The sequence below is a fragment of the Christiangramia portivictoriae DSM 23547 genome, from assembly GCF_000423045.1.
GTDB lineage: Bacteria > Bacteroidota > Bacteroidia > Flavobacteriales > Flavobacteriaceae > Christiangramia > Christiangramia portivictoriae.
This window is the reverse complement of record NZ_AUHF01000001.1, coordinates 1-57671: the sequence shown is the minus strand read 5'-3', so window position 1 is coordinate 57671 and position 57671 is coordinate 1. Positions and strand designations below refer to the sequence as shown.

The window sequence follows — 57671 nt, the reverse complement described above, 5'->3', positions numbered from 1 at the left end:
TTTCCTTTTTGGGGGAGGAGATACTGAAAAGAAACAGCTGGAAGAATGGGAATCCAGATTTGACAGGTGCGTGAGTGTGGTAGGCAAGCTGAGGTTCGCGGAAGAACTAAGTCTTATTTCGAACCTGGACTTGATGCTGTCTATGGATAGTGGTAATGCGCATATCGCAGCGATCTTTGGGATTCCGGTGATAAGTATCTGGGGCGTTACCCATCCATTCATGGGTTTTGCAGCTTTTAATCAACCGCTTGACAACTGTATTTTACCAGATTTGGAGAAATATCCAAAGATCCCGACTTCGGCTTATGGTAATAAAGTTCCGGAGGGATACGAAGACGTGATGCGAAGCATTCCTCCGGAAGTGGTAGTATCTAAAGTTCAGCGGTTGCTGAATAATTCTTAAACATCGTCGAAATCCACCTTTAGGGTAGAGGTTGTTGGATGCGCCTGGCAGGTAAGAATAAACCCTTCCTCGATCTCTGCATCTGTAAGTATTTGATTTTTACTCATTTCAGCTTTACCTTCAGTTACACGAGCCATACAACTACTGCAAATCCCTCCCTGGCAGGAGTATGGCACATCGATATCTTCTTCCAATGCAACATCAAGAACCACATCCTTCCGGTCCATGGAAAAGCTATATTCCTCGTCATCCACGAGAATTGTTACTGAGGTTTTCCCATCAGTATCACCTTCAATCACTTTTTCCTCTGCCGTGCTCGTAAACAGCTCAAATTTGATCTGCTCATCGCGCACCTCGTTTTTCTTCAACACTTCAGTGACATGATCGATCATTTCTTTGGGTCCGCAGAGATAAAATGTTTCAAAACTGGTATCCTTGAATTTGTTCTTCAGAATGTAATTTACGGTGCTTGTTTCGATTCTGCCAAACTGTGAATTTTCTTCTCGAGTACGGCTGTAAATAAACTCCACAAAAAGTCTATCCGGGAATTTTGATTGCAATTCCAGCAATTCCTTAAAAAAGATCGTATCATCTACAGATTTATTTCCGTACGTAAGTACGAACCGGCTATGCGCCTCTTCTTCCAGCACAGATTTGATGATGGATAGTACCGGAGTGATCCCGCTTCCCGCTGCAAATGCAGCATAGTTCCTGGCAGAGTTGCCTGGTTCAAAAACAAATTTTCCTTCCGGCGGATGGACTTCCAGAATGTCTCCTGCGGTAAGTCTATTATTTGCGATCACAGAAAAGCTTCCACCTTCAACCTCTTTTACTGTAACTTTGAAATCTTCAGAATTTGGAGCAGAACAAAGAGAATAAGCTCTTCTAATTTCGCCGTTCTCTGTATCATATTTGATTGTGATATACTGCCCTGCCTTGAATTTAAACTCCTCTTTCAGGTTTTCCGGAATTTCGAAAGATAAACTCACCGCCTGGGAAGTTTCACGAATTATTTCCTTTATTTTTAGCGGGTAAAAATTACTCATTTTTTGATATTTGGGCGTAAAAATACAAAGTATGACGCTTTTAAGAATGTAACAAAAGTTTAAATTTCTCTACCTATCTAAATAAACAGCAGATTTTATGTTTGGTAAGTTTCTCTGGCTGGAATGGAAGTCATTTACAAGATCGGCCAGTTTTGGAAAAAGTCTGGGATTAAAGATCCTGATGATATTCCTGGCCCTCTATTTTTCAGCAGTATTCCTTTTTCTGGGAGTCGCATTGTTTCCGATATTAAGAGAATCTTTTCCAGAACAGGATCCTATTTCGGTAGTAAACAGTTTTGCTTTGACCTACTTGGGTTTTGAATTGATTTTTCGATTTATGTTACAAAGCCTACCGGTGTTGAATATCAAACCGCTTATGGTTATTCCGGTGTCCAAGAAAAAGGCGGTAAACTATATTCTATTAAAGTCACTCTATTCTTTCTACAATATACTGCCGTTGCTATGGATACTACCTTTTGGGCTGGTAAGCATCCTCAAATACGACTATCCAGCCTGGAATGTACTTGGTTGGATGCTTGGGTTTTACGCTCTTGTTTTATGCGTGAACTATTTCAATTTTATTGTCAAGAAGAAGTTCAACGAAAGTCTTAAGCAATTAATTCCGGTCCTTCTCATGGTGGCCATCCTGGCTGCGCTGGACTACTTTGGTATTTTTGATATAGGAAGGTATTTTGGGGCTGCGCTCGATTATTTATATAACCAACCGTACCTGGCTGTAGTTCCATTCATACTGCTTATAGTTCTCTATCAATGGAATCTTTCAGACCTGCGAAGAAAATTCTATCTCGACCAGGATCTCAAAACGAAATCAAAAGAAGTTCAAACTCAGGATCTGGGCTGGACCCGCAAATTTGGTAGTATAGCTCCTTTCCTTCAACTGGATATCAAACTCATACTTCGGAATAAGAGAGCGAAAACAACCATTTTCATGTCATTGCTGCTGTTGTGTTATGGTCTCATATTTTATCCTAACGACACCTACCAGGATATGCCCGCATTTTTTCTGTTCGTGGGTATTTTTATGACCGGAGTGTTTATGATGAATTTTGGACAATTTGTACCATCCTGGGATTCTTCCTATTACTCCATGATCATGTCTCAAAACATTCCTATGAGACAATACCTGGCTTCTAAGATGGGTTTGATCACGGTAAGTGTGATTGTACTTCTAATTTTAACCACTCCTTATATATATTTTGGATGGGAAGTAGTGATGCTGAATATCACCGCGGCGATCTATAATATTGGAGTGAATGTACCCATGCTTATTTTTTCTGGTAGTTTTAATAAAAAGAGTATCGATCTTGACAAAAGCCCCGTGATGAACTACCAGGGAGTAGGAGTTTCTCAATGGCTTGTTGGAATACCGGTCATGGCCGTTCCAGTCTTCATTTTCTGGCTGGTAAACAAGTTTGTAGGCTATGAAGTTGCGGTGGGAACTATTGCTGGTTTGGGTATTATTGGTATTCTTATGCGTCCCACACTACTAACATACCTCACCCAACGCTACCGAAGACGTAAATATGTAACGATTCAGGGATTCAAACAAAAAGGAGATTAAATCAAGAGTATTATGATCACAGCAACCAATCTTTCAAAAATATATAACGGAAACAAAGTTCTGGATATCGAGCATCTGGAAATTCCGGCAGGACAAAACTTCGGACTCGTAGGTAACAACGGTGCCGGAAAAACCACATTTTTCAGCTTGCTGCTGGATCTTATTCAGCCTACATCTGGCAACATTTTTAATCAGGATATTACGGTGAGCGAAAGTGAGGACTGGAAAAGCTTTACCTCCTCCTTTATTGACGAGAGTTTCCTGATTGGATATTTGACTCCGGAAGAATATTTTTACTTTATAGGAGATCTTCGGAATAGGAATCGGGCAGATGTAGATACGTTCCTGGTTCAATTTCAGGATTTTTTTAACGGAGAGATCATTGGTCGCAAAAAATACCTTCGGGATCTTTCCAAAGGGAACCAGAAAAAAGTAGGTATCGTCGCGGCGTTGATAGGTGATCCTGAGGTGGTTATCCTTGATGAGCCATTTGCAAACCTGGATCCTACCACACAGATCAGGCTTAAAAAGATCCTTAAAGAACTTTCAAATACTTCGGGAACTACCGTGCTTATTTCCAGTCATGATCTTATTCATGTGACTGAAGTTTGCGAAAGGATCGTAGTACTGGACAGGGGAGTGCCGGTTCGTGATATCACGACTTCCGAAGCTACCCTGAAGGAACTGGAGGAATATTTTTCCAGTGAGATCGTGGAAGGCTAGGCTCTGCGGCTATTGGACTTTGCAAAAAGAAGTTTACTTTTACATACTAAACCAGTTGTATCAAAGTTATTCATGATACCATAAAAGGTTCATATTGAATACGTTTACCCGAATTTCATTGGTTCTACTAACTGTCGCGGCAATTCTTGGCTGCTCCAGGAAAAAGAATTCTTTTGTAAACCGAAATTATCACGCGATCACTTCGGAATATAATACGTTATATAACGGTGGTCTGGCCTTCGAGCAGGGAAAGGAAGAGATCAACCAGAACTATGCAGATAATTACTGGGATATTCTGCCCGTTGAAAGACTGGCGCTGGATGAAAATATCGTTCTACCAGACAGCGTTAGAAACCAAAATTTCGGGATTGCTGAAGAAAAAGCGGTAAAGGCTATTCAGAAGCATTCCATGCAAATAGGAGGCAAAGAACGCAACCCACAAATGGACGAAGCTTATTTACTCCTTGGTAAATCCAGGTACTTCGATCAACGTTTTGTACCAGCTCTCGATGCATTCAATTACATTCTTTACCGCTACCCAGCCAGTAATAATATTACTCATGCAAGGATCTGGAGGGAAAAGACCAATATCAGGCTGGGAAATGAAAAGCTGGCGATCAAGAACCTGAAGAAGATCCTGGATTCAGACAAACTTAGCGATGAAGATATTGCCGATGCCAGTTCCAGTCTAGCACAGGCTTATATCAATTTACGCTATATAGACAGCGCAGTAGCCCCATTACAAAATGCCAGTGAATTTACCAGGATCAATGCCGAAAAAGGGCGTTATTATTACATTCTTGGGCAACTTTATAATCGCCTGGATCAAACCGCAGCGGCAAATGCCTCTTTTGATAAGGTAATTGACCTGAATCGCAAGTCACCAAGAATCTACCTGGTCAATGCGCATGTACAGAAAGCAAGAAATTTTGATTTTCAGAATGGTGATCCCAACCAGCTGCTGGGACTTTTAAAAGAACTGGAAGAAGATCGTGAAAACCGCCCATACCTGGACAAGATTTATTTTCAGATAGGTGAATATTACAACCAGTTAGATTCCGTAGAAACTGCAGTAGATTATTATAATCGCTCCTTAAGGTCACCGTCAAGCGATATTTTCCTGAAATCGATCAATTATGAGATCCTCGCGAATATCAGTTTTGATGAGGCAAATTACCAGCAAGCAGGTAAATATTTTGACAGTACCCTTACCTATATGTCGCCAGATCTACTGGAGTTCAGAACCATTAGCAAAAAAAGAGAGAACCTGGCAGATGTAATTCTTTACGAACAGATCGCGGAGGAAACAGATAGTATCCTTAGGCTCGCGAACATGAGCGAAACAGATAGACTGCAGTATTTCACTGCATATACGGATACCTTGAGGGCACGTGCGGTCAAAACCATGGAGTCTGGTGCATTGCCAGCTTATACCGCAGGCATAGGTCCAAGAACCAACTTTCCACAAACCAATATCCCCGCTTCTGCAACAGTGCCGCCGGCAGGTAATTTTAATACTGGAAATGGTGGTAATATTTTTTATTTCTATAACCCAATACGTGTTTCCAGGGGCGCGCAGGATTTTCTTCGTACCTGGGGTAGCCGGGAACTGGCAGATAACTGGCGTTACGGCAGCCGTGCGATGAACCAGACTACGGTAAATGCTGAAGAACGATTAATGGATATCAATCTGGATAACGATCCAATTTACGATCCTCAAACTTATTTGGCTCAGATTCCTACAGCAGCTCTGATTCTGGACAGCTTATCTGCTCAGCGAAATCGGGCGAATTATCAACTGGGAGTAATCTACAATGAAAAATACCGTGAATATGCACTGGCAGCGAACAGGCTTGAATTCATGCTTAACAATAATCCGCAACAAAGCCTGATCCTTCCGGCAAAATATAATTTGTATTCGGTTTATAAAGCACAGAACCGGGTAAGTGACCTGCAAAGACTGGAACAGGATATTTTGCAGAATTATCCCGATTCCCGATATGCCGCGTTTATCAGAAATCCTGAGAGTGTTCAAATGGATGAAAACAGTCCGGAAAATGTTTATGAACAACTGTATAGAAAATTTGAAACACAGCAATTCACTGAAGTTATTAAACAGGCCGATAATTACAGATCACAGTATAATGGAAACAGTATCCTGCCCAAGATAGAATTGTTGAAAACACGGGCGATCGCGAGATTATATGGACTGGATGCCTACCAGAATTCACTGCAGTATGTGGCCGCAAATTACCCGCAATCGCCGGAAGGCCAGAATGCACAGCAATTATTGAATACAGCGATTCCGTCTTTGAAGAATCTGGAGTTTGTAGCAGATAGTACTCAGACTAACTTTAAATTGGTTTTCTCTTTTTCTGAAAATGAGGCGCCCGTTTTAGATTCCTTGAAACTCGCTATCGATGAAAAATTACAGGAATTAGACTACAGGAATATAAAAACTTCAGCCGATGTTTATAGCGATGAGCAGTTGTTTCTGGTTGTACATGGATTTAGCTCCAGATCTGCAAGCATGGGATTTTTGGAACTGCTTCAGAAGGATAAGAACATCAAAATTGAAGAGGAAGCTTTTGTCATGTCGGCAGAAAATTATAGAATTGTACAAATTAAGAAAAATTTAAGAAATTTGTCAGACCTTAATTAAAGCCCTACTATCATGTTTTCAGATTCCAAAAAGTCCAAAAGCTCTGCAGATCAGCGAGAGCAAAATCGTATTGCAGCAGGAACCATCATTACCGGGGAGATCTCCGGGAAGGGTTGTTTTAGAATAGAAGGCACCTTGGAGGGTAGTTTAAAAACTCCCGGAAAGGTAGTCATAAGTAAAGGCGGAGTAATAAATGGTACTCTGGAATGTGATAGCGCAGATATTGAAGGGAATTTTAATGGGAAGTTGCTGGTAAAGGAAGTGCTCAGTTTTCGCGGAACAGCACATATCGAAGGGGAAGTGATCGCGGGTAAACTTGCGGTGGAAGCCGGAGCCGTATTCAATGCTACCTGTAAAATGAATGGAGGTATCAAACCTCTTAAAACTACGAATGAAAAACGATCAGCGTAACAAATATCTGGGTTTTATTAATATAGCCTTCCAGATGGGCCTGCTTATAGGTGCCGGAGTTTTTGCGGGCATCTGGCTGGATGATAAATTCCCGAACAAATTTTCGGTATACACAATTTCGCTTTCTCTCGCCGGCGTGTTTATCTCACTTTACCTGGTTTACAGAGAGGTCAAAAATCTGAACGAAGACGAGTAATGCAACAAAAGATCATAGGTTTTCTCAAAGTATTTATTCCCTTTTTCATCATATGTTTCATTATACAGTTCGCACTGGTAAACTACCTGTTCCAGCCGGAACTCTATTATTCGACCTTCTCTATTTATGCGTTTCAATTCATTGCGACACTCATCGTTTATATCTTACTGGTTCTTGTGCAGCAAAACTTTAGTGAGAAGACCGGTTTTGCCTTTATGGGTTGCAGTCTATTTAAAATGCTCGCCGCAGTCTTGTTTTTGCTTCCTATGATGCTGAATGGGACAGCAAATCCATTTCAAAGTTTGATCGCGTTTTTTATACCCTATTTTATCTTTCTGGTTTTCGAAACTATTTATGCAGTAAAGCTTATAAACCTGAAATAATTAACTGACTTTCAGTAAAATCATAAATTCTGAGGTTCAGTAAAAAAAATATAACTGCTTCTTTCAGATAAAAATTAAAAGTATACCTTTGCACGGAAATTTAGAGCCCACAATTTTAAGTAGATCAGGTAGTATGACAGCACAGAAATCTTTAGTGATTAGCTTATACTTTACATTGGCCTTAGCCATTTTCCCAGCTTTCACCTTTGCTCAGGAGCACGGAGAGGAGCATTCCGATCTTCAGGAAGCTGAAGAAGAGTTCAATGCAACAGAGATGATCCTGCATCATATTGGTGATTCTCATGGCTGGCATTTCTTTGGATCCGGAGACAATTCATACACACTGCCTTTACCGGTAATTCTGTATACTGAAAATGGCCTGGTAAGCTTTATGTCCAGTGAATTTCATCATGATACTGAAGGTCATCACGTGGTTGAAAAGGACGGGATGCGTTTTGTGAATCTTCATGAAGATATTTATAGATTGAACGATGGGGCTACTGCCGTGGAGTTTGATGCAGAGCATCACCCGGTGAATGCAAGCAAACCATGGGATCTTTCTATCACGAAGAATGTGGCCGCGATGTTTTTAACGGTCATTCTGATGCTTATTTTCTTTACTAGCCTGGCCAGACATCATAAAAAGAATTCTCATGCGCCAAGCGGTTTCAACAATATCCTTGAGACTTTAGTGATATTTGTAAGAGATGATATCGCAATTCCGCAACTTGGAGAAAAGCGATACATGAAATTCATGCCTTTCTTACTTTCAGTGTTCTTCTTCATCTGGATCACAAACTTACTTGGTCTTTTACCAGGAGCAGCGAACGTAACTGGTAATATTGCCGTAACCGTTTCCTTAGGTTTGTTTACTCTGGCTTTGATTCTAATAAATGGAAATAAGGATTTCTGGAAGCACACTTTATGGATGCCAGGAGTTCCAACTTTCGTGAAACCTATTCTTGCAGTTGTAGAACTTGCAGGTGTGTTTATTAAGCCTATCGCACTTATGATTCGTTTGTTTGCGAACATAACGGCGGGACACATTATCATCCTGAGTTTGATCGGGTTGATCTTTATCTTGGAAAATGCGGGCATCGCCGGAGTTTCGGTTCCATTTGCCTTATTTATAACAGTACTGGAATTGTTAGTAGCATTCCTACAAGCGTTTATTTTTACAATGCTGTCTGCCCTGTTTATCGGGATGGCGGTTGAGGAACATGAACATCATTAATTTTAATTATTTAATTCTATTATTATGGAGTATTTACACATTGGACTTGCAGCTTTAGGAGCTGGTCTTGCAGTTGTTGGAGCCGCTATCGGTGTTGGTAAAATTGGTGGTTCTGCCATGGATGCTATCGCACGTCAGCCTGAGGCTGCTGGAAAGATCCAGACTGCTATGATTATTGCTGCTGCACTTGTAGAAGGTGTTGCACTTTTTGGAGTGGTAGCTGCTTTGCTTGGGGTACTTACTGTACCGGCATAGTCCTGAACTTAAAAAGATCTGTTCGTAACGGTTGGTTACGAACAGATCTTAATTAATTAATGATTACTTAAGAACATTTTATTTAACTATATATGGATTTAATCACTCCCGATTTTGGCTTGTTTTTCTGGCAAACGATCGTCTTTTTGGTGCTCTTGTTTCTTATGGCAAAATTCGCCTGGAGACCTATCCTTAATTCTGTAAGAGACAGGGAACAGTCTATTAACGACGCGTTGGCTTCAGCTGAAAATGCTCGTAAGGAAATGCAGAATCTTAAATCTGACAATGAGCAGTTGATGAAAGAAGCTCGTGCAGAAAGAGATGCTATCCTTAAAGAAGCACGTGAGTTGAAAGAAAAGACAATCGCTTCAGCAGCTGAAGAAGCGAAGTTGAAGGCAGACAGAATTGTTGCAGATGCTCAAAAGAGTATCGAACTTGAAAAACAATCTGCCCTTGCGGAACTTAAAAATCAGGTTGCAGAGCTTTCAGTAGAAATTGCTGAGAAAGTTGTGCGTAAAGAATTATCAAGTAAGAACGAACAACGCCAGATGATCGAGAAGATGCTGAGCGATGCTAAGTTAAACTAAGATATGAAAGGAAACAGAGCCGCACAACGTTACGCAAAAGCGATCCTTTCACTGGCAAAGGATAAGAATTCGGCGGAAGCTGTAAACAGTGATATGCAAACCATATCTGCTACTGTAAAGAACAGTGGTGATCTGGAAAACATGCTCACAAGTCCGGTAGTAAGAAAAAGCATCAAGAAGAGCGCGCTGCTTGAGATCTTTAAGGGTCTTAACGGTGTAACTGTTGGTGCGATGGATATACTACTTGACAATGATCGTATTAATATTTTGCACATTGTGGCAAAGCAGTATACGATGATGTTCAATGCCATGAACAATATTCAGCATGCAAAAGTAACTACGGCTATTCCGTTGGATGCTGAGCTGGAAATGATCATTATGGCTAAGGTGAAGGAACTAACCGGTAATGACGCGATCCTGGAAAATGTGATCGATGAGAGCATTATTGGTGGTTTTGTACTAAGAGTTGGCGACCTGCAATATGATGCGAGTGTAGCCAGAAACCTGGACAGACTAAAGAGACAATTAAAAGACAACACATACGTTTCAAAAATTTAATTAAAACAGGTACGTCCTGCGTACCATTTTATCTTGAATAATTATGGCAGAAGTAAATCCTGCTGAAGTATCAGCAATATTAAAACGACAATTATCAGGTTTTGAATCCAAGGCCTCACTTGATGAAGTAGGTACCGTTCTAACCGTTGGTGACGGTATTGCGAATATCTACGGACTTGCAAACGCTCAATACGGCGAACTTGTTCAGTTCGAGAGTGGTTTGGAAGGGATCGTTCTAAACCTTGAGGAAGATAATGTTGGGGTAGTACTTTTGGGTCCTGCAAAGGAGATCAAAGAAGGTTCTACAGTAAAAAGAACTCAGCGAATTGCTTCTATTAACGTAGGGGAAGGTATTGTTGGCCGTGTGGTTGATACTCTTGGAGCTCCTATTGATGGAAAAGGTCCAATTGAAGGTGAGACTTTCGAAATGCCTCTAGAGCGTAAAGCTCCGGGAGTAATTTATCGTCAGCCTGTAACAGAGCCTTTACAAACTGGTATCAAATCTATCGATGCGATGGTACCAGTAGGAAGAGGACAGCGTGAGCTTGTGATTGGTGACCGTCAAACAGGTAAGACTGTGGTTGCTATTGACACGATCCTAAACCAGAAAGAATTTTACGATGCCGGTGAACCGGTGTACTGTATATATGTGGCTATCGGGCAGAAAGCTTCTACCGTTGCTGCAATCGCTAAGACCCTTGAAGATAAAGGTGCTTTAGCTTATACCACTATCGTTGCTGCAAATGCATCAGATCCTGCTCCAATGCAGGTTTATGCTCCATTTGCCGGTGCCGCGATTGGTGAATATTTTAGGGATACAGGTCGTCCTGCACTAATCGTTTATGATGATTTGTCCAAGCAGGCGGTTGCTTACCGTGAGGTTTCTCTTTTACTTCGTCGTCCACCAGGACGTGAAGCATATCCTGGGGATGTTTTCTTCCTTCACTCAAGACTTCTTGAGCGGGCAGCGAAGGTCATCGCCGATGATGATATCGCGAAGCAAATGAACGATCTTCCAGATAGCTTGAAAGACAAGGTAAAAGGAGGCGGGTCGCTGACGGCACTTCCAATTATCGAAACTCAGGCAGGTGACGTTTCAGCATATATTCCAACCAACGTAATTTCGATTACAGATGGTCAGATCTTCCTTACTTCAGATCTATTTAACTCGGGGGTTCGTCCTGCGATTGATGTAGGTATTTCTGTATCACGTGTGGGTGGTAATGCACAGATCAAGTCTATGAAAAAAGTATCTGGTACATTAAAACTGGACCAGGCACAATACCGTGAACTTGAAGCATTCGCCAAGTTCGGGTCAGACCTTGACGCGTCTACTATGAGTGTGATCGAAAAAGGTAAGCGTAACGTAGAGATCCTGAAGCAGGGACAAAACGATCCTTACCCGGTAGAGAACCAGATTGCAATTATCTACGCAGGATCTAAGAACTTACTTAGAGATGTACCGGTAGAGAAAGTGAAAGAATTTGAACTGGAATACCTTGATTACCTGAATTCCAAGCACAGAGATACGCTTGATACTTTAAAGGCAGGTAAACTTACAGACGAAGTTACAGATACTTTAACGAAGGCTGCAAAGGAACTTTCAGGGAAATATAAGAAATAGTAAAGGCTCCTTCCTTTCTTAGAGAGGGAGGAGTTATATTACAAATTTGATTACTAATTTCTCCATATTGGGAGATTAAGAGGGGTTTATGGCAAACTTAAAAGAATTACGTAGCAGGATTACTTCAGTTTCCTCAACGATGCAGATCACCAGTGCCATGAAAATGGTATCGGCTGCGAAGTTGAGCAAGGCACAGGATGCGATCACATCCATGAGACCTTATGCTGAAAAGTTAACGCAATTGCTACAGGATTTAAGTGCTACTCTGGACGATGATTCAAACAGCAAATTTGCTGAAGAGCGTGAGGTGAAAAGAGTACTTATCGTGGCTATATCTTCTAACAAAGGACTGGCTGGTGCTTTTAATACCAATATCATCAAAAAGGTTAAAAGCAAGGTCGCTGCAGATTATCAAAACACAGAAGTTGAACTTCTTACTCTTGGAAAGAAGGGTAACGATATTCTGAAGAAAACCTTTGAAGTATACAAGAACGATAATACGATCTTCGATGATCTATCCTTCGAGAATGTTTCTGCGATTGCTGAAGAGCTAATGCAGGTATTTGTAGACGGTAAATTCGACAGGATTGAGCTTGTTTACAACCAGTTCAAGAATGCCGGAACACAGATCGTGATGGATGAGCAGTTTCTGCCTATTGAGCGCTTTGAAACCGAAACTGAAAAGCAACTGGACTATATTTTTGAACCATCGAAAATTGAGATCGTTAAAGATCTTATTCCAAAGTCTTTAAAAATGCAACTTTTTAAGGCTCTTAGAGATTCTTTCGCTTCTGAACATGGTGCACGTATGACGGCGATGCACAAAGCGACAGATAATGCCAAGGAGCTAAGAGACGACCTTAAATTATCTTACAACAAAGCAAGACAGGCTTCGATTACCAATGAGATCCTTGAGATCGTTGGTGGAGCTGAAGCTTTGAACGGATAAGCTTATTAAATATACCTTGAAATGCCCTCCAAATGGAGGGCATTTTTTGTTTGGTACAGCTTTTGTTTTTATATCTTCAACTTTAAAAATCAACATTATGAAAAAATCACTACTAATGATAACCGGTATTCTGGTATTGAGCATTTTTGCTTCCTGTGGCAGTAATAAAGATCTTCAGGAAAGAGCACCTGCTCAATTCGCTGAAGTTTATTATACATATACTTCAGAAGGTATTCAACTCCATATTCCCGTTGCGGTTATACAGGAGGAGCGTGTAGATCTGCAAGCGGTTTATTTCCATGGAATGAAGTCGCCCCTTGTTAAAAGCAAAGAAAATTCCAATATCTACATTGCCAATTTTAGAGTAGGTGGTGGAGATATGGTGATGGATGTAGACCCTAAGAAGGAATATGGTAATAAAATGCCTCAAATGCCAGAAGAGAGTCCGTTTAAGATCGATCAGGATGAAGCTATACTGGTGTTTGGACAGAATGAGAAAACTAAATTTTACAAGCTTACCGGAATTAAGGAAAAGGAAGAGTAGCCAGAGCGGTTTTGTTATTTAAATTCAGATATTTGTAGCAAACCAACCGGCTCCTTTGAGTACTATAAAAAATCTCTTTAAGCAAACTTTCGTCTATGGCCTGGCTACCGTCCTGCCAAGGATGGTAAGTTTCCTTTTAGTTCCCTTATATACCGATATTTTACCGAAAGAAGAGTACGGTGAAATATCGGTTATTTTTGCTTATTTCGTTTTGATCAATGTCATCCTTGCTTATGGTATGGAAACGGCATTTTTCAGATTCTATAATAAGAGCGAGGATCCTAACAGGGTCTTAAGTACCTCTGGCTGGTCGCTGGTGATCACTTCGCTGCTTTTCACTGCAGTGGCTTACCTGGCTCGCGAACTTATCGTAGAGCTTACCAATATCCCCTTGCAATATATAGAACTGGCGATCTGGATCCTGCTGCTCGACGCCCTGGTAATCATTCCTTTTGCCTGGTTGCGTGCCGCGGAAAAACCCATGCGATATGCGATCATCAAGATCTTCAATGTTGCTGTAAACCTGGGTCTGAATGTTTTTTTCCTGGTTTACCTGAAGGATCTGGCAGAAGAACATAACTTCTTCCGAAGCATTTATATTGAAAATTTCGAAATAAGCTACGTCTTTATATCCAATCTTATAGCAAGCGGACTTACACTTTTGCTCATGCTGCCTTTTTATTTCAGGATTTCTTTCACTTTTGATTCGGTACTCTGGCGTAAGATGCTGTCTTACGGATTCCCTATCCTGATCGCGGGGATTGCCTTTTCAGTAAATGAAGTTTTTGATAGAATTCTGCTTGACCGACTATTACCGCAAGCTATTGCCCGGGAACAGGTTGGAGCCTACTCAGCTTGTTATAAGCTGGCCATGTTCATGACCTTGTTTGCAACCGCTTTTAGATTGGGAATTGAGCCATTCTTTTTCAGCCATTCCGGGGAAGAAAATGCCACGACGACCTATGCCCGTATCACGAATTATTTCGTAATTCTGGGAAGTTTGATCCTATTAGGCGTGATCGTTTTTGCCGATCTTTTAAAGATATTGATCATTAAAAATTCAGCATACTGGGAAGCCATGGAAATCGTACCGCTAATTTTACTGGCGAACCTTTTTCTTGGTATTTACCACAATCTTTCAGTTTGGTATAAAGTAACAGACCGCACGAGATTTGGAGGCTACATTTCTCTGGCTGGAGCTGCCGTGACCATAGCTCTTAACCTATACCTTATTCCGAAGATAGGTTATACCGGTTCGGCTATCGCAACCCTTGCCGCTTATGGCTTGATGATGTTACTCTCTTATTACTACGGAAGAAAATTTTATAAAGTTCCTTATGATATGAAGCGAATAGGAGCCTACCTACTGGTATCCATTGTCTTCTCCATCATCTCATTTTACTTTTTCCGGGGAAATTATTTCGTGGGAATCCCGTTATTATTGATATTTATGGGTGTCATTTACTATTTTGAAAAAGACCAGATTTTAAGAATCATACAATCCTAGAACATGGAAGTAAAAGTGATCAATAAGTCGGCACATAAGTTGCCGCATTATGAAACCAATTTTTCTGCAGGTATGGATCTTCGAGCCAATATTGAAGAACCAATAACGCTTAAACCTTTGGAACGTACTATTGTAAAAACAGGACTTTTTATAGAATTACCTTTGGGATTTGAAGCCCAGGTAAGACCAAGAAGCGGTCTCGCAGCAAAAAAAGGCATCACGGTACTCAATGCTCCAGGAACGATAGATGCCGATTATAGAGGCGAAATTGGTGTTATCCTTGTAAATTTGTCCAACGAAGCATTTGAGATCCAGAATGGAGAACGAATCGCTCAAATGGTCATCGCGAAACACGAACAGATCTCCTGGGAAGAAGTGGATATTCTTGGAGAAACTTCCCGGGGCGCAGGAGGTTTTGGAAGCACAGGAAATAACTAGCCCATATTTAAAGATTAATTAAAAAGCTATAAAATGAAAATTATTGTACCAATGGCAGGTCGTGGATCACGGCTTCGTCCACATACATTAACAGTTCCAAAACCTTTAATTCCTATCGCTGGAAAACCAATCGTTCACCGACTGGTTGAAGACATTGCAAAAGTTCTTGATGAAAAGATCGACGAGGTCGCATTCATCATAGGAGAGGATTTTGGAGAAAAAGTGGAAGAAGATCTTAAAAAGATCGCCGAGAGTCTTGGCGCCAAAGGAACGATCTATTACCAGGACAAACCACTGGGAACCGGTCACGCCATTATGTGTGCTAAGGAATCCCTTAGCGGTCCTGCCGTGGTTGCTTATGCCGATACACTTTTTAAAGCCGACTTTAACCTGGACAAATCTGCAGATGCAGTAATGTGGGTGAAGAAAGTTGAAAATCCATCAGCTTATGGTGTGGTGAAGCTCAATGACAATAATGAGATCACCGATCTTGTGGAAAAGCCTGAAGAATTTGTTTCAGATCTTGCGGTTATTGGTATATACTATTTCAAGGATGTGGCAGTTTTAAAAGATGAACTTCAGAATGTTCTGGATGCAAAGCTAACCCGCGGTGGAGAGTATCAGATCAACGATGGGATTGAAGCAATGCGTAAAAACGGACTTCGTTTTGTGCCAGGGAAAGTAGATGAATGGATGGACTGTGGAAACAAGAATGTAACCGTGGAAACCAACGGCAGAATGCTGAATTTCCTGCATCAGGATGGAGAAAAACTGATGGCAGACTCTGTAAAGATCAAAGATTCTGAAATTACCGAACCTTGTTATATTGGTGAAAATGTGGAATTGATCAATGCTAAAATTGGACCTAACGTATCCATTGGTGATGGAACTAAAATTGAAAACAGTACCGTAAAGAACAGTCTTATCCAGACCTTTGCTGAAGTGAAAAATGCAAAACTTGATAATGCCATGATCGGGAATTTTGCCAGATTTGATGGAGATTTTACCCAGATTAGCATTGGTGATTACTCTGTTTTAGAATAATATTTATGCGTTCATCCTGGAGCCTATTTTTAATGCTATGTTTGATGATTTCTGTGCAGGCACAGGAAGACGAACGTCCATTTAAAGATGTGAACCAGGATGATCTCGGTCTTGTGAATGATGAGTTTCAGGAACTGTTCTTTGAAGCTCTCAAGCAAAAAGGCATTGAGAATTACGAAAAAGCAATTGTAGCACTGCGTAAAGCTTCAGAAATTTCTGAAGACAACGCGGTGCTTTATTTTGAACTCGGTAAGAATTATCGGGAACTTCAGCAATTTCCGGCAGCTATTGAAAATTTTCAGAAGGCTACAGCATTAGAACCCAAACGGGAAGCTATACTTGTTTCACTATTCGAAACCTATGCCTCCATTCAAGATTTTGACAACGCCATTTCCACAGTGGAAAAGCTGATAGGCTTTGATACAGATTATAAGGAAGACCTGGCGAATTTGTACCTGCTTAATGAAGACTATGAGAATGCCTTACAACTTATCGACCAACTGGATCAGGACTTAGGAGCAAATTCCTATCGTAATTCATTACGCCGGCAGATCTATGCGAGGACCAATAATACCGATGCTCAAATTGAGAATTTAAGGCAGAGTATCGCAGCCAATCCTGAGCAGGAAAAAAATTACCTGAATCTCATTTATATGTATAGCGAGCAGGGTGAGGACGAAGAAGCTTATAAGGTGGCCAATGAACTGCTGGAAAGCAATCCCGGCTCTTCCCTGGCTCATCTCGCATTGTATAAATTTCAGCTGGAAAAACACGAGCCTGAAGCTGCGGTAGCTTCCATGGAAATTGTTTTTGAAAGTGAAGAAATTGATGCAGAGTCCAAGTTCAAGGTGCTTAATGACTTCCTGATTTATGTTCAGGAGAACACCGAATTCGAAGACCGTCTGGTAGCAGTGGCAGAAAAACTTACCCAAACTGAGAATGCGCCAGGTTTATATGAAAAGCTGGGACAGTTTTATCTTCAAAAAGCTGATCGTGAAAATGCACTACGGTATTTTAAACTGGGAATCAAAAAGAACGCTGCCAATTTTGAACTAATCAGGAATACACTGTTGCTGCAAGTAGAACTTCAAAAATTTAAAGAGGTAAGATCCTTGAGCTCACAGGCACTGGAAAATTTTCCATCGCAGCCTGTGTTATACCTGTTTCAGGGCGTTGCACTTAATAAACTTGAGAAGTTCGAACAGGCAGAAAGCATTTTGAAAGACGGCTTGGATTACCTGGTGGATGATAGAAGACTGGAAGCCGATTTCTATGCCCAGCTTTCTTTGAGCTATAGTGGTATGAATAATGCAGGATTGGCGAATGAATACCGCGCCAAAGCGGAAAAATTACTTAAAGAAATAAATTGATGATTAGAAGAATATTTGCACTGGTATTTATGACGGTTATGATAGCTTCCTGCGGAAGTTCACGCCGCGCCGGAAAGATCGTTACAAAAAACACTGAAGCCGTTTCTATTATAAAAAAGCATTATGCTGAAGAAGCCGATTATAAGACCGCTTCCGGAAAATTGAGAGCAGTGTACCAGGATGATGAAAAAACACAATCTGTAAATCTTAGCTTTAGAATGGAAAAAGACAAGGCGATCTGGATGAGCGCAAGCATTCTTGGATTTCCTGTGGCCAAAGCATATATTACTCCTAATAGTGTGAGCTATTATGAAAAAGTGACTCAAAGCTATTTTGATGGAGATTTTAGATTAGTAAGTGATTTTCTGGGAACTCCGCTGGATTTTCAAAAACTTCAGAATTTGCTGATTGGGCAGGCGATCTATGACCTTCGTACGGAAGTATACGATTTCACACAATCTCCAAAAGGATTTCAGTTCGTTCAGGCAGAAGATGCAGATATGAAGAAAATGTTCCTGCTGGACAGTCGCACCTTAAAAGCAGCTGCTCAGCAACTGGCACAGGTTTCAGAAAACAGAAGCCTTACCGTCACCTATTCAGATTACCAGGTGGTAGACGGTATTGTTTTTCCTGAAGCGATACGTATCATCGCAAATGAAGGCGGTAGCAGCACTAATATTGACATAACCTACAGAAGCATCAGCTTCAATGAGGAAGTTAGTTTTCCTTTCGATATCCCTTCCGGATACGAAGAAATAAGCTTGAAATGATTAGCATGAAGGCTTCAAATATTTTAATTATTTTATTGCTTTGCCTCGGCGGCACGCAGCTTAGCTATGCTCAAACAGATCGTGAAGAACTGGAAAAAAGGCGAATTCAGCTTAGAAATGAAATTACCAGGATCAATGAGCTTAGAATTTCCAACCAGAAGAAACAACGCTCGGTGCTGGTGCAGGTGGAAGATCTTGGCCAGCAGATAAAAAGCACTGAAGATCTTATAAAGCTCACCAACCAGCAGGCGAATTTGCTTACGAGGGAAATTACAACGAATACAAACAAAATTGGAGCGCTTAGAAAGGAGCTGGAACAACTTAAGGAGGATTACGCCCGAATGATCGAGAAAAGCTATAAGAGCAAGTCTCAGCAAAGCAGAGTGATGTTCCTGCTGTCTTCTCAAAACTTCCTGCAGGCCTACAAACGCCTTCAGTACATGAAGCAGTATACCAATTATCGAAAACAGCAGGGAGAGGAGATCAAGGCGAATACAATAGAATTGCAGCAATTGAACTCCAGACTGGTGAAGCAGAAGGAAGAAAAGCAGAAGCTTATCGCAGAAAACAGGAAAACCAGGGCTCAACTGGAACAGAATCGAAAATCACAGCAGGAACTTGTTTCAACCATAAAAAAACGAGAAGGTGAGTTTGCGAGTCAGTTAAAAACTAAGCAGAACGAGATCGACCAGATCGACAGGGCGATTGATCGAATGATTCGGGAATCTATCGCGAAAGCAAATAAAGAGAGTGGATCGAGTTCGAGAAGCACCTATGAACTTACCCCGGAAGCGAAAGCGCTGGCGACCGATTTTAATAACAACAAAGGCAAATTGCCATGGCCGGTAAAATCTGGTGTGGTGACGATGAAATTTGGAAAACAGCCGCATCCAGTAGTAAGCTCGGTAATGGTGAATAATAACGGGGTACGAATAGATACCGATAAAGGTGGAAAAGCACGTGCCGTCTTTAATGGAACCGTTAGTGAAGTACAGGCCGTAAAAGGTGCAAACAAGGCCGTGATGGTTAGACACGGTGATTTCATAACGATCTATAACAACCTGGAGAATGTTTTTGTGAAAAAAGGGGATGCGGTAAGAACAGAGCAGGAGATAGGTGAGATCGCCACCAGTAAAACCACGGGTAAAACGACCTTACATTTCCTTTTGTACAAAAATGACCAGAAGATGGATCCGGCAGGCTGGATCTATAGAATGTAATTGCCACGCAACCATTTAGCTTTATAAGCATCTAAGGAATAGAATCTATCTTATGAAGTTAGTAAAGCCCGGTTTTTATGGCGTAATTCTGCTTTTCTTCGCACTGTCGCTATATTCCTGTACACCTGTATCCATAGAAAACAACAAACGCATTCTGGTACAGGGAAAATTCGTAACTCCTGAAGGCACTGCGCTGCAGGGGATCCGGGTAAGTACCATTACAGATATCAATAGTTTTTTAAGCCGGGGACAGGGAACACTTTCTGAAGCTTTAAGTGATCAAAACGGGAATATTTCCATGGTTTCACTGGATGTGAACCCTGGAATTTTATGCCTGGATATTACTGGTACATCGAATGATCGAAGACTGCAGAGTTTTACAGTTTGTGATTCGGCCTTCAGCAGAAACGAGACTTTATTGGATCTGGGGGAATGGGTCCTTAAAGAACTTATCGAGACGCGAATTATCATTCGCCATAATTCAGACTTCAATTATAGCCTGAAGTTTGAATCATCTTCAGTAGAAATAAATATTAACGATTGGAATGAATTAAACTCTTACGATGAAGCAGACCTGGACTCAAAATATAGCACCAGGGAAGGCTTTATAAATTCTGAAAATCAGGTTGAAACTTTAAAACTTATCACTGCTGATAATTCAAGGGTTAATTTACAATTACAGAATGCACAGGGAGTATATATTTATGAATTTGAGGTGGATGAAATCGATAACCATTATGAGATCGATCTTTAGAGTTTTCACACTATCATTGCTTTGCACTTATAGCTCAATAATTGCACAGGAGCAGGACAGCATTGAATTTTTTCCACATCATTTTAATCGTATACAGTTGGATCCTGAACTTAGTCTGCTAACTGCTTTAGGCGATGGATTTCTAAAAGACGCCTATGACCTTGACATTGGAACAGGTCTTAGTGCCGACTTCTACCTTCATAAGAACTGGTATGTGGGAACACGTTTTTTAAACATCAATACGCGCGTAGAAAAGTCTGAGAAAATTGGTGATATTCAAAGCACGAGGATCTTCACCTTCGGCGTTCAGGGTGCATATGTACATCAATTCAATAAAAGATTATATCTGGATCTAATTGCAGGTATTGGGACGACCGGATATTATCATGATTCAAAGTTTGGTACGAACTTCAGGGATTCAGCAACCAGTATCTGGGCTGGTCCGAAAATTAGTTATCGTATCAATAATTTCTTCGGAATATTTCTTGGTAGTGAAATCAGAAGAGATTTTATGAATATAGCAGTGAGCCCCCAATTGGAAGACTACTTTGGAAATGTGAACTTATTGACTTTAAGGGCAGGCGTGAGGTTTATCACGCATTAATTAGTCAAAAAGAGCCTTAAGTTCAGTTGCATCGCCAGGTTGCATCTTTCCAGCCAGTACAAGACTCAATTGCTTTCTACGCAATGCGGCTGCAAATCTTTCCTTTTCCAGATCTGTTTCTGGCTCTAGCTGTGGAATTTGAATGGGAGTACCCGTTTCATCTACGGCAACGAAAGTATAGATCGCTTCGTTAGCTTTGGTTCTGCGCCCGCTTTCGCGGTCTTCTACCCAAACATCGATAAAGATCTCCATGGAACTCTTAAAAGCCCTTGAAACCGCTGCTTCTACTGTCACCACACTTCCTAATGGAATCGCTTTATTGAAGGCCACGTGATTAACCGAAGCAGTAACTACAATCCTGCGACTGTGGCGCCTGGCTGCGATACTTGCTGCACGATCCATTCTGGCCAGTAGTTCACCACCAAAAAGATTGTTAAGTGGATTGGTTTCACTTGGTAAAACAAGATCTGTTAACGTAGTACGGGATTCATTGGGTGATTTAGCCTCCATGTAAAATTTTTTGCAAAAATAGGGAGGTTACCGGTAATTACGCAGTTAACGAACTATTAAATTACAGTTCCTGAACCAATAACCAGGCTGCATCGTTGGTTTTCTTGACCGCATACAGTTTGTTGATCGCCTCTCTTCTGGTTTGATGACTGGAATAAACTACCTGGTGAAGACCATACTTGTTCACACCAAGTAAACGAGCTTTAAAACCTTCAGCCTTCAGTTCATCCACTTTGTTCTGGGCATTTTCTTCAACTCTAAAAGCTCCTGCAACAACATGATAGTTACCGGATTGTTTCTCAACCTCGAAGGTAACCGCTGGTAAAGGATTGTCTATCACAAAGGTTGCCTGTTGAATTTGTTCCTGAAGCTGCGTTTCTGCTTCCTGCTGTTCCGCGATATTATGCTTTGTAACCTGGCTGCTGTAAATATTCAGTCCGGCGAAACTTGAAAGTCCCACAGCAATCAGACCAATGGCAGCATATTTCCATACCGGTGATCTTCTGCTTTCAGGAGTAAAAGTAATAGGAGCTTTTTCCTCAAGTTCTGATACCTGTTGTTTGTAAACCTCTCTGTTAACCGGCAATGCTTTGTAGGTATCCAGACCAAAGGACTGTGTAAGAAAATTCACGTTTGTAACTGGCTCGAACTGTAGTTTTTCCTCGTTATCCAGGAAAAGTTCTCCTATATTTTCCAGTCTTGCTTTAGAAGCATTTTGCAAAGATGACTCCAGGTCATAAACATATTCCTGGATCATGTTATTTGCCGTCTGATAATTTACATTCTCGACTTCAGCAATATAATTAGCCAGGAGTCCGTCATTTTTGATCAACTGCCTGTTGAACGAGATCACCTTTTTTGGAGGAAAGAACTCGTTGGAATTTTTATCGATAAAAGCTGATTGCTTCTGAGCCAGAAAGGCTCCAAAACCTGGAAGGACCACACATTCGTAACGGTAAAGCAGGTCCTGTATGTAATTGGAAATATTCATCGAGTGCAAAAATATAGGTTAATGACAGTTAGTTAAAGTTACCTAAACAATTTTTATTAACAAATGATTTTTTCTGTAAATTTCGTCAAATTATCCTGAATGGAACCTGATCAACTTTTGTACACCCTGGCGCTGCAACATGTTCCAAATCTGGGTGATAGCACGGCTAAAAAACTCATTAGACATTTTGGTTCTGCGGAAAATGTTTTCAGGGAAAAGAAATCAAATTTACTGAAGATTGATGGTATTGGAAAGACCAGGATTGGTGAAATCGAAGATCCATTACATCTGAAGGAAGCTGAAAAGGAACTACATTTTATTCAGAAGAATAAAATCCATGTACATTTTTTCAAGGAAGATGACTACCCCGAAAAACTGAAACACTGCCAGGATGCACCTTTGTTGCTGTTTAGCCGAGGGAATATAGCCATGCATCGACGTAGAATTCTAAGTATCGTTGGCACCCGGCAGATTAGCTCGCATGGCATTTCTTTTTGCGAACAGCTCATAGAAGAACTAGCTCCTTTAGATCCGGTTATTGTCTCTGGATTTGCATACGGAACCGATATTACCGCTCACAAAGCCGCCATCAGGAATAAACTGCAAACAATTGCCTGCCTTGCACATGGATTGAACCAGATCTATCCCAAACCACATAAGAAGTACATGCAAGAGATGGAGGAGAACGGAGGCTTTTTTACCGACTTCTGGAGCAGCGATACTTTTGATCGCAACAACTTCCTGAAACGCAACCGGATCATTGCCGGATTAAGCGAAGCAACGGTAGTGATAGAAAGTGCCGAAAAGGGAGGTGCTCTGGTCACGGCAGATATTGCCAATTCTTATGACCGGGAAGTATTTGCAGTTCCTGGTAGACCGGGAGACAAATCCAGTATTGGTTGCAATGAACTCATTAAATGCCAGAACGCACGAGTTCTTACTTCTGCCGCCGATATCGCTTATATGCTGAACTGGCGTACCGTTGAGCAGGATCTCAAACCAATTCAGAAGAGATTATTTATCGAGCTGGAAGCAGAAGAACAGGTATTGTTCGACCAGTTACAAATTCAGGGAAAAACAGAACTGGACCTGCTGGCACTTCAGTGTAAGATACCAACTTTTAAGACTGCATCCTTGCTTTTGAGTATGGAATTAAAGGGAGCGGTTAGACCTCTCCCTGGTAAGTTGTTTGAGATCGCGTAAGTTTAGTAGCCTAATCTGGTCCTTACTTTAGCCAGAACTTCATTTGCGACGTTTTTCGCTTTTTTAGCCCCAATTAATAGTGCCTTGTCTACTTCCTCAAGGTTATTGATATAGTATTCGTATTTCTCGCGTGGTTCAGCAAATTTATCTCTAACCAGCTCGAACAAGGCCTGTTTCGCATGACCGTAACCATATCCACCTGCTTCATAATTCTTTCTCATTTCAGCAGTTTGCTCTTCAGAAGCCATGATCTTATAAAGCGCAAATACATTACAGGTATCGGGGTCTTTTGGATCTTCCAGTGGCGTACTATTGGTTGCGATACCCATGATCTGCTTTCTTAGCTTCTTATCGGTCTGGAAAATATTGATGGTATTATCTTTGGATTTGCTCATCTTCGCGCCATCGGTGCCTGGAATGTACATGGTTTCTTCCTGTACTTTACCTTCAGGAATTACAAAAACCTCTCCCATTTTCGCATGAAATCGGGAAGCAACATCACGGGTCATTTCGATATGTTGCAGTTGATCTTTACCTACGGGAACAATTTCAGCATCATACATAAGGATATCGGCTGCCATCAGCATAGGATACGTAAACAATCCGCTATTCACGTCTTCAAGCCTATCTGCCTTATCTTTAAAGGAATGCGCGAGGGTTAGACGCTGGTATGGAAAAAAGCAACTTAAATACCAGGAAAGTTCTGCAACCTGAGGAATATCAGACTGGCGATAAAAAACACTTCTTTCTATATCAAGTCCACAGGCAAGCCAGGTTGCGGCCACAGAAAACGTGTTTTGCCGAAGGGTTTCAGCATCTTTGATCTGCGTAAGCGAATGCAGGTCTGCAATAAAAATAAAAGAATCATTTTTAGGATCGTTTGCCATAGTGATGGCTGGCATGATTGCACCAAGCAAATTCCCTAAATGCGGGGTTCCTGTACTCTGGACTCCTGTAAGTATTCTTGACATGGACTTTCTGAATTTTCCTGCAAAGGTAAATTTTTTATAGAACTCCTTCCTTTCATTTTACTACTTTTGAAGCATGAGATACATCAAAATGGCAGGCATCCTATTATGGAGAATCTGGTTCTATATTCTCCTGATCGTGCCTATCGTGATAATGCTTCCTGTTTTGATCGTATTTACCACTTCTGAAAGGTTTTACCCGCAATATTATGTGTGCTCCCGTATATGGGCGAAATGTATTCTCTACGGAATGGGTTTCTGGATTCATGTGGAAGCAGAGGAAATTCCAGAAAAACAGAAAAGCTATATGCTGGTAGCAAATCATACAAGCATGCTGGATATCATGCAGATGCTGGTGATCATGAAGCAGCCTTTTGTATTTATTGGAAAGAAGGAACTTAGTAAAATCCCGGTTTTTGGATTTTTCTACAAGCGAACCTGTATTCTGGTGGATAGAAAGAATCAGCAAAGCCGGAAAGCTGCATTTCTGGAAGCTCAGAGAAGGTTAAAACAGGGGAATTCCATTTGTATATTTCCTGAAGGCGGAGTGCCAGATGATCAGTCGGTCGTACTGGACCAGTTTAAGGAAGGAGCCTTCAGGCTCGCCATTGAACACCAGATACCAATTGTTCCCATCACTTTTCATGATTCTAAAAAAAGATTTTCATATAAATTCCTGTCTGGCAGTCCAGGCAGATTAAGAATCAAGATCCATCATTTTCTGTCTACCCGCGGTCTGGAAATGAATGATAGAAAAGAAATCAAGAATTCAACTTTCAGGATCATTCATGATGAATTGGTAGACCCTAGCGTGCACTAGAAAGTATAGCTAATCCCCGAGTAGACTCCAAAGTTAACTGGACGCACATTATCAACATTGGTAAAAGTATTTACCTGGTATTTCACAATAGGCTCCACACTCAGGCTAATTTTATCGCTAAACTCATAATCCACACCAATGCCCACATTGGTGCTCAAACTGGTTTTATTGATATTGGAGGCCGTTCCAAGTTTGGTTCTGGATTCGGAAGTCACAAGATCCACACTATTCTGGTCAAGGAACAGTCCGCTTGCACCACCAATAAGATTCAGTCCAAAACGTTCGTCGATCAAGGCATATTCCACTTCTAGGGGAACTTCGATAAAGCCAAATTGCTGATTGATCTCCCCGGGAGTAAATACAGATGGAGAAATAACACTTCCAGTGCTACCATCACTATTGCCACCAAAACTAGGTAAACCACTTTCAGGTGCCGGAGCATCTGTCCTAATTTCAATATTATCTTCTAAAGAGTTGATATTATTAAAACCTGGATTCATTGCCGTTGGGCTGTACGAAACATTAGCGATATTCTGGCTCATATTCACCTTACTAATCCCCGTCCTAATCTTGACATTTTTGGCAATATCATAGGCCAGCTTAACACCGTAAGAGAAAGTTACTTCGGTATTCGTTGAGTTATTTGAAAACTGGTTGGACAGTATATTTCCATCCCCAAGGTTGGTATAGAAAACCGGAGCTGCAAAGGTAGACAGGCGAAGATTTTTCTGGTTAAGGTCTTCCTCCTCTTCGTTTTCTTTATTTTCTTCGGAAGTTTTTGCAGCCAATAATTTTTCGAGTTGGTTCAGGGAAGTATCCTGTATAAGAGCAGTACTTAACAGTTCATCTGAAAGTTCAGGGTTTCTTTCATTCCAATAGCTTTCAAATATACTTACAATGGTGTTTCTCTTTACATCTTCATCGTTCGAAGTTATTGCTTCGCTAATGACAGCTGTAGTGGCTGAGGTACTATATTTATTCTCTAAATTATTTTCTTCCAAATTTTGATCATGAGTATTTTCCTGATGAGCATAGCGGGAATCTTCTTTTGATCTTTGATTGGTATGGGATTCTTTTGACCCTGATTTATTTAGGTCTTTTTGGTCTTCACTGTCAGAATTACTTCTTTTATCAGCAATAGCCGCATTGGAACTGCCTGCTTCATCAGAGGTGTTTTTATTTTTCTGTTTGTTATGCAAAGTGGCAGCAGGTTGCTCTTTTTGACTGGTATTATACTTATCTACGATCTTTTCTTCTGAAGAATAGTCCTTATCAATATTCCCGTTGTTTTCTGCTCCGGTTTCAACCGACTCATTCACAAATCCAGGTTCTCGAACTTCCGTAGAAGAAACATTCATTTTCCAGATTCCTGTGGCGACTAAGGCCAGGATTACTGCTGCGGCACTAAACTTAAGCCACAATGGAATAACCGGTTTTTGTGCAACCGGCGCTCCAGCATCCAGGCGCGAAGCAATCTGCTCCCAGTTTCTTGGAGATGGTTCTTTCTCGAAGTCCTTGAACTTCTCCTGAAAGATCCTGTCTATATTTTTTTTCTCTTTCATGATGATTTAACTGCTTTTGAGTTCTGTACCAATTCGATCTTCTCCTTTAAAGAGGTTCTGGCTCTGGCCAGGTTCGATTTGGATGTTCCCTCAGTAATACTTAGTAAATCTGATATTTCTTTATGGGAGTAGCCATCCAGTACATAAAGGTTAAATACCTGTCTATACCTTTCTGGCAGATCCTGAACACATTGTAGTAGGAAGTCTACTGAAATGTCTTCTGTTTCAACCTCAATTTCATCTTCCTGCAGATCTTCCTCATTGGTAATGCCATAAACTTTCTGCTGCCTGTGTTTCTGAAGCGAGGTATTGATAAGGATTCGTTTCATCCAGCCTTCAAAGGATCCTTTATCCTGAAACTGACCAATCTTTTCAAAAATGGTCACGAATCCATCCTGCAAATTATCTTCCGCTTGCTGGTAATTATCTGAATACTTCAAACATATACCAAACAACTTGGGAGAATAGAGCCGGTAAAGCTCTTCCTGAGCTTTCCTGTCTTGTTGTTTACAACGGTAGATGAGGTCTTTTGAACCCACGTATTCATATTAGGTTAGTACTTAGGACTGCTCCATTACAACAGGTATGGTAACTTCTTCATATATCGGTTCATCCCCGTCCTGTCCTGTCCAGAATCTAAAAGTGTAATCTCTTTCTTCGTCAACAGTCAATACAAACCTCGTGCTTGCAGGATGTCCGGTTACATCACGGTTGCAGGAATTATTCTCAACAACTGCGGTGATCACGGAGATGTAGATCTGGCTTCTTTCTTCTGAAGTAGTGCCTGCTCTTCGAGCGTCCAGCGCTTGAAAGTTATTACAATCTGATGGAAAAACGAAACCGACTCTAACATCGTATGTTCTGCCCAGAACCAGTTCATCTGGCAAATCATAATCGGTAATGCTTGCTAATTCGTAGGAGGTGATTTGGGAATCATTATCTACAGAACAACCTATCAGCAGTAATGTCAGGGCTATTACAACCAATTTTTTCATATTCTTATTGCTTTCGTAGTAGATGCAATAATTGATAAATGGTTGCGTGCGGCACAAAAAAAATCCCCATTCGGGGATTTTTTTTAAGCTTCTTTAGCGACCTTGATCGCGTCTTTAATTTTGACTTCCAGTTCTTCCATAAGATCCGGATTATCTTTAAGCAGGTTTTTAACGGCATCCCGTCCCTGTCCTAACTTGGTGTCCTCATAGCTAAACCATGATCCACTTTTCTTTACGATCTCATAATCAACTCCAATATCAATGATCTCTCCAATCTTGGAAACACCCTCACCATACATGATGTCGAATTCAGCAGTTTTAAAAGGAGGAGCAACCTTGTTCTTCACTACCTTCACTCTGGTCTTATTACCCATAACATTGTTAGCGCTATCCTTGATCTGGGTGGATCTTCTAATATCCAGACGAACGGAAGCATAGAATTTCAAGGCGTTACCACCAGTTGTAGTTTCCGGGTTCCCGAACATCACCCCAATCTTCTCTCTCAATTGGTTGATAAAGATGACGGTACAATTTGTTTTGCTAATGGATGAAGTAAGTTTTCTAAGTGCCTGGGACATTAGCCTGGCATGAAGACCCATTTTGGAATCTCCCATCTCTCCTTCGATCTCGCTTTTTGGCGTTAGTGCCGCAACAGAGTCAATCACAATAATATCGATCGCTCCAGAGCGAATCAAATTATCTGCAATCTCTAAAGCCTGTTCTCCATTGTCTGGTTGAGAAATAATAAGATTGTCTATATCAACATCTAATTTTTCCGCATAAAACCGATCGAAAGCATGTTCAGCATCGATAAAAGCAGCAATACCACCTTTTTTCTGAGCTTCAGCAATTGCATGTAAGGTCAGGGTGGTTTTACCGGAAGATTCAGGACCATAGATCTCGATCACTCTTCCTCGTGGATATCCTCCCACTCCCAAAGCAAGGTCCAATCCAAGTGAACCTGTAGAAATCGCGTCCACATCTACGACTACCTGGTCGCTCATTTTCATCACGGTACCCTTTCCGTAGGTTTTATCCATTTTGTCAAGGGTAAGCTTTAATGCTTTTAATTTCGCTTCTTTCTCTTTATCGTTGCTCATGTATATGTTTTAAAATATGCAATTTAGGTGTGCTAAAATACTATAAGTTTTGTTGCAATACAATAAAAATGTAGTTGCAATTATGGAATTATTCCGAATATTTGGATAAGATCTGAATATATCCAAATTTTCTGGCTTCAGTTAAAAATGTATCTTTGCCAAAATTTATCTTAACCCTTAAAATATTAGTATAGCATGCAACTGTACAATAAATTGAGCGCTAAGGAAAGGGAAGCACTATTAGAAGAAGCCGGTGAAGACAGGCTTACGCTCTCTTTCTATGCATACGCAAAAATCGGAAACCCCGAACTTTTCAGAAATCACTTATTTATCGCCTGGGACCAGATGGATGTTCTGGGAAGAATCTATGTTGCCCATGAGGGCATTAACGCCCAGCTTTCAGTTCCTGCCAGGCGTTTTAATGAATTCAAGAAGTTTATCGATGAGATTTATTTTTTGGAGAATGTACGACTGAACATTGCCATAGAACATGATATCAAATCGTTTTTGAAGCTAAAAGTAAAAGTGCGTAAGAAGATCGTGGCAGATGGCCTTAATGATGACACTTTTGATGTCACCAATAAAGGTATTCATGTAGATGCGGCCAGGTTCAATGAGCTTATCAATGATCCAAACACGGTGCTGGTAGATATGAGAAATCACTACGAGAGCGAAATTGGCCATTTTAAAGGGGCGATCACCCCAGATGTGGATACTTTCCGGGATTCGCTGGATATTATCGAAGAAGATCTTAAAGATCATAAAGAAGATAAGAACCTCGTAATGTACTGTACCGGCGGAATACGTTGTGAAAAAGCAAGTGCTTATTATAAACATAAAGGTTTCCAGAACGTTTATCAACTGGAAGGTGGTATCATTGAATATACCCGTCAGGTTGAAAATCAGCAACTGGAAAATAAATTCATAGGTAAGAACTTTGTATTCGATCATCGACGTGCCGAGCGAATTTCAGAAGATGTGATCGCACAATGTCATCAATGCGGAAAAACATGTGATACGCATGTAAATTGCGCGAACGAAGCCTGTCACCTGCTATTCATTCAATGTGAGGAATGTGCTGAAAAAATGGATAATTGCTGTTCTACAGATTGTAAGGAGATCCATGCCCTGCCTTACGAAGAACAGAAGGCATTGAGAAAAGGAAAAGGTGCCAGCAATAAGATTTTTAAGAAAGGAAGATCTAAAGTATTGCTGTACAAGCAATAGTTTCTTCTCAATGGTGGAGCCAATTAATATTGGTATATTTACTGTTGAAAATTTTTTATGAACCTCAAGGAGGTACTTTAGGAAATGCCGGATGCCCGAAGGGGCTGTGAAGATGAAGGAGATCCTGCGCCAGAAAGCAAAGCGCTTAGACAGGATGATGTTTACAGGCTATCTAAAGCTACGCCCTCAATATATATAACATATGGCTTGCACAAGTTGCTCGACCGGCAAAGACGGTCAGCCGAAAGGATGTAAGAATAACGGAACCTGTGGAACAGACAGTTGTAATAAACTAAGCGTTTTCGACTGGCTTTCCAATATGTCTCTTCCGGGAGGCGTGGAAGCTTTTAATATCGTAGAAGTTCGTTTTAAGAACGGCCGTAAACATTTCTATCGAAATACCGAAAACCTGAGCCTGAGTATTGGCGATGTAGTTGCTACGGAAGCCAGCCCGGGTCACGATGTGGGACAGGTAAGTCTTACCGGGGAGCTCGTTCGCGTACAGATGAAGAAGAAAAAAGTTGCGCAGAATTCAGATGAAGTTCTGAAGATCTATCGCAAGGCTTCTCAGAGAGATATCGACATCTGGCAGGAAGGAAGAGAGCGCGAGGAAAAGATCAAACAACGTTCAAGACAGATCGCTATCAGGCTTAATTTAAGTATGAAAATTAGCGATATCGAGTTCCAGGGAGATGGTTCCAAAGCCACTTTTTACTATACTGCGGAAGATCGTGTGGATTTCAGACAACTAATCAAAGAATTCGCACGGGAATTCAATACCCGTATTGAAATGAAACAGATCGGGCTTCGACAGGAAGCGGCGAGACTTGGAGGGATTGGTTCCTGCGGTCGTGAACTTTGCTGTTCTACCTGGCTTACAGATTTTAGATCTGTGAGCACGTCAGCAGCAAGATATCAGCAACTATCCCTTAATCCTCAGAAACTTGCTGGGCAATGCGGGAAATTAAAGTGCTGCCTTAACTACGAATTGGATACTTATCTGGAAGCATTAAAATCTTTTCCAAAAACCGACGTTAAGTTAAAAACAAAGAAGGGAACTGCAGTTTGCCAGAAAATAGACATTTTCAAAGGTGCTCTCTGGTATGCCTATGAAGGAGAATGGATGAACTGGCACCAGTTGAGTCCGGAACAGGCAAATAAGATCGTAGCCCTGAACAAAAAAGGGGAACAGGCTACAAGCCTGGAGGAGTATGAAACTGAAGTGATCCTGAGCGAAGAAAAGGAAAAAGGATTTAATAATTCTGGAGGTGAAGATAGTCTCACTCGTTTTGATAAACCAAAGCAACAGCAGCGCAAGAAACGCAATAAGAAGAGAAAGAAACGCAAGCCAAACCCTACAAAGTCTAAAAATGCGTAAAGTTTTTTTCCTTCTAATTTTTGTTTCAGCCTTTATAGTGAGCTGCGATGAAAAACGGGTTTATGACGAATACAAGTCGATTAAGGAATGGCATAAAGATTCACTGGTTACTTTTGAACTTGAGGAACTGGACTCTACGAAGGTGTATGATCTGTTCATTAATGTAAGGAACAATAACCAGTACGCTTACAGTAATTTGTTTTTGATCACCGAGATCAGGTTCCCGCAGGGAAAGGTGATCAGCGATACTCTCGAGTATGAAATGGCTCAGCCAGACGGTAAATGGCTTGGTGAAGGTTTTGGTGATATCAAGGAAAGCAAACTCTGGTACAAGGAAGATGTAAAGTTCGAGGAAGCGGGCAGATACAGAGTGAGCATCCAGCAGGCGATGCGTAAGAATGGTGATGTGGATGGTATCGAAAAACTGGAGGGAATTACCGACATTGGATTTAGAATTGAAAAGAACGACAATTAATTTTAGCATATAAATGGCCGCTACTACCAAAAAAACTAAGAAACCTGCGCACAGCAACCGCAAGTACATCGTTGGCTTCTGGACATTGTTTGGAATAGGAATTCTAGCTGGAATTCTAATTTTCCTTTTCGCGGGTTGGGGATTCTTCGGAAAGATGCCTTCTTTCGATGAACTCGAAAACCCTGAAAACAACCTTGCTACCGAGATCTTTTCCGCAGATGGAGAAACTTTAGGTAAATATTACAGTGAGAACAGAACCCCAATAAAGTATGAAGATCTTCCAGATCACCTGGTACAGGCTTTAATCGCTACTGAAGATGAACGTTTTTATCAACATGCGGGGATCGATGCAAAAGGAACCGCCAGGGCCGCAGTATACCTGGGAACAAGAGGAGGTGCGAGTACCATTACGCAACAATTAGCAAAACAATTATTTACTGAAGATGTTGCACAGAATGATGTGGAACGGGTATTTCAGAAAGTAAAGGAATGGGTTATTTCTACCAGGCTTGAGCGCCAGTACACGAAGGAAGAGATCATTACCATGTACTTCAACAAATACGATTTTATCTACCAGGCGGTGGGAATTCGTTCTGCCTCGAAAATCTATTTTGATAAGGAACCTTCAGAATTGAAGATAGAAGAGTCGGCAGTTCTGGTAGGAATGCTGAAGAACTCGGCGCTTTACAATCCCATGAGAAGACCAGAACTGGTTAAATCCAGAAGAAACCAGGTTTTTGAACAAATGAATCGTAATGGTTTTATTTCTGAACAGGAAACAGATTCTCTTCAGAAGTTACCTATGAAAATTGAATTCACTCCGGAAGGGCATGATGAAGGAATGGCGACTTATTTCAGAGCCTACCTTCAGGGCTTCATGAAGGATTGGATCGCGGAAAATCCGAAGCCTGATGGATCTGAATATAGTCTTTATCGTGACGGACTCAAGATATACACCAGTATTGACTCCAAGATGCAGGAATATGCAGAGAATGCAGTCACCAGCCATATCGCCAATCTTCAGAAATCATTTGATCGCCAGAATGAGAAAAATCCAACGGCACCTTTTCGTGATATTACAGAAGATGAGGTAGAGTCCAGTATACAAAACGCAATGAGAGTCTCTGCCCGCTGGAAGCAAATGAAAGCACAGGGAAAATCTGATGCTGAGATCAAGAAGTCCTTCAAGGAGAAAGCAGAAATGAGAGTTTTTAGCTGGAAAGGAAACATTGATACGGTAATGACTCCGCGTGATTCCATTCTTTACTATAAAGCATTTTTACAGGCAGGAATGATGTCTATGGTTCCTCAAACCGGCGAAGTAAAGGCCTGGGTTGGAGGAATTGACTTTAAGCATTTCAAATACGAGCACGTGAAGCAGGGGAAAAGACAGGTTGGTTCTACCTTCAAGCCTTTTGTGTATGCAACTGCGATAGACCAGCTAAAATTCTCACCCTGTGATACCTTGCCAAGATCTAAATTCACGATCGAAGCCGGTAAACACGGGAACATGAAAGACTGGGCGCCCAGAAACAGTGATGGTGAATATTCAGGAATGCTTTCGCTTAAACAGGCGCTGGCAAACTCTGTAAATACCATTACAGCGCGTTTGATCGATAAAACAGGACCAGGACCCGTGATCGATTTGCTTGGTAAACTGGGTATAGATACTGAAAATGTACCTGCAGTACCTTCCATCGCACTGGGAACGGCAGATATCAGTCTTTTTGAGATGGTTTCTGCATACAGCACTTTTGCGAACCAGGGAGTTTATATCAAACCTGTTATGGTGAATCGTATCGAAGACAAGAACGGGACGGTACTTTATCAAAATGTGCCTGAAACCAGGGATGTTCTTAGTAAAGAAGCGGCTTATGTCACGGTAAACCTGTTGGAAGGTGTAACGCAGGGAGGTTCAGGAACCAGGCTGCGTAATACCTGGGGAACAACCAATGCATTCTATAAAGATGTGATGACCGGGTATCCTTATGATTTTAAAAATCCGATTGCAGGGAAAACAGGTACCACTCAAAATCAAAGTGATGGCTGGTTCATGGGAATGGTTCCAGACCTTGTCACAGGAGTATGGGTTGGGGCAGAAGATCGTGCAGTGCATTTTCCAGGAATACAATATGGCCAGGGAGCTACCATGGCGCTGCCCATCTGGGGAATGTACATGAAAGATGTCTATGCAAACCCAGATCTCAAGGTATCTAAAGAAGCTTTTGAAAGACCGGATAATTTAAGTATTGCGACAGATTGCGCAAGCTATAACTCGAGCAGTTCAAATGAAGATTCGGTTCCAGAGGAACTCGATTTTTAAATAATTCGCAGAATTTCAGTCTAAAAATTCTGGAATGTTCAATTATGCCGACTTCAGGCGTTGTATCGACCTTTTAAATTTTGTATTTTCGGATTAAATTCTGAAAATAATGATCATAAAAACGGTTGATAGCGTACAGAAGGCTACTGAAGGTGTAGAAGACGGAATGACTTTTATGCTTGGTGGATTCGGACTCTGCGGAATTCCGGAGAACGCCATTTCTGAACTGGTACGCCTTAATATTAAAAATCTAACCTGTATTTCCAATAATGCAGGTGTAGACGATTTTGGGCTTGGGCAATTACTTCACAAGAAACAGATCGATAAAATGGTTTCTTCATATGTAGGAGAGAATGCCATATTCGAAAAACAAATGCTTAGCGGTGAACTGGAGGTGGAATTGATTCCGCAGGGAACGCTTGCAGCCAGATGCCAAGCAGCACAACAGGGTTTTCCAGCGATCTATACACCAGCAGGTTATGGAACTGAAGTTGCTGAAGACAAGGAAACCCGTGAATTTGACGGGAAAATGTATGTTCTAGAAGAAGCTTTCAAGGCAGATTTCGCCTTTGTAAAAGCCTGGAAAGGAGATAAAGCCGGCAATCTTGTTTTTAAAGGAACTGCTAGAAATTTTAACCCGGTCATGTGTGGTGCAGCAAAGATCACCGTAGCTGAAGTGGAAGAACTTGTAGAACCAGGAGAACTGGATCCAAACCATATTCACGTTCCGGGAATTTTCGTGCAAAGGATCTTCCAGGGTAAGAATTATGAGAAAAGAATTGAACAACGTACGGTTAGACAAAAAGATTAAGGAATGGCACTAGATAAAAACGGAATAGCAAAGCGAATTGCTAAAGAAGTAAAAGATGGATATTACGTAAATCTTGGGATAGGGATTCCAACACTGGTTGCCAACTTTGTTCGTGATGATATACAGGTGGAATTTCAAAGCGAAAATGGAATTCTGGGAATGGGACCATTTCCTATAGATGGAGAAGAAGACGCCGATCTTATTAATGCCGGGAAACAGACCATTACTGCCAGACCAGGAGCAAGTTTCTTTGATTCTGCCACCAGTTTTGGAATGATTAGAGGGAAGCATGTCGATCTTACGATTCTTGGAGCTATGGAAGTTGCTGAAAACGGAGATATCGCCAACTGGAAGATCCCGGGCAAAATGGTAAAAGGAATGGGAGGCGCCATGGATTTGGTGGCTTCAGCAGAAAATATCATCGTGGCCATGATGCATACCAATAAGGCCGGAGAATCCAAATTGCTTAAAAGATGTTCTCTGCCGCTCACAGGCGTTGGATGCGTGACTAAAATCGTAACAAACCTGGCAGTGATAGAAGTAACCGATAATGGCTTTAAATTGCTGGAAACGGCACCGGGTGTGAGCGTGGAAGACGTTCAAAATGCCACGGAAGGAAAACTCATCGTCGAAGGCGATATTCCTGAAATGCAATTATAAATTCAAAGCCGGATTTATTCCGGCTTTTTTTATTCTATACGGTAGCTTTATAGATTTCGGTTTTCGAGCATCTTGTAAGTCTCATCTATATAACGATAGAAATCTTCATAATGTTTATCATTATCCTTTCGAATGAGCTTTTCACCCAATCTAACGATGACGAGCTCATCCTCAGGAATTATAATCACATATTGTCCTAGAATACCACGCATATAATAAATCTCTTTATCTTTATAATCGCTTAGCCAGAAGCCGTAACCATAGTATGGTGAGGCTTCGAACCTTGGTTGTGAAAGCTGGGCTATATAGGCAGCGTCCAGCAGTTGCTCGTCATTCCACCGTCCATTATTCAATAATAATTTTCCAAATTTCCCGAAATTTCTAGCGTTGGTAGCGATACAGCAATACGCTTTTTCCATCGCAGATTCCTTGCTATCCAATTGCCAGTGTGCATTGTCGTTCATTCCCATAGGTTTCCAGAAACTTTCGCTGAGGTAATTACTCAGGGTTTTTCCGGTGGCCTTTTCGATGACCATCGCCAGCAATTGTGTATTCCCGCTCAGATATTCAAATTCCTTCCCCGGAGTCTTGATCACTTTCAAATCCAGTACCTGTTCCCGGATATCTTTTCCGAAGTAAGCGCGGGCGGTAGACGCAAAAGGATTGTAATAATTTTCATTCCAGTTAAGCCCGGAAGCCATTGAAGAAAGGTCTCCAATTTTGAGGCTTTTGTCGAACTGAGGGAAAAAGTTTTCTACAGGTTGCTCGACATTTTCAAGATATCCATCCTGAATCGCCTTGTACATAAGTAATGTCACCACACTTTTCGCCATGGAAAAGGAGTTTGTCTGGCTCGCAGCCCCGTATTCCTGGTAATAATTTTCGTAGACCAGACTGTCATTCTGAATGATCAAAAATGCGGCAGATCCCAGTTCGCCATGAAGACTGTCCAGACTTCTGGTCGCATCGAAACTATTATAGTCCTTTGAGAGCGGCCATTCCTGAACATTTTCCCCATTCTTTATAACGGCATTTTCGAAGTAGGGATGATCATCGATAAAAGCAGTTTTGTGTCCGTTTAAATAAGTGGTTTGTACTGCTCGCAGAATATATCCATATCCTGTCACATAGAGACCAATGGAAAGAACAACGATAAATAACGCAATGTAGAGGAGTAGCTTGAAAATCTTTTTCATGTATTGAAAATAGCGAATTTAGAACAGACTTTGCTGCAATGGCGGGTTTTCCAGTTCCAGTAACCATTTCTTGCGATGCAGGCCACCAGCATAGCCAGTTAAAGAACCGTCAATTCCAATTACACGATGACAGGGAACAACGATCCAAAGCGGATTTTTCCCATTGGCGGCAGCAACGGCTCTAATGGCTTTCTCATCGCCTAATTTACGGGATAGTTCAAGGTATGAATGGGTAGTTCCATATGGGATATAGCTAAGTTCTTTCCAGACTTTCTTCTGAAAATCGGTTCCTTCCGGATTCAGTTTCAGATCAAATTCCTGTCTTTCTCCTGAAAAATATTGCTGGAGCTGAAGTACAGCCGACTCCAGCACTTCAGGTATTTCTGAAGATTCCACAGAAACTTCATCGAGTTTTATTTGCTGAATTCCGTGTTTATCCCCAATGATGGTGGCAATGCCAAGTGGAGTTCTAATGTTTGCCTGTTTCCTCGACATCAGATTGATCGCTGTTCTCTGTAGTTGAAGCTGTCTCCTGGTCCTGTTTTCTCTGGATGAGCCCAAGGCGTTTAGCGCGGCGTTCCCAGTTCTTTCTGGCCAGCACCTGCATGTCTTCCACACTATCACTTTCGTCCATGATCTCCAGGCCTAAAAGCGTTTCTATAATATCCTCCATGGTCACAATTCCGGTTGTATTACCAAATTCATCCACGATCATGGATATATGAGCACGTTTTTCCACGAAGATCTCGAACAATTCTGGAATAGGTGTATTGTCATTGGTCACCAAAATATCCCTTTTGATATTGCTCAAAGGTTGGTCACCGTGTTCATCGATCATTGCTTCCAGAACGTCATCCTTCAGAATAAATCCAGAGACGTTATTGGACTTTGTTTTGTATACGGGAATTCTTGAGAATTTCAGGTTTTTATGATTGGAATAGAAATCGCTCAGGCTCATACTTTCGTCCTCTACGATCGCTACAGAAAATGGTGTCATCACATCCTTGGCTTCAATGGACTTAAAAACGAGCAGGTTCTTGATCACGGTGGTTTCACTTTCTTCGAAAACACCTTCCTCTTCCGCAGCATCGGTGATCGCGGCAAATTCCTCACGACTCATCGTGCTTACATGAGCAGATTTCCCAATAAGTTTGGTTGTGAGCATCATAAGCCACAGGATTCCGGTATATTTCAGCGGGAAGATCATGATCTTTAACGCTTTGGCAGTGAAATTGCCTAAAGACTGCCAGTAAGTGGCTCCAATCGTCTTCGGAATAATTTCTGAAAGGATCAAAATTGCCAGAGTCATGATGGCAGAGACGATCATTACAGAATTACCTCCATCACCAAAGGTCTTTTCAGCCTGAACACCCACAAGAATTGCTCCCACAGTATGTGCAATGGTATTGATGGTTAGGATTGCGATAAGCGGCTTATCTATATCTTTCTTAAGATTGGCGAGTTCTTTGGCGTAGGTTTTACCTTCTTTTTTCCTGATCTTGATATAAGAGGGTGTTATGCTCAATAATGTGGCTTCCAGAATGGAACACATAAAAGAGAAAAATATCGATAATACGGCAAAAATGATTAGTAATCCCATGCACTTAAATAAGTTAGACTGGCTAATTTATGTATTCTCAATTCAAAAATTTACAAAGAAATTATAAAACAAAAAGGTCTTTCCAATTCGAAAGACCTTTCTGAAAAATAGACTGTATACTAAGCGGCGATAAGGGAAGCTATCTTTGTTTCCCATTTTCGGGCCTGCTGCAGTCGTATTTCCGGCGCCAGGATATCACTTCCGGCTTCATCATAGAAACAAATAGACTTTGAGCTTTGTTGATGACTGTTAGAAAGATTTAAAGCCAGAAATTGAATTTTCCCGGATTTTCCTGCCTGTAAATCCTGTTGTAAACGAATTGCCGCATATTGAGAAAGATCAATGATTTCAAATTGATCCTTATCGTATTTGCTTAAAATGATTTTTTTATTATCCAGGTCCAGGGCTAAGGTCGTGTCGCCCACCTGTTCAAGGTCGTTGATTTTAAGCTTGTTTTGAGCAGCAAAATCATACGTTCTTTGCTTCACTTTAGAGGTTTGAGCATTGCTTTTTAAAATAAGATATAAAATAGGTATTGCGAAAAGAGCCAGAAGTCCCAGCCCTAGAATAAGAGATATGGTATCCATAATGATTTTTAGTATTTAAAATGAAATAAAAAGTGCTTTTCAGGTCTTCAAACCTTAATCAGCATGATATAATTCATTCTATTTACCAGAAACCATGGAACGGATAGAGAATTTTTTTCAGGTAAGATTGAAACCTGGAATTTTTGAAGAGCTGTAGCCCTTCATTTTCTTCTGAATATACCTCATTAATACGATCAGAACTTCCGAAGAATTTGAAAAAACAGGAGTCTTTAGAATTAACTTCTTCAGATAAAGAAAAGGCTTCATCAATAAGATAAGCATCCTCATTACTACGAGACTGATCAATCTGAAATTCGCTGGCAGACTTATTGGATTTAACTTCCGAAGAAATTCCAGTAGCATAAACATTCGTACCGCCTAGCAGGAATACCTGAAGCAGCAGGAAGTTTATCCATAAAAATTTACTGGATTTCATGCAGTAATATTACGTCAAAAACCAATTCTGTAAACCGAAGGAATCTTATTTTTTTTCTAAAAATCAGGAAATTAATTTCACCGCATCTTTTGCGAAGTAGGAGGCGATCATATTCGCTCCAGCACGCTTTATAGCCGTTAACTGTTCCAGGATCACGGCGTCGTGGTCCAGCCATCCTTTCTCTGCTGCGGCTTTGATCATGGCATATTCTCCGCTTACCTGGTAAACGGCAACCGGTACATTTACAGTATTTTTAATGTCACGAACGATATCCAGGTAACAAAGACCTGGTTTCACCATCACGATATCTGCACCTTCTTCAATGTCCATCAAAGTTTCCTTGATGGCTTCATCACGATTGGCAGGATCCATCTGGTAGGTTTTCTTATCACCAAAGCCTGGAGCTGAGTCCAGCGCATCTCTAAACGGACCATAAAATGCAGAAGCGTACTTCGCAGAATAGCTCATGATGCCAGTATCGTGGTAGCCTTCATCTTCCAGCAAGGTTCGCATTTCAAAGATGCGACCATCCATCATATCACTGGGCGCTACGAAATCTGCTCCTGCCTGAGCATGCGAAAGCGCCATTTCTGCCAGAATTGCGGTGGTATCATCGTTTAGGATTTTACCATCGTTAACGATCCCGTCGTGACCATAAGAGGAATATGGATCCAGGGCGACATCTGTCATTACCAGCAATTCCGGAGCGACGTCTTTTACCGTTTTTATCGCTCTTTGCATCAATCCTTCCGGATTTATAGCTTCAGTACCCGCGTTGTCTTTCAGCTTATCCGGTACTTTTACGAACAGTAAAACCGACTTTAATCCAAGGCTCCATAATTCTTTGATTTCCTGTTTGAGAAGATCAAGACTATATCTATAATAACCAGGCATGGAGGCGATCTCCTCTTTTACCTGTTTTCCTTCAACCACAAAAAGGGGCACCAGGAAATCGTTTGGAGAAATAAATGTTTCTCTTACCAGTGATCTTATAGATTCGTTTGTACGTAGTCTTCGGTTTCTTCTAAGCATTGTTTCAATTTTTTTTTGGATTGCTGTGTGACTATTTTTTAGACCCAGTCCACTGGTCTTTCAAGTACCTGTATGAGTTTTTCTTCTTCACTTCCCGGTTCTGGATGATGGTCATACACCCATTGTACGTGAGGTGGCAGACTCATCAGGATGCTTTCTATTCTTCCGTTGGTTTTTAGGCCGAACAAAGTTCCTTTATCATGTACGAGATTGAACTCTACGTAGCGACCGCGACGAATTTCCTGCCATTTTCTATTTTCTTCAGAATAAGATAAATTCTTGCGCTTTTCTACGATCGGGACATATGCCTGTAAAAATGAATTACCAACATCGGTCACGAAATCATACCAGTCGGCAATCTTCATACGGTCATTCTCTTTTAAATAATCGAAGAAAAGTCCGCCAATTCCCCTGGCTTCATTTCTATGTGCATTCCAGAAGTATTCATCGCACTTTTTCTTGAAGTCTGAATAGAATGAGAATCCATGAGGATTACATGCTTTCTTACATGTGTAGTGAAAATGTTTTGCATCTTCTTCGAAAAGGTAATAGGGAGTAAGATCCTGGCCGCCACCAAACCACTGGTCGATCACGGTACCGTCTTTTTCATACATTTCGAAATAGCGCCAGTTGGCATGAACCGTTGGAACCATTGGGTTTTTGGGATGCAGGACAAGGCTGAGTCCGCAGGCAAAAAAGTCCACGTCCCCAACTTTGAAATAGCTTTGCATCGCCGGAGCAAGTGGCCCATGCACTGCGGAGATGTTCACACCTCCTTTTTCGAAAACATTTCCATTTTCGATTACCCGGGTTCTACCGCCACCGCCTTCATTTCTTTTCCAGATATCTTCTTTAAATTTAGCAGCGCCATCGATCTCCTCCAGTTTCGAAGTGATGGCATCCTGCAATTGTTCGATGTATCTGTAAAATTGTTCTTTCATACTTATGAAGGCTTTTCAGCTTGGTTATGGTTCTGTTAATTCTGGATGATAGTTACTCTCTGTATTCCTTTACGGCATTCACAAAAGCTTTCGCATTGTCTACCGGAATATCTGGTAAAATACCATGTCCAAGGTTGGCGATATAACGATCTTTTCCGAAGGCTTTGATCATATCATTTACCATGTATTTAATCTCTATAGGTTTGGAATACAGCCTCGCGGGATCAAAATTCCCCTGCAAAGTGATTTGTCCGCCACTTAAATAGCGGGCATTTCGCGCTTCACAGGTCCAGTCCACACCAAGTGCTGCTGCTCCAGATTGCGACATGTCCTTCAGGGCAAACCAGCAACCCTTTCCATAGGCAATGACAGGAACTTCATCATTAAGAGCATCGATGATCTGTTGCATGTACTGCCACGAAAATTCTTTATAATCCTTAGGCTCCAGCAATCCTCCCCAGGAATCGAAAAGCTGCACGGCATCTACACCGGCTCTAACCTTTTCTTTCAGATAGGCGATGGTAGTGTCGGTTATTTTCTGAAGCAATTTATGCGCGGCGATAGGCTCCATAAAACAGAATCTTTTCGCCTTGTCAAAGGTTTTTGATCCCTGTCCCTGCACACAGTAGCATAGAATTGTCCATGGAGAACCAGCAAATCCAATAAGCGGTACTTCATCGTTTAATTCCTGTTTTGTGAGTTTGATCGCGTCAAATACATAATCGAGAGTTTCGTTCACATCTGGGACGATCACCTGGTCAACTTTTGCAGCAGTATCTACTGGATTTGGCAACCACGGGCCTACACCAGGCTTCATTTCCACATCGACGTTCATTGCCTGTGGGACCACAAGAATGTCGCTAAAAAGTATAGCGGCATCGGGACCTATCTGGCGAATGGGCATTACTGTAATTTCAGTAGCAAGTTCAGGAGTGCGGCAACGGGTGAAAAAATCGTATTTCTCCTTGAGTTTCATGAAATCAGGAAGATATCGTCCTGCCTGTCTCATCATCCAGACTGGTGGACGTTCTACGCTTTCACCTCTAAGGGCTTTCAAAAAAAGGTCATTCTTGATCATTGCTGATGTTTTAATTCTTTTCTAAATGTTTTTGCTACCGCGGCGATCAGGTTCTCGATACCGGGAGTTCCCGGAGTCACGATGCGGGTAGTATGTTTTTTTGCTTCGGAAGCTGTAGTGCCTCCAATACAGAATGCGATGGAATTCAAATTATTTTTACTGGTGAAGCTTTTCACGCCACTAGGGCTGTAAAACAGGATCCCGTCATAATCTGAACGAAATTCCTGAATATTTAAATTAGTTCGATAAACTTCAACTTCTTCAAGCACTATATTTTGCAGCTGAAGCATTTCCGGAAGTTCATCCCGTCTTGAATTTCCGCAGAAAAACCTGAAGTTCTTATCAGGATAAGTGCGAATGATAATTTCAGCCAGCTCCCGAGCATTTGCAGTGGTTTCTACAACCTTAAATCCCATTTGCTCAGCCATTGCCGCTGTTTTACTTCCCACACAGAAACAACGGGTAATATCCAGGTTCTTTGATTTGATCGCCTTTAAAGAATTCTTGCTGGTAAAAATCGCATTTTCAACCTTTTGTTCGGGCAAATCAACATCTACGAATTCTATAGCGATAGCATCATATTCTGTAAAACCTATGCCACTGTTTAGAAGCAGTTCCTTCTGGTTGAGCGCAAGTTTTTTCGTGGATAGTACCGTAGGCATTCATTAATTATTTAAGGCAGATTTAATATGTTGCATCAATTCACGGCCTCCGTTATTTAAAACTTCCTGAGCGCAGAACTTTCCTAAATTCTCTGCCTGTGCTACCGGAACGCTCTTTTCCACTTCAATTTTTCTGGATCCATCCAGGCTGAAAAGTGCGCCGTGAAAATGAATATGCTCATCCTGAATTTTAGCCAGTGCTCCTATGGGAGCAGTACAACCACCTTCCAGAACTTTAAGAAATTCACGTTCTACATGGACGCAAATTTGCGATTCCCGGTGGTTTAAAAGAGCCAGTGCTTTACGGCTTTCTTCGTCTTTTTCCATGGCTACGATAAGCATTGCACCCTGAGCTGGTGCCGGGATCATCCAGTTAAGATCTATATAATTATCTGGTTTGATCTCGATACGTTCCAGTCCGGCCGCTGCGAAAATGGCTCCATTCCAGTCATTATCCTGTAATTTCTGCATTCTCGTGTTCACGTTCCCACGAAGATCCACGACCTGGTGTTCAGGGTATCTGTGCAGCCATTGTGCTTTCCGTCGCAGGCTACCAGTAGCGATCTTTCCCAATTTATTTTCCAGGAAATCGATCCCTTTATGAACCAGAATATCCTTATTGCTGGCCCGCTTCATCACTGCAGCTTCAACGATCCCTTTCGGAAGGGCGGTAGGTACATCTTTCATGGAGTGAACCGCAATATCTACTTCCCCTTTGATCATAGCAACATCCAGGGTTTTTGTGAAAATCCCGGTGATTCCCATTTCATATAAAGGTTGATCTAAATTGAGGTCGCCAGTAGATTTTACAGGCACCAGCTCACTTTGATGACCGGTTCGTTCCAGTGCGTTCTGTACGGTGCGGGCCTGCCACATCGCCAGTTCACTATCGCGAGTGCCAATTCGAATTATTTTGCTCATTTGCTAACTTCTTCGAGTTGAAAGACCTTGTGGATCAATTCCAGGCTTTCATTCGTAGTTTCTGTATCTTCCTTGAGGTGATTGGCAAAATGTTTCATGATCTTCTGTATGATACGATTGCTTACAATTTCAGCATGTTCATCATTGAAATCAGACATTTTTTTGCGCTGGAAATCCAGTTCATCATCCTTCATAGACCTCAGCTTTTTCTTTAAAGCTTTGATCGTTGGAGCGAACTTTCTTGTTTCCAGCCATTGATTAAAGTCGTTTTCAACTTCAGCAATGATCTCTTTTGCCTGCGGAATAAATTGTTTCCTTCTTTCCAGTGTTTCATCGGTCATTTGCGATAAATGATCAAGATGGATCAACTGCACGTTCGGCAATTCTTCAACATCTTCGGAAACGTTCTTCGGGATAGAAAGATCAAGGATCAAAAGGTCTTTCTTGGAATAGATAAGTTCTTTGGAAACAGTAGGATTCTGAGCTCCGGTGGCGACGATCAGAATATCACTGTTCCTGATCTCTGCCTGGAGATCTGCATAATCCTTTACAATAAGATCAAACTTACCCGCAACCTTTTCAGCTTTGTCCTTGGTCCTGTTGATTAAGGTAATATGATTATTCCGGGTGTGCTTTACCAGGTTTTCACAGGTATTACGCCCAATTTTCCCTGTTCCGAAGAGAAGAATGTTCTTGTCTGAAACATTCTCGATATTCTTTAATATATACTGTACAGAGGCAAATGAAACTGAAGTCGCTCCACTTGAAATCTCTGTTTCGTTCTTAATTCTTTTACTGGCCTGTATCACCGCATTTACCAGTCTTTCCAGGAAGGCATTTACCAGTCCCAGTTTTTTGGAACGTACAAAGGCTACTTTTAACTGACTGATAATTTCAAAGTCCCCCAGGATCTGGCTGTCCAGTCCTGTTCCAACCCTGAAGATATGGGCGATCGCCTGTTTATTCTTATAAACATAAGCTACTTTCTCGAACTCCTCCACCGTGCCATGTGTATGCTCACACAGTAATTTGATCAATTGAAAAGGATGTTCTGCAAAACCATAGATTTCAGTACGATTACAGGTGGAGGTTACCAGGATGCCATCGATACCTTCCCTGCCTGCCTGTTTCAGCAGATTTTCCTTGCCCTGCTCCGAAAGACTGAAATGTCCCCGGATCTCGGCATCAGCCTTTTTGTAGCTTAAACCTATCGTATAAAAATGCTTACCTCTAGAAATATGATAATCTTCCATGTATCGATTTGGAAATACGTTTGCAAAAATAACAGATGACTATTTCAAAAAGTAACGCTGGAAGCACTAAATGTGTCGATAGATGATATTTATCAGCTTTTTAAAGTCACTATCTTGAAAATGCGCTATTTTTGTAGTAAACAAAGCTGTTAGGAATAGATTTGTTTAGATTGATTCTAAATAAATAAATTTTCAGAAGATGGAGGAAATCATAAAAAATAACGCTGTAAGTATTTCAGAAGAGATCAAGATCGAGGATGGATTCTATATTCTGAAGTTTCAGAATGATACAGATGAGACAAAAATCATGTCTCGCGAGATCGATAATAGTTTTATACAATTTCACTTTAATGTAAAGGGAAACAGCAAATTTCTTTTCAATAATGGCAGCTACGAATTGCCGCTTCCTGAGGAGAATTCACTGCTTCTGTACAATCCACAGCGTGATTTACCACTGCATCTATCCATGGAAAAGGAGAGCTGGTTGATTTCACTGGTTATTTCCATTAAAAAGTTCCATGCATTGTTTTCCCAGGAAGCAGATTATATCACCTTTTTGAGTGGCGACAACAAGGATAAAAAATACTATAAGGACGCTCAGGTATCGCCATCTACTGCGGTGGTGTTGAACCAGATCATGAATTTTAATTTAACTCCCAGTATCAAGAATCTCTATTTTAAAGCAAAAGCTTTTGAGTTGCTGAGTCTGTATTTTAATAAAGCGGAAAATCCAGACCTGGAACAGTGTCCTTTCCTTAGTGATGAGGAGAATATCAAAAAAATAAGGAGAGCCAAGGATATCGTGATCGCAAGAATGGCTGAGCCACCATCCTTGCAGGAACTTTCAGATGAAATTGGGCTTAGCCTGAAAAAACTGAAAGAAGGTTTTAAGCAAATTTATGGTGATTCGGTTTATAGCTTTCTGTTTGACTATAAAATGGAATATGCACGAAAGCTTTTGGAAACGGGTGAATATAATGTAAATGAAGTAGGATTGAAGGTTGGTTACAGTACGGCGAGTCACTTTATTGCCGGTTTTAAAAAGAAATTTGGAACCACGCCGAAGAAATATACATTGTCGGTTAGCTAAACGATTATTGAATCATAGAGAACACTAATTATAAATGGTATTTCAATAGACCAGTTAGTATTATTTTTGAGCTGAAAAAGAAAAATTATGAGTAAAGGCGTATTGCTGGTAAATCTGGGTTCTCCAGACAGTACCGACCCCAAAGATGTCAAGAAATATTTAGGTGAATTCCTTATGGATGAGCGAGTGATCGATGTGCCATACTGGGCAAGGACACTGCTGGTAAAAGGAATTGTATTGAACACCCGTCCTAAAAAATCTGCTGAAGCTTACAAGAAGATTTGGTGGGATGAAGGTTCCCCGCTCATTGTACTTTCTGAAAGACTCCAGAGCAAGATCGATGAAAAAACCTCTGTACCAATTGCACTGGCAATGCGGTATGGAACACCGAATATCAAACAGGGTTTACAGGAATTGAAGGATAAGGGAGTGGACGAAGTGCTGCTTTTCCCATTGTATCCACAATTCGCTATGGCCACTACCGAAACCATTCTGGTCCTTGCTGAAGAATTGCGTAAAGAATTTTTTCCGGAAATGAGCTTTACCACGGTTCCACCATTTTATAATCATCCAGATTATGTAAGAACTTTGGCAAACAGCATTGCTGAAAATCTTGAAGGTAAGGAATATGAACATTTGCTATTCTCATATCATGGTGTTCCAGAAAGGCATATTCGCAAAAGCGATGTGACCAGTTCACATTGTAAGATAGACGGCTCCTGTTGCCAGACGGCGTCAACCGCTCACCAGTTTTGTTATCGCCACCAGTGCTTTGAAACCACAAGGTTGGTTGCAGAACATTTAGGAATGAAGCCCAATACCTATAGCGTTTCCTTCCAGTCACGATTAGGATTCGATCCATGGTTAAAACCTTATACAGATAGAACCATCGAAAGATTTGGAAAACAGGGTATGAAAAAATTAGCCATTGTAACTCCGGCTTTCGTCTCAGATTGTCTGGAAACTTTGGAAGAAATTGCTATGGAAGGTGAAGAAATCTTTCATGAAGTTGGTGGAAAAGAATTTTCTGTAGTTCCATGTTTGAACGATCGTGAGGACTGGGTGAAAGTATTATCCAGGTGGATCGATGAATGGGCAACCCAGCCAACTCCGGTGGAGGCTTAATGGCCGTGCGAAACTCCAAAGCGCTGGGTGATAAACCCATCGGTAAATTACTTATCCAGCAGGCATTACCGGCATCTGTTGGGATACTTGTAATGTCTTTGAACATCCTGGTAGATACCATTTTTGTTGGTAACTGGATAGGACCAATCGCCATCGCAGCGATCAATGTGGTACTGCCGGTTTCCTTTTTTATAGCGGCATTGGGAATGGCTATCGGGATAGGTGGAAGTTCTATAATTTCCCGGGCGCTTGGAGCCAATGATGATTCCAAAGCCTTACGAACCTTTGGAAACCAGATCACGCTCACCTTACTGCTATCGATAGGCCTGGTCATCCCGGGATTAATCTTTGTCGATGAACTTATTCCAGCGTTTGGAGGGATGGGAGAGATCTTCGATCCTGCAAAGATCTATTATATCATCGTTTTGTGTGGCGTGCCCATGCTAGCTCTGGCTATGATGGGGAACAACGTCATTCGGGCTGAGGGAAAGCCTCGTTTTGCCATGATCGCGATGATCATTCCCTCTGTAGCCAATCTAATTCTTGATTATATACTCATCAATAAGCTGAATATGGGAATGGAAGGTGCTGCTCTGGCAACCACCGCTTCGTATTTCTTTTGTATGGCTTATATCATCTGGTTCTTTCTATCTAAGAATTCAGAATTAAAGATCAGTTTCTCTCATTTCAATATGGATTTTCCTATTCTGAAGGAAATATCGGCACTGGGAGTGGTTACGCTGGCCAGGCAGGCGGTGGTAAGTGTAACCTATTTGCTTATGAACAATATCCTGTTTGATCTTGGTGGTGAAGAGTCGATCACTGTTTACGCCATTATCGCTCGAATGCTTATGTTCGCGCTTTTCCCTGTACTTGGAGTTACCCAGGGATTTTTGCCCATTGCCGGTTTCAATTATGGTGCAGAAAACTTCAGTCGGGTTCGAAAAAGTGTGAATACAGCGATCCTGTATTCGTTCCTGATGGGACTTTTGATCTTTGCCGGCATCATGATTTTCGCGCCAGATATTGTCGCAATATTTACTACCGAACCAAGTATTCTGGAGCAAACACCTTCAGCCATGCGCTGGGTTTTTGCAGCAATTCCAATTGTGACGGTCCAGCTGATTGGCGCTGCTTACTTTCAGGCGATTGGCAAAGCCATGCCCGCGTTTTTGCTAACTCTTTCCAGGCAGGGATTTATATTTATTCCGCTTATTCTCTTTCTTCCGAAGTATTACGGAGAGCTTGGCGTCTGGATCTCGTTTCCTATTGCCGATGTACTTTCTACCATCATTACCGCCTATTTCCTGAATCGTGAAATTCGGCATACACTCAGGTAAACTTCAGAAGCTTGAAAATTATAGTAAATCCTTATCTTTAAAGCAGACTAAACGATTTTCTATGAACCAATCTCTACTCAGGCTCTCAGTTCTTTTACTGATCGCCATTCTCTTCAATTCACAAAAACATATTGCGCAGGAAAATTCCGAAGAACTTTACAGCGCTTTGGAATATCGTCTAATTGGTCCGTTTCGAGGTGGACGAAGTGCTGCCGTAACCGGTGTTCCCGGCAAGCCTAATCTTTTCTATTTTGGGGCCGCGGGCGGTGGTGTATGGAAAACGACCAATGGAGGTCGTAGCTGGAGCAATATTTCTGATGGTTATTTTGGAGGTTCCATAGGAGCTATAGAAGTAGCAGAAAGTGATCCAAATGTAATGTATGTGGGAGGTGGAGAAAAAACAGTTCGTGGAAATGTCTCTTCTGGCTACGGAATCTGGAAAACCGAAGATGCCGGGAAGACCTGGACTACCGCTGGATTGAAAAACAGTCGGCATGTTCCCAGGATCGTAATTCATCCGAAGGATTACAATACGGTTTATGCAGCGGTACTTGGAAATATCTACAAACCAACCGAAGATCGCGGCGTTTACAAATCTACCGATGGTGGAAAGAACTGGAAAAAAGTACTTTTTTCTAACGCAGATGCCGGCGCGGTAGACCTCATCATGGATCCTAACAATCCGCGGGTTTTATACGCGAGTACCTGGAACGTGCAGCGTACACCTTATAGTCTTAGTAGTGGAGGAGAAGGATCGGCTTTATGGAAAAGTACAGATAGCGGAGAAACCTGGAAGGAAATTTCAGAAAATAATGGATTTCCTCAGGATACGTTAGGGATCATTGGCGTGACCGTTTCTCCGGCGAATAGCGAACGAGTCTGGGCTATTGTTGAAAATAAAGAAAAAGGAGGCGTTTATCGCAGTGACGATGCCGGTGAAACCTGGAATTTGATTAATGATGATCGCAGCCTGAGACAACGTGCCTGGTATTATACACGTATTTATGCCGACTCTGAAGATGAAGACAAGGTATATGTGCTCAATGTGAATTATCATACGAGTACAGATGGCGGGAAGACTTACAGTTCTGCCAATGCGCCGCACGGAGATCACCATGATCTATGGATCGCTCCGGAAGACCCACAGCGTATGATTATGGGAGATGATGGTGGCGCACAGATTACTTACGATGGCGGGGAAACCTGGAGTACATATCACAATCAGCCAACTTCCCAGTTTTACAGGGTTACCACAGATAATTCATTTCCGTATAGAATTTACGCGGCACAGCAGGATAATTCTACGGTAAGAATACGTCATAGAACAGAAGGCGGAAGTATTGGCGAAGCCGACTGGGAATCTACAGCCGGAGGAGAAAGCGCGCATATTGCCGTGGATCCTGAAAATCCTGAGATCGTGTATGGTGGAAGTTATGACGGATTCCTAACCAGGTACAATCATGAAACCGGGACGGTAAGAAGTATTAGTGTCTGGCCAGACAATCCAATGGGTCATGGAGCCGAAAATCTTAAATATCGTTTCCAGTGGAATTTCCCTATTTTCTTCTCTCCGCATGATCCTGATAAATTGTATACCGCGTCCAATCACTTGCATATGACCACGAATGAGGGGGAAAGCTGGGAAGAAATTAGTCCAGATCTTACGAGAAATGATAAATCAAAACAAAAGTCTTCAGGAGGACCTATCACTCAGGATAATACTTCCGTAGAATATTACAGTACTATTTTCGCTGCTGCAGAGTCGCCTTTAAAGGAGGGTTTGCTCTGGACTGGAAGTGACGACGGCCTGATTCATGTTTCCAGGGATGGAGGAAAAAACTGGGAAAATGTAACTCCTAAAGGAATGCCGGAGTGGATGATGATCAATAGCATTGAACCTTCGGTTTTTGATGAAGGCACCGCTTATATCGCCGGAACCAGGTACAAACTGGGAGATTTCGCTCCTTATTTATATAAAACGACCAACTTCGGAAAGTCCTGGAAAAAGATCACCTCGGGAATTTCTTCGGAACATTTTACCAGGGTGGTTCGTGAAGATCCTGAGAAGCAAGGCTTGCTTTATGCAGGGACTGAAACCGGGATGTATATTTCATTCGATAATGGAGAAAACTGGAGGTCTTTTCAGTTAAATCTGCCAATTGTTCCAGTTACCGATCTTGCCATTAAAGAAAACAATTTGATCGTGGCTACGCAGGGAAGAAGTCTCTGGATCATTGATGATTTAAGCCTGTTACACCAGTTGAATTCAGTAGAAAAGGATCAGGATCATTTATTCAAGCCGAAACCTTCCTATCGAATGGATGGCAGATCCCGGGAAAGTGCGACAAGCGGGACGAACCATCCTGCCGGAGTAATGACCTATTTTTTTCTGAAGGATCCTGAAGGGAAGAAAGTGAAACTAAGCTATTTGAATGCTGAAAATGATACGATCCAAAGCTTTTCTTCCAATGCAAAAAAGAATAAGCTGGAAGTAAGTAAAGGAGCGAATCAACATGTTTGGGATATGCGTGGTAAAGGCGCTGAAAGACTTGACGGAATGATCCTTTGGTGGGCAAGTACAGATGCTCCACAGGCGGTTCCCGGAAATTATAAAGTAGTTCTGGAAGTGGAAGATGAGGTGATGACTCAGGATTTCGAGATTCTGGCAGATGCGAATGCTGAAACCGACCAGGCAGGTATGCAAAAACAATATGACTTCATTACCAGCGTGAATGAAACCGTAGACAAAGCTCACCAATCCATCAAAAAGATGAGAAAGGTCGATGCGCAATTGCAGGATTTTCAGAAGCAGTATAAAAACAATGAGCAGGTAAAACCACTGCTGGAAAAGGCGAAAACTCTGAGCGAACAACTTTCAGAAATTGAAAATGCGCTTTACCAGACCAAAAATCGCAGTAACCAGGATCCGTTGAATTTCCCGATAAAACTCACCAATAAACTGGCACATTTAAACAGTCTTGTGGGAATGGACGATTTTCCACCAACTCAGCAGGATATTGCAGTTAAAGACCAACTTACTGCCAGTATCAACGAAGAATTGAATAAATTTGACCAGCTTTTAGAAGAAGAAGTAAAAGCATTTAATAAGGAATTTAATGCGATGGATCTTAATTATCTATTCGTGGAGACTGAAGACTAAATGGAGTACTATAATTATATCAAAGCCCTGCACCTTATTTTTGTAATTACGTGGTTTGCCGGGCTTTTTTATATTCCGCGCTTATTTGTTTACCAGATCGAAGCTGCAGAGAAGCCAGAACCCGATAAAACGATTCTTGGAGATCAGCTAAAGTTGATGGCGAAACGACTCTGGTTCATTATTACCTGGCCTTCTGCGATCCTGGCGAGCGCATTCGCTTTCACTTTACTGGCGATGGCTCCCGGCTGGCTCGAGCAACCCTGGATGCATGTAAAGCTTGGATTTGTCGTGCTGTTGTTTGCCTATCATTTCAAAACCCATTTAATTTTCAAAGAACTGCAGGAAGGGATTGTTAAATGGACATCGAATGGAATGCGCATCTGGAATGAGGGAAGCACGCTTATCCTGTTTTCAGTGATTTTCCTAGTGATCGTGCGCGATGCGATCAACTGGATCTATGGTGTCCTGGGAATTTTTGTTCTCGGAATCATGTTGATGCTGGGAATCAAATTATATAAAGGAATTCGATCCAGAAATCCCAACGCCTGAAATGGTTCAATAATTGTTGCCTAGAAGCGAAGCCTGCCTTATATGAAAATGCTTAAGTTATCCTTACGAACCAGAATATTTATTTCCATGATCCTTTTGGTTCTGGGGGCGTCTATTCTGATTTTTGGGGTAACGGTCTACCAATATAAACAGGAAGCAGAAAGTTATCACGAAGAGCGGCTGGAGCGTAAACAAAGGGCGATCCTTGAAAACATCAAATTCGTACTTGCCAGCACTACTTATGTTGTAGACACAGAGAATCTTGAACCTATTTTTACTGAAAGGGATAAGATTGATGAAATGGCTGAAGTACATGAAATGCAGATCCATATTTACGATCTCGACGGAAGCCTTATTATCAAATCCAACGAATCTTTTTTTAAAGATTCCACGACCGTAAGTATCCCGGAAAGTGTACTGAAAAAGCTTGATGCGACCACGACCAAACATTATCTTGATAAGACGGAAGTGAATGGACAAAAATACCAGTCCTCATACAGTTATATTACCGATGGGAAATTCAAACCTCTTGCGATACTCTATTTACCGTATGTGCAGGATGACAGCCTGCTCAACCGGGATCTGAACAATTTCCTGGTGCGTATGGCTGAGGTGTATCTCTTCATGCTTTTGATCGCTATTATTCTGTCTTTCTTTCTTTCAAAATATATCACCAAATCGCTTAAGATCATTTCAGAAAAGATCAACCAGACCAGACTGGACAAACGCAACCAGAAGATCGAACTCTCCAATGCTACAGAAGAGATCTACGCATTGGTTTCAGCCTATAACAGTATGATCGATGAGCTGGAGGAAAGTGCCGTAAAATTGGCTACGAATGAGCGGGAACAAGCCTGGCGGGAAATGGCCAAGCAGGTAGCGCATGAGATCAAGAATCCGTTAACACCCATGCGGTTGAGTGTACAAAGTTTTCAGCGTAATTTTGATGTGGAAGATCCCGATATTCAGCATAAAGTGAACGAATACAGCGAGACACTTATCAACCAGATAGATACGATGAGTTCTATTGCTTCCGCATTCTCGAACTTTGCAAAAATGCCCGCACAACAGAATGAAACCCTTAATGTGCCTAAAATAGTAAAACTGGCACTGGACATTTTTAATGAGAAATACATTGAATTTCAATGTGACCAGGAAGAGATTCTGGCAAAATTCGATCGAACCCAGTTAATTCGGGTAGTGACCAACCTGGTTAAAAATGCTACTCAGGCACTTCAGGATGTGGAAGATCCACGAATTCTGGTGTCTGTCGAAGAAGAGGAGAACACTGTTCTTATTTCGGTTTCCGATAATGGAATGGGTATTTCCGAAGAAAATAAAACGAAGGTTTTTGAACCAAAATTCACCACGAAATCAAGCGGAATGGGATTGGGCCTTGCCATGGTAAAAAATATCGTGGAAACTTATAACGGGACGATTAGCTTCGTTTCCAAACAAAATAAAGGCACTATCTTTAACGTACGATTTCCAAAATAAAGATTATGAGTTATCAGAACATTTTAGAAGAGATTGAAAATGAAATATTAACGATCACGATAGATCGACCAAAGAAGCTGAATGCTCTTAATAGAGAGACGATTCTTGAGCTTCACCAGGCTTTTAAAGCCGCGAAAGATAATGACGAGGTAAAAGTGGTGATCATCACCGGAAGCGGCGAAAAAGCTTTTGTGGCCGGTGCCGATATTAGCGAGTTTGCAGACTATTCACCAAAAGAAGGAAAGAAACTCGCGGCAGATGGACAGGAAAAGTTGTTTGATTATGTAGCCAATTTTCCAAAGCCGGTGATCGCAGCGGTAAATGGTTTTGCTCTCGGTGGCGGACTCGAACTCGCCATGGCAGCTCATTTTAGAATTGCCAGTGACAATGCGAAAATGGGTCTTCCGGAAGTATCTCTTGGAGTGATCCCGGGATATGGTGGAACTCAAAGACTGCCGCAACTGGTAGGAAAAGGTCGGGCGATGGAAATGATCATGACCGCCGGAATGATTGATGCCAACCAGGCGCTGCAATACAACCTGGTAAACCATGTAACTTCCCAGGAAGAATTAATGGAACTGGCTGTAAGTCTGGCTCAGAAGATCATGAAAAATTCCATGGTTGCCATTTCTACCGCGATCAAAGCGATCAATGCAAACTTTGAGGATGGTATTGATGGATTTCAGGTGGAAGTAAAAGGTTTCGGAGATAGCTTTGGTACTGATGATTTTAAAGAGGGTACTTCAGCATTTCTAAATAAGCGTAAAGCCGACTTTCCAAACAAATAGAATACAGGCTCCTTTCTGAAAATATGGTTTGAAGAAGGAGCTATTTCTTTGAATTTTAACTAGGATAAAATCCATTAAAAAGGAATAATTCCATAATTTTGGATTATGAGTTATGAGGATTTTATCAAAGGTAGAGGGGCACAAAAAAATGTAAATAACAAATTTGATGCGCACAGTCACGAGACACGTGACGATTATCTCAACTATTGCGATGCGGAAGGCGAAGAGGCGGTCAATTTTAAGACGACTACCATTGAAACTTTTCCAAAAACAATCGTGAATAAAGTAACCAGTCCCGATGTGGGAATGGATTTTTCCCTGAATCCTTATCAGGGTTGTGAACATGGCTGTATTTATTGCTATGCCCGTAACAGTCACGAATTCTGGGGTTATAGTGCGGGTCTGGACTTTGAACAGAAGATCCTGGTCAAAAGAAATTCGGTTGAACTTTTAGAGAAAAAGCTGAAGAGCAAATCCTGGCAGGCACGACCTATCGTCCTGTCTGGAAATACCGATTGTTACCAGCCAATTGAAAAGGAACTCAAAATTACCAGAAGTTTGCTGCAAACCTTTCTGAAGTACCGGCACCCTGTTGGTATGATCACGAAGAATTCCCTCATCTTACGCGATCTGGATATTCTAAGAGAACTGGCTCAGGACCGGCTTGTACATGTAAATATCAGTATCACCACGCTGCAGGAACATACCCGTAGAGTGCTGGAGCCAAGGACCGCCAGTATCAAAAAAAGACTGGAAACAGTAGAAAAACTGGCGGCAGCAAATGTTCCCGTAAGTGTGATGATGGCGCCTATTATACCATCAATCAACAATCACGAAATTATGCCGCTGGTAAGGGAGGTTGCTAATCGAGGTGCGCTGGGTGTAGGTTATACGATCGTGCGACTGAATGGAAGTATTGGAGAGATCTTTACAGACTGGATCAGGAAATCCATGCCAGACCGGGCAGATAAGGTTTTAAACCAGATTGCCAACATACATGGAGGTAGTCTGAATGATAGCAGGTTTGGCACCCGTATGAAGGGAGAAGGACAGTTTGCTGAACAGGTAAAGCAGCAATTTAAAATTGCTCGCAAAATGTATCTGCAGGATCGTAAAAAACCCAGTCTAAACTGTAAGTTGCATGAGGAATACAAGGATGGGCAAACGAAGCTTTTTTAGACCATACCGTATATTAAAGAAATTGGATATATTCGTAACTACTTACTAATGTTCACTATAAGAAGGCCATTATACCTATAGCTACTAAGAATTTGATAAAGTTTTTAACTTTGAGAAACAATACATTTTATCATTCAGAGTAAAAAGAATAGTTAGAGGTACTATTGAAAATCCCAGCGAAAATTGATGGATGATCATATTAATTTAGTGGCTAATTATATTCGTCAACATAAAGGTAATTGGGCCGAGGCTGTTGTAGATGTTAAGTGGTTCGAAAAAGGTTATACCGCTATACATAAACACAAAGTAACCACACTAACAGACAGCCATCAGGGCATAGGTCATATTTTCTGGAATCCTAATACCCAAAAATACGCGATTGTAGAAACGAAGTATAACGGTACAAATATGATTACTTTGACAAATGGGACTAGGCAAATGAGTGATGAATGGATCGATTTTTCACCGGAAGATTCAAGACTATTGGAAGCACTTGGAAATGACGAAAGTTTGTATAAAATTGTTAGGGAAAATTATGAAAGAGTGGTTGCTTATGTATGGCCTGACGGTAAAACTTCCTATAAATATGTTGATGAGTCAGGCTACCCTATAAATCATTATTATCCGGATCTTTAAATATTATAAAAATGGAAAAATTTGATTTTCAAAGCACTCTGGATAATTTTAGTATTCTAAATGAAATCAATATACAAAGCTTAGATAAAGATTTGAGTCCTCACAGGAGAAATCTAAATAATTTTGCAGTCTTCAGTATAGCTTTAAAATCGTGGATTGCTAGGTATTCAAAAGGAGAAGATAATACCGAATTAAACATTTCATTCGAAGAACTGAATAAAACATTGAAGAATAGATGGAATAAAGAAGCCTTAAAAGTATATGTGGGTAGAAATCGTAAGGAATTAAATGAATTTAAATATGATAATTATGTGAATATACTTTGGTTTTTTAGTATCTCTATTCTTTTAGAATCTGAAAAAGGAAGCAAAACGGTATCTACCATAATTAAAGAGTGTGAGGTACAAGACTTGATTTTCAACTATTACATTAATCATGTATTTGATGAAGATCAAAATTTGGTTGAGGAAAGTTATACACGGTTTTTTATGATTCCTCAAAAATTTAAAAGATTAAGAGAGATCATTTTAGAACGGAATTTAGATACCTGTAAAATAATGATTGAGCAATACTTAAAAAAATACTGGCTTAAGAGTTATAATAAGTATGGAAGTGAAATGGGACTTGAAAGCACGAAAACACAAGATGGAGGAAAATTTTTCTTTGGTTTTTGGGCTTTTGAGGTAGCTGCTGTTGCTAAATTAAAGGGATTTG

At 41.2% G+C, this 57671-nt stretch carries 59 protein-coding genes (1 of these 59 running past the window's edge); 40 read left to right on the top strand and 19 right to left on the bottom strand.

The annotated features are described in order from the left end of the window. On the top strand, positions 1-403 hold the end of the coding sequence (locus tag G529_RS15310) for a glycosyltransferase family 9 protein (RefSeq protein ID WP_035695359.1). The gene continues 677 nt to the left of window position 1, outside the view; only the last 403 of its 1080 coding nucleotides appear in the window; its start codon lies off the left edge, out of view; it ends in the stop codon at positions 401-403. Here the strand turns inward: G529_RS15310 and G529_RS0100295 are convergent. Beyond that, entirely contained in the window at positions 400-1449 is a 1050-nt protein-coding gene (locus G529_RS0100295) for a ferredoxin--NADP reductase (RefSeq protein WP_026913627.1), read from the bottom strand. The two genes, G529_RS15310 and G529_RS0100295, sit on opposite strands and share 4 nt — an antisense overlap. Positions 1450-1546: 97 nt before the next feature. Here G529_RS0100295 and G529_RS0100290 point away from each other — a divergent pair, with 97 nt between their 5' ends. The 21 genes from G529_RS0100290 (at position 1547) to G529_RS0100190 (ending at position 20864) form a co-directional block, all read left to right on the top strand. After that, positions 1547-3031 carry a DUF5687 family protein gene (locus G529_RS0100290; RefSeq protein WP_026913626.1) on the top strand — a complete coding sequence of 495 codons (1485 nt, stop codon included), beginning with the start codon at positions 1547-1549 and terminating at the stop codon, positions 3029-3031. Positions 3032-3043: 12 nt separating this feature from the next. Beyond that, the gene (locus G529_RS0100285) at positions 3044-3754 is read left to right on the top strand and encodes an ABC transporter ATP-binding protein (protein ID WP_026913625.1); all 711 of its coding nucleotides are present in this window, start codon (positions 3044-3046) and stop codon (positions 3752-3754) included. Positions 3755-3848: 94 nt separating this feature from the next. Beyond that, positions 3849-6416, top strand: coding sequence for a type IX secretion system periplasmic lipoprotein PorW/SprE (gene porW / locus G529_RS0100280; RefSeq protein WP_026913624.1), 2568 nt, complete (start codon positions 3849-3851; stop codon positions 6414-6416). A gap of 12 nt (positions 6417-6428) precedes the next feature. Beyond that, positions 6429-6827, top strand: coding sequence for a bactofilin family protein (locus G529_RS0100275; protein WP_026913623.1), 399 nt, complete (start codon positions 6429-6431; stop codon positions 6825-6827). Next, complete coding sequence (locus tag G529_RS0100270; protein WP_026913622.1) at positions 6808-7023, top strand: AtpZ/AtpI family protein; 216 nt, start codon at positions 6808-6810, stop codon at positions 7021-7023. The genes G529_RS0100275 and G529_RS0100270 overlap by 20 nt, the downstream gene beginning before the upstream one ends. Then, positions 7023-7406, top strand: a complete 384-nt coding sequence (locus G529_RS0100265) for a hypothetical protein (protein ID WP_026913621.1) — start codon at positions 7023-7025, stop codon at positions 7404-7406. Before G529_RS0100270 ends, G529_RS0100265 begins: the two co-directional genes overlap by 1 nt. Positions 7407-7539: 133 nt before the next feature. Continuing rightward, positions 7540-8640 (top strand): F0F1 ATP synthase subunit A, encoded by a 1101-nt coding sequence (gene atpB / locus G529_RS0100260; protein ID WP_026913620.1) that lies wholly within the window; start codon positions 7540-7542, stop codon positions 8638-8640. 24 nt (positions 8641-8664) lie between these two features. Next, the gene (gene atpE, locus G529_RS0100255; RefSeq protein ID WP_026913619.1) at positions 8665-8895 is read left to right on the top strand and encodes an ATP synthase F0 subunit C; all 231 of its coding nucleotides are present in this window, start codon (positions 8665-8667) and stop codon (positions 8893-8895) included. Positions 8896-8987: 92 nt separating this feature from the next. After that, positions 8988-9482: a F0F1 ATP synthase subunit B gene (locus tag G529_RS0100250; RefSeq protein WP_026913618.1), complete on the top strand. Its 495-nt coding sequence runs from the start codon at positions 8988-8990 to the stop codon at positions 9480-9482. Between the two features lie 3 nt (positions 9483-9485). Beyond that, positions 9486-10040: an ATP synthase F1 subunit delta gene (atpH, locus tag G529_RS0100245; protein ID WP_026913617.1), complete on the top strand. Its 555-nt coding sequence runs from the start codon at positions 9486-9488 to the stop codon at positions 10038-10040. Between the two features lie 43 nt (positions 10041-10083). Further along, entirely contained in the window at positions 10084-11664 is a 1581-nt protein-coding gene (gene atpA / locus G529_RS0100240; protein WP_026913616.1) for a F0F1 ATP synthase subunit alpha, read from the top strand. An 88-nt stretch (positions 11665-11752) separates the two neighbouring features. Next, complete coding sequence (gene atpG / locus G529_RS0100235; RefSeq protein ID WP_026913615.1) at positions 11753-12613, top strand: ATP synthase F1 subunit gamma; 861 nt, start codon at positions 11753-11755, stop codon at positions 12611-12613. 97 nt (positions 12614-12710) lie between these two features. After that, complete coding sequence (locus G529_RS0100230; protein ID WP_026913614.1) at positions 12711-13157, top strand: membrane protein; 447 nt, start codon at positions 12711-12713, stop codon at positions 13155-13157. Between the two features lie 55 nt (positions 13158-13212). Continuing rightward, positions 13213-14664: an oligosaccharide flippase family protein gene (locus G529_RS0100225; RefSeq protein ID WP_026913613.1), complete on the top strand. Its 1452-nt coding sequence runs from the start codon at positions 13213-13215 to the stop codon at positions 14662-14664. A 3-nt stretch (positions 14665-14667) separates the two neighbouring features. Further along, positions 14668-15102 carry a dUTP diphosphatase gene (dut, locus tag G529_RS0100220; protein WP_026913612.1) on the top strand — a complete coding sequence of 145 codons (435 nt, stop codon included), beginning with the start codon at positions 14668-14670 and terminating at the stop codon, positions 15100-15102. Between the two features lie 33 nt (positions 15103-15135). Then, the gene (locus tag G529_RS0100215; protein ID WP_026913611.1) at positions 15136-16146 is read left to right on the top strand and encodes a sugar phosphate nucleotidyltransferase; all 1011 of its coding nucleotides are present in this window, start codon (positions 15136-15138) and stop codon (positions 16144-16146) included. A 5-nt stretch (positions 16147-16151) separates the two neighbouring features. Further along, positions 16152-17516: a tetratricopeptide repeat protein gene (locus G529_RS0100210; RefSeq protein WP_026913610.1), complete on the top strand. Its 1365-nt coding sequence runs from the start codon at positions 16152-16154 to the stop codon at positions 17514-17516. Continuing rightward, positions 17516-18286, top strand: coding sequence for a lipoprotein insertase outer membrane protein LolB1 (lolB1, locus tag G529_RS0100205; protein WP_026913609.1), 771 nt, complete (start codon positions 17516-17518; stop codon positions 18284-18286). Before G529_RS0100210 ends, lolB1 begins: the two co-directional genes overlap by 1 nt. 5 nt (positions 18287-18291) lie before the next feature. Next, a complete protein-coding gene (locus tag G529_RS0100200; protein ID WP_026913608.1) occupies positions 18292-19506 on the top strand; it encodes a murein hydrolase activator EnvC family protein in 1215 nt (404 codons plus the stop codon). 52 nt (positions 19507-19558) lie between these two features. After that, the gene (locus tag G529_RS0100195) at positions 19559-20260 is read left to right on the top strand and encodes a hypothetical protein (protein WP_026913607.1); all 702 of its coding nucleotides are present in this window, start codon (positions 19559-19561) and stop codon (positions 20258-20260) included. After that, complete coding sequence (locus G529_RS0100190) at positions 20244-20864, top strand: hypothetical protein (RefSeq protein WP_026913606.1); 621 nt, start codon at positions 20244-20246, stop codon at positions 20862-20864. Before G529_RS0100195 ends, G529_RS0100190 begins: the two co-directional genes overlap by 17 nt. On the opposite strand, the gene G529_RS0100185 is transcribed toward G529_RS0100190, so the two are convergent. Together G529_RS0100185 and G529_RS0100180 are read right to left on the bottom strand one after the other, a co-directional pair. After that, on the bottom strand, positions 20865-21374 hold the full coding sequence (locus G529_RS0100185; RefSeq protein WP_026913605.1) for an acyl-CoA thioesterase: 510 nt from the start codon (positions 21372-21374) through the stop codon (positions 20865-20867). It abuts the gene before it with no gap. Between the two features lie 61 nt (positions 21375-21435). Continuing rightward, positions 21436-22365, bottom strand: a complete 930-nt coding sequence (locus G529_RS0100180; protein WP_026913604.1) for an HU domain-containing protein — start codon at positions 22363-22365, stop codon at positions 21436-21438. Positions 22366-22464: 99 nt separating this feature from the next. Between G529_RS0100180 and dprA the strand changes: the two genes are divergently transcribed. Further along, complete coding sequence (gene dprA / locus G529_RS0100175) at positions 22465-23568, top strand: DNA-processing protein DprA (protein WP_026913603.1); 1104 nt, start codon at positions 22465-22467, stop codon at positions 23566-23568. Between the two features lie 2 nt (positions 23569-23570). On the opposite strand, the gene trpS is transcribed toward dprA, so the two are convergent. After that, complete coding sequence (trpS, locus tag G529_RS0100170) at positions 23571-24539, bottom strand: tryptophan--tRNA ligase (protein ID WP_026913602.1); 969 nt, start codon at positions 24537-24539, stop codon at positions 23571-23573. Positions 24540-24612: 73 nt separating this feature from the next. On the opposite strand from trpS, the gene G529_RS0100165 reads away from it, so the two are divergent. Continuing rightward, the gene (locus G529_RS0100165) at positions 24613-25356 is read left to right on the top strand and encodes a lysophospholipid acyltransferase family protein (protein WP_026913601.1); all 744 of its coding nucleotides are present in this window, start codon (positions 24613-24615) and stop codon (positions 25354-25356) included. Here G529_RS0100165 and G529_RS0100160 read toward each other — a convergent pair. The 4 genes from G529_RS0100160 to recA form a co-directional block, all read right to left on the bottom strand. Continuing rightward, on the bottom strand, positions 25353-26918 hold the full coding sequence (locus G529_RS0100160; protein WP_026913600.1) for a hypothetical protein: 1566 nt from the start codon (positions 26916-26918) through the stop codon (positions 25353-25355). The genes G529_RS0100165 and G529_RS0100160 overlap by 4 nt on opposite strands. Further along, complete coding sequence (locus tag G529_RS0100155; protein ID WP_026913599.1) at positions 26915-27457, bottom strand: RNA polymerase sigma factor; 543 nt, start codon at positions 27455-27457, stop codon at positions 26915-26917. Before G529_RS0100155 ends, G529_RS0100160 begins: the two co-directional genes overlap by 4 nt. A 21-nt stretch (positions 27458-27478) precedes the next feature. Next, positions 27479-27913 (bottom strand): hypothetical protein, encoded by a 435-nt coding sequence (locus G529_RS0100150; RefSeq protein WP_026913598.1) that lies wholly within the window; start codon positions 27911-27913, stop codon positions 27479-27481. An 83-nt stretch (positions 27914-27996) separates the two neighbouring features. Further along, positions 27997-29013 carry a recombinase RecA gene (gene recA / locus G529_RS0100145; protein ID WP_026913597.1) on the bottom strand — a complete coding sequence of 339 codons (1017 nt, stop codon included), beginning with the start codon at positions 29011-29013 and terminating at the stop codon, positions 27997-27999. A gap of 195 nt (positions 29014-29208) precedes the next feature. On the opposite strand from recA, the gene trhO reads away from it, so the two are divergent. From trhO to G529_RS0100110, 6 genes are all read left to right on the top strand, one after another. Beyond that, positions 29209-30240 (top strand): oxygen-dependent tRNA uridine(34) hydroxylase TrhO, encoded by a 1032-nt coding sequence (gene trhO / locus G529_RS0100140; RefSeq protein WP_026913596.1) that lies wholly within the window; start codon positions 29209-29211, stop codon positions 30238-30240. 202 nt (positions 30241-30442) lie between these two features. Further along, entirely contained in the window at positions 30443-31618 is a 1176-nt protein-coding gene (locus G529_RS0100130; protein ID WP_026913595.1) for a PSP1 domain-containing protein, read from the top strand. Further along, a complete protein-coding gene (locus tag G529_RS0100125; protein ID WP_026913594.1) occupies positions 31611-32093 on the top strand; it encodes a gliding motility lipoprotein GldH in 483 nt (160 codons plus the stop codon). Before G529_RS0100130 ends, G529_RS0100125 begins: the two co-directional genes overlap by 8 nt. 13 nt (positions 32094-32106) lie before the next feature. Then, positions 32107-34416, top strand: a complete 2310-nt coding sequence (locus G529_RS0100120) for a penicillin-binding protein 1A (protein ID WP_026913593.1) — start codon at positions 32107-32109, stop codon at positions 34414-34416. A 109-nt stretch (positions 34417-34525) separates the two neighbouring features. Continuing rightward, a complete protein-coding gene (locus G529_RS0100115; protein ID WP_026913592.1) occupies positions 34526-35227 on the top strand; it encodes a CoA transferase subunit A in 702 nt (233 codons plus the stop codon). Positions 35228-35230: 3 nt separating this feature from the next. Continuing rightward, positions 35231-35887 carry a CoA transferase subunit B gene (locus G529_RS0100110; protein ID WP_026913591.1) on the top strand — a complete coding sequence of 219 codons (657 nt, stop codon included), beginning with the start codon at positions 35231-35233 and terminating at the stop codon, positions 35885-35887. Positions 35888-35934: 47 nt separating this feature from the next. Here the strand turns inward: G529_RS0100110 and G529_RS0100105 are convergent, their stop codons facing one another. The 11 genes from G529_RS0100105 to hemA all read right to left on the bottom strand — a co-directional run bounded on the left by G529_RS0100105 (position 35935) and on the right by hemA (position 45593). Continuing rightward, positions 35935-37083, bottom strand: coding sequence for a serine hydrolase domain-containing protein (locus G529_RS0100105; RefSeq protein ID WP_157514508.1), 1149 nt, complete (start codon positions 37081-37083; stop codon positions 35935-35937). An 18-nt stretch (positions 37084-37101) separates the two neighbouring features. Then, on the bottom strand, positions 37102-37578 hold the full coding sequence (locus tag G529_RS0100100; protein WP_035695358.1) for a methylated-DNA--[protein]-cysteine S-methyltransferase: 477 nt from the start codon (positions 37576-37578) through the stop codon (positions 37102-37104). After that, entirely contained in the window at positions 37553-38683 is a 1131-nt protein-coding gene (locus tag G529_RS0100095; RefSeq protein WP_026913588.1) for a CNNM domain-containing protein, read from the bottom strand. The genes G529_RS0100100 and G529_RS0100095 overlap by 26 nt, the downstream gene beginning before the upstream one ends. 119 nt (positions 38684-38802) lie before the next feature. Next, positions 38803-39270, bottom strand: coding sequence for a hypothetical protein (locus tag G529_RS0100090; RefSeq protein WP_026913587.1), 468 nt, complete (start codon positions 39268-39270; stop codon positions 38803-38805). A gap of 82 nt (positions 39271-39352) precedes the next feature. After that, positions 39353-39706: a hypothetical protein gene (locus tag G529_RS0100085; protein ID WP_026913586.1), complete on the bottom strand. Its 354-nt coding sequence runs from the start codon at positions 39704-39706 to the stop codon at positions 39353-39355. A gap of 63 nt (positions 39707-39769) precedes the next feature. After that, positions 39770-40738, bottom strand: a complete 969-nt coding sequence (gene hemB / locus G529_RS0100080) for a porphobilinogen synthase (protein WP_026913585.1) — start codon at positions 40736-40738, stop codon at positions 39770-39772. Positions 40739-40776: 38 nt separating this feature from the next. Then, on the bottom strand, positions 40777-41679 hold the full coding sequence (gene hemF / locus G529_RS0100075) for an oxygen-dependent coproporphyrinogen oxidase (protein WP_026913584.1): 903 nt from the start codon (positions 41677-41679) through the stop codon (positions 40777-40779). Positions 41680-41731: 52 nt separating this feature from the next. Further along, positions 41732-42757 carry a uroporphyrinogen decarboxylase gene (gene hemE / locus G529_RS0100070; protein WP_026913583.1) on the bottom strand — a complete coding sequence of 342 codons (1026 nt, stop codon included), beginning with the start codon at positions 42755-42757 and terminating at the stop codon, positions 41732-41734. Further along, the gene (locus G529_RS0100065; RefSeq protein ID WP_026913582.1) at positions 42754-43419 is read right to left on the bottom strand and encodes a uroporphyrinogen-III synthase; all 666 of its coding nucleotides are present in this window, start codon (positions 43417-43419) and stop codon (positions 42754-42756) included. Before G529_RS0100065 ends, hemE begins: the two co-directional genes overlap by 4 nt. Positions 43420-43422: 3 nt before the next feature. Further along, positions 43423-44340, bottom strand: a complete 918-nt coding sequence (hemC, locus tag G529_RS0100060) for a hydroxymethylbilane synthase (protein ID WP_026913581.1) — start codon at positions 44338-44340, stop codon at positions 43423-43425. Further along, positions 44337-45593 (bottom strand): glutamyl-tRNA reductase, encoded by a 1257-nt coding sequence (hemA, locus tag G529_RS0100055; protein WP_026913580.1) that lies wholly within the window; start codon positions 45591-45593, stop codon positions 44337-44339. Before hemA ends, hemC begins: the two co-directional genes overlap by 4 nt. A gap of 199 nt (positions 45594-45792) precedes the next feature. On the opposite strand from hemA, the gene G529_RS0100050 reads away from it, so the two are divergent. From G529_RS0100050 to G529_RS0100005, 10 genes are all read left to right on the top strand, one after another. Continuing rightward, positions 45793-46683: an AraC family transcriptional regulator gene (locus G529_RS0100050; protein ID WP_026913579.1), complete on the top strand. Its 891-nt coding sequence runs from the start codon at positions 45793-45795 to the stop codon at positions 46681-46683. A gap of 87 nt (positions 46684-46770) precedes the next feature. Further along, positions 46771-47808 (top strand): ferrochelatase, encoded by a 1038-nt coding sequence (gene hemH / locus G529_RS0100045; protein ID WP_026913578.1) that lies wholly within the window; start codon positions 46771-46773, stop codon positions 47806-47808. Continuing rightward, positions 47808-49148, top strand: a complete 1341-nt coding sequence (locus tag G529_RS0100040) for an MATE family efflux transporter (protein WP_026913577.1) — start codon at positions 47808-47810, stop codon at positions 49146-49148. Before hemH ends, G529_RS0100040 begins: the two co-directional genes overlap by 1 nt. A gap of 61 nt (positions 49149-49209) precedes the next feature. Continuing rightward, on the top strand, positions 49210-52308 hold the full coding sequence (locus tag G529_RS0100035; protein ID WP_026913576.1) for a WD40/YVTN/BNR-like repeat-containing protein: 3099 nt from the start codon (positions 49210-49212) through the stop codon (positions 52306-52308). After that, entirely contained in the window at positions 52309-52857 is a 549-nt protein-coding gene (locus tag G529_RS0100030) for a CopD family protein (protein WP_026913575.1), read from the top strand. Between the two features lie 42 nt (positions 52858-52899). Then, a complete protein-coding gene (locus tag G529_RS0100025) occupies positions 52900-54354 on the top strand; it encodes a sensor histidine kinase (RefSeq protein WP_026913574.1) in 1455 nt (484 codons plus the stop codon). A 5-nt stretch (positions 54355-54359) separates the two neighbouring features. After that, the gene (locus G529_RS0100020; RefSeq protein ID WP_026913573.1) at positions 54360-55142 is read left to right on the top strand and encodes an enoyl-CoA hydratase/isomerase family protein; all 783 of its coding nucleotides are present in this window, start codon (positions 54360-54362) and stop codon (positions 55140-55142) included. 105 nt (positions 55143-55247) lie between these two features. After that, positions 55248-56321 carry a PA0069 family radical SAM protein gene (locus G529_RS0100015; protein WP_026913572.1) on the top strand — a complete coding sequence of 358 codons (1074 nt, stop codon included), beginning with the start codon at positions 55248-55250 and terminating at the stop codon, positions 56319-56321. Positions 56322-56507: 186 nt separating this feature from the next. Next, positions 56508-56957, top strand: coding sequence for a hypothetical protein (locus G529_RS0100010; protein WP_026913571.1), 450 nt, complete (start codon positions 56508-56510; stop codon positions 56955-56957). Positions 56958-56968: 11 nt separating this feature from the next. After that, positions 56969-57671: PoNe immunity protein domain-containing protein (locus tag G529_RS0100005; protein WP_026913570.1), on the top strand; the 703-nt coding region annotated here is incomplete at its 3' end.

What these genes read in the sequence shown, in the direction of transcription:
- G529_RS0100295 (WP_026913627.1), bottom strand. Translation starts at nt 1,449, where the DNA reads ATGAGTAATTTTTACCCGCTAAAAATAAAGGAAATAATTCGTGAAACT.
- G529_RS0100290 (WP_026913626.1), top strand. Translation starts at nt 1,547, where the DNA reads ATGTTTGGTAAGTTTCTCTGGCTGGAATGGAAGTCATTTACAAGATCG.
- G529_RS0100285 (WP_026913625.1), top strand. Translation starts at nt 3,044, where the DNA reads ATGATCACAGCAACCAATCTTTCAAAAATATATAACGGAAACAAAGTT.
- G529_RS0100275 (WP_026913623.1), top strand. Translation starts at nt 6,429, where the DNA reads ATGTTTTCAGATTCCAAAAAGTCCAAAAGCTCTGCAGATCAGCGAGAG.
- G529_RS0100270 (WP_026913622.1), top strand. Translation starts at nt 6,808, where the DNA reads ATGAAAAACGATCAGCGTAACAAATATCTGGGTTTTATTAATATAGCC.
- G529_RS0100265 (WP_026913621.1), top strand. Translation starts at nt 7,023, where the DNA reads ATGCAACAAAAGATCATAGGTTTTCTCAAAGTATTTATTCCCTTTTTC.
- atpB (WP_026913620.1), top strand. Translation starts at nt 7,540, where the DNA reads ATGACAGCACAGAAATCTTTAGTGATTAGCTTATACTTTACATTGGCC.
- atpE (WP_026913619.1), top strand. Translation starts at nt 8,665, where the DNA reads ATGGAGTATTTACACATTGGACTTGCAGCTTTAGGAGCTGGTCTTGCA.
- G529_RS0100250 (WP_026913618.1), top strand. Translation starts at nt 8,988, where the DNA reads ATGGATTTAATCACTCCCGATTTTGGCTTGTTTTTCTGGCAAACGATC.
- atpH (WP_026913617.1), top strand. Translation starts at nt 9,486, where the DNA reads ATGAAAGGAAACAGAGCCGCACAACGTTACGCAAAAGCGATCCTTTCA.
- atpA (WP_026913616.1), top strand. Translation starts at nt 10,084, where the DNA reads ATGGCAGAAGTAAATCCTGCTGAAGTATCAGCAATATTAAAACGACAA.
- atpG (WP_026913615.1), top strand. Translation starts at nt 11,753, where the DNA reads ATGGCAAACTTAAAAGAATTACGTAGCAGGATTACTTCAGTTTCCTCA.
- G529_RS0100230 (WP_026913614.1), top strand. Translation starts at nt 12,711, where the DNA reads ATGAAAAAATCACTACTAATGATAACCGGTATTCTGGTATTGAGCATT.
- dut (WP_026913612.1), top strand. Translation starts at nt 14,668, where the DNA reads ATGGAAGTAAAAGTGATCAATAAGTCGGCACATAAGTTGCCGCATTAT.
- G529_RS0100215 (WP_026913611.1), top strand. Translation starts at nt 15,136, where the DNA reads ATGAAAATTATTGTACCAATGGCAGGTCGTGGATCACGGCTTCGTCCA.
- G529_RS0100210 (WP_026913610.1), top strand. Translation starts at nt 16,152, where the DNA reads ATGCGTTCATCCTGGAGCCTATTTTTAATGCTATGTTTGATGATTTCT.
- lolB1 (WP_026913609.1), top strand. Translation starts at nt 17,516, where the DNA reads ATGATTAGAAGAATATTTGCACTGGTATTTATGACGGTTATGATAGCT.
- G529_RS0100200 (WP_026913608.1), top strand. Translation starts at nt 18,292, where the DNA reads ATGAAGGCTTCAAATATTTTAATTATTTTATTGCTTTGCCTCGGCGGC.
- G529_RS0100195 (WP_026913607.1), top strand. Translation starts at nt 19,559, where the DNA reads ATGAAGTTAGTAAAGCCCGGTTTTTATGGCGTAATTCTGCTTTTCTTC.
- G529_RS0100190 (WP_026913606.1), top strand. Translation starts at nt 20,244, where the DNA reads ATGAGATCGATCTTTAGAGTTTTCACACTATCATTGCTTTGCACTTAT.
- G529_RS0100185 (WP_026913605.1), bottom strand. Translation starts at nt 21,374, where the DNA reads ATGGAGGCTAAATCACCCAATGAATCCCGTACTACGTTAACAGATCTT.
- G529_RS0100180 (WP_026913604.1), bottom strand. Translation starts at nt 22,365, where the DNA reads ATGAATATTTCCAATTACATACAGGACCTGCTTTACCGTTACGAATGT.
- dprA (WP_026913603.1), top strand. Translation starts at nt 22,465, where the DNA reads ATGGAACCTGATCAACTTTTGTACACCCTGGCGCTGCAACATGTTCCA.
- trpS (WP_026913602.1), bottom strand. Translation starts at nt 24,539, where the DNA reads ATGTCAAGAATACTTACAGGAGTCCAGAGTACAGGAACCCCGCATTTA.
- G529_RS0100165 (WP_026913601.1), top strand. Translation starts at nt 24,613, where the DNA reads ATGAGATACATCAAAATGGCAGGCATCCTATTATGGAGAATCTGGTTC.
- G529_RS0100160 (WP_026913600.1), bottom strand. Translation starts at nt 26,918, where the DNA reads ATGAAAGAGAAAAAAAATATAGACAGGATCTTTCAGGAGAAGTTCAAG.
- G529_RS0100150 (WP_026913598.1), bottom strand. Translation starts at nt 27,913, where the DNA reads ATGAAAAAATTGGTTGTAATAGCCCTGACATTACTGCTGATAGGTTGT.
- recA (WP_026913597.1), bottom strand. Translation starts at nt 29,013, where the DNA reads ATGAGCAACGATAAAGAGAAAGAAGCGAAATTAAAAGCATTAAAGCTT.
- trhO (WP_026913596.1), top strand. Translation starts at nt 29,209, where the DNA reads ATGCAACTGTACAATAAATTGAGCGCTAAGGAAAGGGAAGCACTATTA.
- G529_RS0100130 (WP_026913595.1), top strand. Translation starts at nt 30,443, where the DNA reads ATGGCTTGCACAAGTTGCTCGACCGGCAAAGACGGTCAGCCGAAAGGA.
- G529_RS0100125 (WP_026913594.1), top strand. Translation starts at nt 31,611, where the DNA reads ATGCGTAAAGTTTTTTTCCTTCTAATTTTTGTTTCAGCCTTTATAGTG.
- G529_RS0100120 (WP_026913593.1), top strand. Translation starts at nt 32,107, where the DNA reads ATGGCCGCTACTACCAAAAAAACTAAGAAACCTGCGCACAGCAACCGC.
- G529_RS0100115 (WP_026913592.1), top strand. Translation starts at nt 34,526, where the DNA reads ATGATCATAAAAACGGTTGATAGCGTACAGAAGGCTACTGAAGGTGTA.
- G529_RS0100110 (WP_026913591.1), top strand. Translation starts at nt 35,231, where the DNA reads ATGGCACTAGATAAAAACGGAATAGCAAAGCGAATTGCTAAAGAAGTA.
- G529_RS0100105 (WP_157514508.1), bottom strand. Translation starts at nt 37,083, where the DNA reads ATGAAAAAGATTTTCAAGCTACTCCTCTACATTGCGTTATTTATCGTT.
- G529_RS0100100 (WP_035695358.1), bottom strand. Translation starts at nt 37,578, where the DNA reads ATGTCGAGGAAACAGGCAAACATTAGAACTCCACTTGGCATTGCCACC.
- G529_RS0100095 (WP_026913588.1), bottom strand. Translation starts at nt 38,683, where the DNA reads ATGGGATTACTAATCATTTTTGCCGTATTATCGATATTTTTCTCTTTT.
- G529_RS0100090 (WP_026913587.1), bottom strand. Translation starts at nt 39,270, where the DNA reads ATGGATACCATATCTCTTATTCTAGGGCTGGGACTTCTGGCTCTTTTC.
- G529_RS0100085 (WP_026913586.1), bottom strand. Translation starts at nt 39,706, where the DNA reads ATGAAATCCAGTAAATTTTTATGGATAAACTTCCTGCTGCTTCAGGTA.
- hemB (WP_026913585.1), bottom strand. Translation starts at nt 40,738, where the DNA reads ATGCTTAGAAGAAACCGAAGACTACGTACAAACGAATCTATAAGATCA.
- hemF (WP_026913584.1), bottom strand. Translation starts at nt 41,679, where the DNA reads ATGAAAGAACAATTTTACAGATACATCGAACAATTGCAGGATGCCATC.
- hemE (WP_026913583.1), bottom strand. Translation starts at nt 42,757, where the DNA reads ATGATCAAGAATGACCTTTTTTTGAAAGCCCTTAGAGGTGAAAGCGTA.
- G529_RS0100065 (WP_026913582.1), bottom strand. Translation starts at nt 43,419, where the DNA reads ATGCCTACGGTACTATCCACGAAAAAACTTGCGCTCAACCAGAAGGAA.
- hemC (WP_026913581.1), bottom strand. Translation starts at nt 44,340, where the DNA reads ATGAGCAAAATAATTCGAATTGGCACTCGCGATAGTGAACTGGCGATG.
- hemA (WP_026913580.1), bottom strand. Translation starts at nt 45,593, where the DNA reads ATGGAAGATTATCATATTTCTAGAGGTAAGCATTTTTATACGATAGGT.
- G529_RS0100050 (WP_026913579.1), top strand. Translation starts at nt 45,793, where the DNA reads ATGGAGGAAATCATAAAAAATAACGCTGTAAGTATTTCAGAAGAGATC.
- hemH (WP_026913578.1), top strand. Translation starts at nt 46,771, where the DNA reads ATGAGTAAAGGCGTATTGCTGGTAAATCTGGGTTCTCCAGACAGTACC.
- G529_RS0100040 (WP_026913577.1), top strand. Translation starts at nt 47,808, where the DNA reads ATGGCCGTGCGAAACTCCAAAGCGCTGGGTGATAAACCCATCGGTAAA.
- G529_RS0100035 (WP_026913576.1), top strand. Translation starts at nt 49,210, where the DNA reads ATGAACCAATCTCTACTCAGGCTCTCAGTTCTTTTACTGATCGCCATT.
- G529_RS0100030 (WP_026913575.1), top strand. Translation starts at nt 52,309, where the DNA reads ATGGAGTACTATAATTATATCAAAGCCCTGCACCTTATTTTTGTAATT.
- G529_RS0100025 (WP_026913574.1), top strand. Translation starts at nt 52,900, where the DNA reads ATGAAAATGCTTAAGTTATCCTTACGAACCAGAATATTTATTTCCATG.
- G529_RS0100020 (WP_026913573.1), top strand. Translation starts at nt 54,360, where the DNA reads ATGAGTTATCAGAACATTTTAGAAGAGATTGAAAATGAAATATTAACG.
- G529_RS0100015 (WP_026913572.1), top strand. Translation starts at nt 55,248, where the DNA reads ATGAGTTATGAGGATTTTATCAAAGGTAGAGGGGCACAAAAAAATGTA.
- G529_RS0100010 (WP_026913571.1), top strand. Translation starts at nt 56,508, where the DNA reads ATGGATGATCATATTAATTTAGTGGCTAATTATATTCGTCAACATAAA.